This window comes from Pseudomonas sp. MWU13-2105 (genome assembly GCF_023242315.1).
Classification (GTDB): domain Bacteria; phylum Pseudomonadota; class Gammaproteobacteria; order Pseudomonadales; family Pseudomonadaceae; genus Aquipseudomonas.
Map to the genome: position 1 here is coordinate 1 of NZ_JALLIY010000029.1, position 51,867 is coordinate 51,867.

The 51,867-nt window shown below is 60.7% G+C and carries 45 protein-coding genes and 1 pseudogene; 21 read left to right on the forward strand and 25 right to left on the reverse strand.

Going from position 1 to position 51,867, the window contains the following annotated elements; all coding sequences use genetic code 11:
- The first annotated feature begins 410 nt into the window (after positions 1–410).
- Together M5B96_RS30415 and M5B96_RS30420 are read left to right on the forward strand one after the other, a co-directional pair.
- Positions 411–1,049, forward strand: coding sequence for a glutathione S-transferase family protein (locus M5B96_RS30415; RefSeq protein ID WP_248800670.1), 639 nt, complete (start codon positions 411–413; stop codon positions 1,047–1,049).
- Between the two features lie 19 nt (positions 1,050–1,068).
- The gene (locus M5B96_RS30420) at positions 1,069–1,314 is read left to right on the forward strand and encodes a hypothetical protein (RefSeq protein ID WP_248800672.1); all 246 of its coding nucleotides are present in this window, start codon (positions 1,069–1,071) and stop codon (positions 1,312–1,314) included.
- A 37-nt stretch (positions 1,315–1,351) separates the two neighbouring features.
- On the opposite strand, the gene M5B96_RS30425 is transcribed toward M5B96_RS30420, so the two are convergent.
- Positions 1,352–2,014: a dihydrofolate reductase family protein gene (locus M5B96_RS30425; RefSeq protein WP_248800674.1), complete on the reverse strand. Its 663-nt coding sequence runs from the start codon at positions 2,012–2,014 to the stop codon at positions 1,352–1,354.
- Between the two features lie 189 nt (positions 2,015–2,203).
- Here M5B96_RS30425 and M5B96_RS30430 point away from each other — a divergent pair, with 189 nt between their 5' ends.
- Both M5B96_RS30430 and M5B96_RS30435 read left to right on the forward strand, forming a co-directional pair.
- Positions 2,204–2,791: a TetR/AcrR family transcriptional regulator gene (locus tag M5B96_RS30430; RefSeq protein WP_248800676.1), complete on the forward strand. Its 588-nt coding sequence runs from the start codon at positions 2,204–2,206 to the stop codon at positions 2,789–2,791.
- A gap of 78 nt (positions 2,792–2,869) precedes the next feature.
- Entirely contained in the window at positions 2,870–3,373 is a 504-nt protein-coding gene (locus M5B96_RS30435) for a hypothetical protein (RefSeq protein WP_248800678.1), read from the forward strand.
- 27 nt (positions 3,374–3,400) lie between these two features.
- Here the strand turns inward: M5B96_RS30435 and M5B96_RS30440 are convergent, their stop codons facing one another.
- Entirely contained in the window at positions 3,401–4,534 is a 1,134-nt protein-coding gene (locus M5B96_RS30440; protein WP_248800680.1) for an MFS transporter, read from the reverse strand.
- 99 nt (positions 4,535–4,633) lie between these two features.
- Here M5B96_RS30440 and M5B96_RS30445 point away from each other — a divergent pair, with 99 nt between their 5' ends.
- The gene (locus tag M5B96_RS30445) at positions 4,634–5,398 is read left to right on the forward strand and encodes an AraC family transcriptional regulator (protein ID WP_248800682.1); all 765 of its coding nucleotides are present in this window, start codon (positions 4,634–4,636) and stop codon (positions 5,396–5,398) included.
- Between the two features lie 86 nt (positions 5,399–5,484).
- Here the strand turns inward: M5B96_RS30445 and M5B96_RS30450 are convergent, their stop codons facing one another.
- Positions 5,485–6,216: an SDR family oxidoreductase gene (locus tag M5B96_RS30450; RefSeq protein WP_248800684.1), complete on the reverse strand. Its 732-nt coding sequence runs from the start codon at positions 6,214–6,216 to the stop codon at positions 5,485–5,487.
- A gap of 101 nt (positions 6,217–6,317) precedes the next feature.
- Between M5B96_RS30450 and M5B96_RS30455 the strand changes: the two genes are divergently transcribed.
- On the forward strand, positions 6,318–7,232 hold the full coding sequence (locus tag M5B96_RS30455; RefSeq protein WP_248800685.1) for an AraC family transcriptional regulator: 915 nt from the start codon (positions 6,318–6,320) through the stop codon (positions 7,230–7,232).
- Positions 7,233–7,278: 46 nt separating this feature from the next.
- On the opposite strand, the gene M5B96_RS30460 is transcribed toward M5B96_RS30455, so the two are convergent.
- From M5B96_RS30460 to M5B96_RS30485, 6 genes are all read right to left on the reverse strand, one after another.
- Positions 7,279–8,598 carry a purine-cytosine permease family protein gene (locus tag M5B96_RS30460; protein ID WP_248800686.1) on the reverse strand — a complete coding sequence of 440 codons (1,320 nt, stop codon included), beginning with the start codon at positions 8,596–8,598 and terminating at the stop codon, positions 7,279–7,281.
- Positions 8,599–8,709: 111 nt separating this feature from the next.
- Complete coding sequence (locus M5B96_RS30465) at positions 8,710–9,684, reverse strand: biotin-dependent carboxyltransferase family protein (protein ID WP_248800687.1); 975 nt, start codon at positions 9,682–9,684, stop codon at positions 8,710–8,712.
- Positions 9,681–10,553, reverse strand: coding sequence for a 5-oxoprolinase subunit B family protein (locus tag M5B96_RS30470; RefSeq protein WP_248800688.1), 873 nt, complete (start codon positions 10,551–10,553; stop codon positions 9,681–9,683). Before M5B96_RS30470 ends, M5B96_RS30465 begins: the two co-directional genes overlap by 4 nt.
- Positions 10,550–11,923 carry an acetyl-CoA carboxylase biotin carboxylase subunit gene (locus tag M5B96_RS30475; protein WP_248800689.1) on the reverse strand — a complete coding sequence of 458 codons (1,374 nt, stop codon included), beginning with the start codon at positions 11,921–11,923 and terminating at the stop codon, positions 10,550–10,552. The genes M5B96_RS30470 and M5B96_RS30475 overlap by 4 nt, the downstream gene beginning before the upstream one ends.
- A gap of 10 nt (positions 11,924–11,933) precedes the next feature.
- A complete protein-coding gene (locus tag M5B96_RS30480; protein ID WP_248800690.1) occupies positions 11,934–12,179 on the reverse strand; it encodes an acetyl-CoA carboxylase in 246 nt (81 codons plus the stop codon).
- Between the two features lie 92 nt (positions 12,180–12,271).
- Positions 12,272–13,030 carry a 5-oxoprolinase subunit PxpA gene (locus M5B96_RS30485; RefSeq protein ID WP_248800691.1) on the reverse strand — a complete coding sequence of 253 codons (759 nt, stop codon included), beginning with the start codon at positions 13,028–13,030 and terminating at the stop codon, positions 12,272–12,274.
- A 127-nt stretch (positions 13,031–13,157) separates the two neighbouring features.
- On the opposite strand from M5B96_RS30485, the gene M5B96_RS30490 reads away from it, so the two are divergent.
- The 3 genes from M5B96_RS30490 to M5B96_RS30500 all read left to right on the forward strand — a co-directional run bounded on the left by M5B96_RS30490 (position 13,158) and on the right by M5B96_RS30500 (position 15,517).
- On the forward strand, positions 13,158–14,075 hold the full coding sequence (locus tag M5B96_RS30490; RefSeq protein WP_248800692.1) for a LysR family transcriptional regulator: 918 nt from the start codon (positions 13,158–13,160) through the stop codon (positions 14,073–14,075).
- 123 nt (positions 14,076–14,198) lie between these two features.
- Complete coding sequence (locus M5B96_RS30495) at positions 14,199–14,927, forward strand: hypothetical protein (RefSeq protein WP_248800693.1); 729 nt, start codon at positions 14,199–14,201, stop codon at positions 14,925–14,927.
- A gap of 98 nt (positions 14,928–15,025) precedes the next feature.
- Positions 15,026–15,517, forward strand: a complete 492-nt coding sequence (locus M5B96_RS30500) for a GNAT family N-acetyltransferase (protein ID WP_248800694.1) — start codon at positions 15,026–15,028, stop codon at positions 15,515–15,517.
- A gap of 38 nt (positions 15,518–15,555) precedes the next feature.
- Here the strand turns inward: M5B96_RS30500 and M5B96_RS30505 are convergent, their stop codons facing one another.
- The gene (locus tag M5B96_RS30505) at positions 15,556–16,830 is read right to left on the reverse strand and encodes a glucarate dehydratase family protein (protein ID WP_248800695.1); all 1,275 of its coding nucleotides are present in this window, start codon (positions 16,828–16,830) and stop codon (positions 15,556–15,558) included.
- Positions 16,827–18,224: an MFS transporter gene (locus M5B96_RS30510; RefSeq protein WP_248800696.1), complete on the reverse strand. Its 1,398-nt coding sequence runs from the start codon at positions 18,222–18,224 to the stop codon at positions 16,827–16,829. The genes M5B96_RS30505 and M5B96_RS30510 overlap by 4 nt, the downstream gene beginning before the upstream one ends.
- A 105-nt stretch (positions 18,225–18,329) precedes the next feature.
- On the opposite strand from M5B96_RS30510, the gene M5B96_RS30515 reads away from it, so the two are divergent.
- On the forward strand, positions 18,330–19,232 hold the full coding sequence (locus M5B96_RS30515; protein WP_248800697.1) for a LysR substrate-binding domain-containing protein: 903 nt from the start codon (positions 18,330–18,332) through the stop codon (positions 19,230–19,232).
- A gap of 32 nt (positions 19,233–19,264) precedes the next feature.
- On the opposite strand, the gene M5B96_RS30520 is transcribed toward M5B96_RS30515, so the two are convergent.
- Positions 19,265–20,452 (reverse strand): XylR family transcriptional regulator, encoded by a 1,188-nt coding sequence (locus tag M5B96_RS30520; protein ID WP_248800699.1) that lies wholly within the window; start codon positions 20,450–20,452, stop codon positions 19,265–19,267.
- 153 nt (positions 20,453–20,605) lie between these two features.
- Here M5B96_RS30520 and xylA point away from each other — a divergent pair, with 153 nt between their 5' ends.
- The 5 genes and pseudogenes from xylA to M5B96_RS30545 form a co-directional block, all read left to right on the forward strand.
- Positions 20,606–21,922, forward strand: coding sequence for a xylose isomerase (xylA, locus tag M5B96_RS30525; RefSeq protein ID WP_248800701.1), 1,317 nt, complete (start codon positions 20,606–20,608; stop codon positions 21,920–21,922).
- Between the two features lie 141 nt (positions 21,923–22,063).
- A complete protein-coding gene (gene xylF, locus M5B96_RS30530) occupies positions 22,064–23,065 on the forward strand; it encodes a D-xylose ABC transporter substrate-binding protein (protein ID WP_248800702.1) in 1,002 nt (333 codons plus the stop codon).
- Positions 23,066–23,192: 127 nt separating this feature from the next.
- A complete protein-coding gene (gene xylG / locus M5B96_RS30535) occupies positions 23,193–24,749 on the forward strand; it encodes a D-xylose ABC transporter ATP-binding protein (protein ID WP_248800703.1) in 1,557 nt (518 codons plus the stop codon).
- A complete protein-coding gene (locus tag M5B96_RS30540) occupies positions 24,750–25,886 on the forward strand; it encodes a sugar ABC transporter permease (RefSeq protein ID WP_248800704.1) in 1,137 nt (378 codons plus the stop codon). It abuts the gene before it with no gap.
- A 48-nt stretch (positions 25,887–25,934) separates the two neighbouring features.
- Positions 25,935–26,162: pseudogene (locus M5B96_RS30545) on the forward strand (LLM class flavin-dependent oxidoreductase); the annotation flags it as partial.
- Positions 26,163–26,246: 84 nt separating this feature from the next.
- Here M5B96_RS30545 and M5B96_RS30550 read toward each other — a convergent pair.
- The 12 genes from M5B96_RS30550 to nac all read right to left on the reverse strand — a co-directional run bounded on the left by M5B96_RS30550 (position 26,247) and on the right by nac (position 36,031).
- Positions 26,247–27,080 carry an ABC transporter substrate-binding protein gene (locus M5B96_RS30550; RefSeq protein ID WP_248800705.1) on the reverse strand — a complete coding sequence of 278 codons (834 nt, stop codon included), beginning with the start codon at positions 27,078–27,080 and terminating at the stop codon, positions 26,247–26,249.
- A 57-nt stretch (positions 27,081–27,137) separates the two neighbouring features.
- Entirely contained in the window at positions 27,138–27,866 is a 729-nt protein-coding gene (locus M5B96_RS30555) for an amino acid ABC transporter ATP-binding protein (protein WP_248800730.1), read from the reverse strand.
- A 23-nt stretch (positions 27,867–27,889) separates the two neighbouring features.
- Positions 27,890–28,633 carry an amino acid ABC transporter permease gene (locus M5B96_RS30560; RefSeq protein ID WP_248800706.1) on the reverse strand — a complete coding sequence of 248 codons (744 nt, stop codon included), beginning with the start codon at positions 28,631–28,633 and terminating at the stop codon, positions 27,890–27,892.
- Positions 28,634–28,639: 6 nt separating this feature from the next.
- A complete protein-coding gene (locus M5B96_RS30565; RefSeq protein WP_248800707.1) occupies positions 28,640–29,341 on the reverse strand; it encodes an amino acid ABC transporter permease in 702 nt (233 codons plus the stop codon).
- Between the two features lie 134 nt (positions 29,342–29,475).
- A complete protein-coding gene (locus tag M5B96_RS30570) occupies positions 29,476–30,228 on the reverse strand; it encodes an SDR family oxidoreductase (protein ID WP_248800708.1) in 753 nt (250 codons plus the stop codon).
- Between the two features lie 132 nt (positions 30,229–30,360).
- On the reverse strand, positions 30,361–31,128 hold the full coding sequence (locus M5B96_RS30575) for a LamB/YcsF family protein (RefSeq protein ID WP_248800709.1): 768 nt from the start codon (positions 31,126–31,128) through the stop codon (positions 30,361–30,363).
- 16 nt (positions 31,129–31,144) lie between these two features.
- Positions 31,145–31,549: a biotin/lipoyl-containing protein gene (locus M5B96_RS30580; RefSeq protein ID WP_248800711.1), complete on the reverse strand. Its 405-nt coding sequence runs from the start codon at positions 31,547–31,549 to the stop codon at positions 31,145–31,147.
- Positions 31,550–31,561: 12 nt separating this feature from the next.
- The gene (locus tag M5B96_RS30585; RefSeq protein WP_248800713.1) at positions 31,562–32,533 is read right to left on the reverse strand and encodes a biotin-dependent carboxyltransferase family protein; all 972 of its coding nucleotides are present in this window, start codon (positions 32,531–32,533) and stop codon (positions 31,562–31,564) included.
- Entirely contained in the window at positions 32,530–33,201 is a 672-nt protein-coding gene (pxpB, locus tag M5B96_RS30590) for a 5-oxoprolinase subunit PxpB (protein ID WP_248800715.1), read from the reverse strand. Before pxpB ends, M5B96_RS30585 begins: the two co-directional genes overlap by 4 nt.
- Positions 33,198–34,550, reverse strand: coding sequence for an acetyl-CoA carboxylase biotin carboxylase subunit (accC, locus tag M5B96_RS30595; protein WP_248800717.1), 1,353 nt, complete (start codon positions 34,548–34,550; stop codon positions 33,198–33,200). Before accC ends, pxpB begins: the two co-directional genes overlap by 4 nt.
- Before the next feature lie 32 nt (positions 34,551–34,582).
- The gene (locus tag M5B96_RS30600; RefSeq protein ID WP_248800719.1) at positions 34,583–35,011 is read right to left on the reverse strand and encodes an acetyl-CoA carboxylase biotin carboxyl carrier protein; all 429 of its coding nucleotides are present in this window, start codon (positions 35,009–35,011) and stop codon (positions 34,583–34,585) included.
- Between the two features lie 114 nt (positions 35,012–35,125).
- Complete coding sequence (gene nac / locus M5B96_RS30605; protein ID WP_248800720.1) at positions 35,126–36,031, reverse strand: nitrogen assimilation transcriptional regulator NAC; 906 nt, start codon at positions 36,029–36,031, stop codon at positions 35,126–35,128.
- Positions 36,032–36,340: 309 nt separating this feature from the next.
- Between nac and M5B96_RS30610 the strand changes: the two genes are divergently transcribed.
- The 6 genes from M5B96_RS30610 (at position 36,341) to M5B96_RS30635 (ending at position 50,898) form a co-directional block, all read left to right on the forward strand.
- Positions 36,341–37,549: an aspartate transaminase gene (locus M5B96_RS30610; protein WP_248800721.1), complete on the forward strand. Its 1,209-nt coding sequence runs from the start codon at positions 36,341–36,343 to the stop codon at positions 37,547–37,549.
- A gap of 10 nt (positions 37,550–37,559) precedes the next feature.
- Positions 37,560–39,104 carry an MFS transporter gene (locus tag M5B96_RS30615; protein WP_248800722.1) on the forward strand — a complete coding sequence of 515 codons (1,545 nt, stop codon included), beginning with the start codon at positions 37,560–37,562 and terminating at the stop codon, positions 39,102–39,104.
- A 62-nt stretch (positions 39,105–39,166) separates the two neighbouring features.
- Positions 39,167–40,495 carry an OprD family porin gene (locus M5B96_RS30620; protein WP_248800723.1) on the forward strand — a complete coding sequence of 443 codons (1,329 nt, stop codon included), beginning with the start codon at positions 39,167–39,169 and terminating at the stop codon, positions 40,493–40,495.
- 488 nt (positions 40,496–40,983) lie between these two features.
- Positions 40,984–42,228 (forward strand): glycosyltransferase, encoded by a 1,245-nt coding sequence (locus M5B96_RS30625; RefSeq protein WP_248800724.1) that lies wholly within the window; start codon positions 40,984–40,986, stop codon positions 42,226–42,228.
- A 95-nt stretch (positions 42,229–42,323) separates the two neighbouring features.
- Complete coding sequence (locus M5B96_RS30630; RefSeq protein ID WP_248800725.1) at positions 42,324–49,646, forward strand: amino acid adenylation domain-containing protein; 7,323 nt, start codon at positions 42,324–42,326, stop codon at positions 49,644–49,646.
- Positions 49,647–49,737: 91 nt separating this feature from the next.
- Positions 49,738–50,898: an FAD-dependent monooxygenase gene (locus M5B96_RS30635; protein WP_248800726.1), complete on the forward strand. Its 1,161-nt coding sequence runs from the start codon at positions 49,738–49,740 to the stop codon at positions 50,896–50,898.
- Between the two features lie 117 nt (positions 50,899–51,015).
- Here M5B96_RS30635 and M5B96_RS30640 read toward each other — a convergent pair whose 3' ends face one another.
- Positions 51,016–51,846, reverse strand: coding sequence for a quaternary amine ABC transporter ATP-binding protein (locus M5B96_RS30640; RefSeq protein ID WP_248800728.1), 831 nt, complete (start codon positions 51,844–51,846; stop codon positions 51,016–51,018).
- Positions 51,847–51,867: the final 21 nt, after the last annotated feature.

Here is a 51,867-nt window from a genome sequence, read left to right on the forward strand (position 1 = left end):
ACGCTCGGCCTGGCCGCTGGCGATCAGCTCGGCAGTGGCCCGGTGCATCACGGCATGTACGGGTGCCGGAGCATTGTAGGGAGGTTTGCCGGCAACGAAGTCGGCCTTGAAAGCATCCAGTTTGGCTTGAAGGGTCATGAGTATTTCCTCGGTAGGTTGATGTGTCGAGACTCATGATCGCGACATCGCCGCTCGCCCAGTAGAGAGCTGGCCTGCATAGGAAATATGCCCGTCAGGAATGCCCTTCACGACTCACCTTGCGCAAGCGATGCCTATTCCAGCCGGGAATGATTCATATCCCCACCAACTGCCTGCCCTATTCCAGCCCTCCTCAGCAGAATGATCTCCATCGTGGCCAATTGGCACGAAGCCCTATTCAGTTGGACTCATTCTCAATCCAGGAACACCCCATGTTAATTGTCCATGCGTTTGCCACCCCCAACAGCCTCAAAGTCCCCATCGCTCTGGAAGAGTTGGGGCTCGACTATCAGTTGCAGCCGGTCAACATTCGCCAAGGCGAGCAAAATCAGCAGACATTCGTTGCTCTGAATGCCAATGCAAAGGTACCGGTGCTGGTCGATCCCGATGGCAATAACGGCCAGCCCATGGTCCTCACCGAGTCGGCGGCCATTCTCGTCTACCTGGCCGAGCGATATGGCCGGCTGCTACCTACCGATGGTGTGAAGCGCGCCAAAGTCTTTGAACAGCTGTTCTTTCACGCCAGCGCGCTGAGCCCGGCTTTCAGCCAATCCGGCTATTTCCAGAAACTGGCCGGCGAGCCGAACCCGGCGGCCATTGCCCGCTTTCACGGTGAGGCCAAACGCACACTGTCCGTGCTGGACGGCGTGCTAGCGCGCAACGCCTATGTGGCGGGAGATGAGTTCTCAATCGCCGATATCGCGCACTACGGCTGGCTCTGGCGCAAAGAATTTGCGGCTGTCGATTTCGCTGAAAGCCCGAACGTGGAGCGTTGGTTCAACGCTGTCACCCGGCGACCCTCCGTCGTACGCGGCATCGAACGCATCAATGCCCTTCTTCCACAAGCCTGATACAGGAGGACCACAAATCATGAGCAATCAGCCGCTGTTCACCCCCACCGCGATGGGCCCTTCCAGCAGCTATGGCTCGATGCATGACCGCAACCCCAAGGCAACGTTTGGTTATGTCACCAAGCAACTTGATACCTTAGGGCTCGCTTACCTGCATGTCGTCGAGCCCAGAATCAAAGGCAATGAAACCATCGATGAGGACGCCGAACCTGTCGCAGTCCAACACCTGCGCCCATGCTCCCTTGGAAAGCCCCCCTTGGGATGAGCCGTTCGCCCAGGAAATCGCCAGCGGTGGTTAGCCGTCATCGCGCCCCTTGGCGCTGGAGTACAACATGGGTGGCTTTCTCCGACGCAACGAACTGAACGCACTCATATCCTAGCGCGCGCATATCAACCCCCTCGAACAGTCGCTCTCCCCCACCCAGCAGGACTGGCGAAATAGCGAAGTGCAGTTCATCGATAACGCCGGCACGAAGATATTGCCGGATAGTGTCAGGCCCGCCGCCAATGCGCACATCCATTCCGTTGGCGGCGGCGCGCGCCCGCTCAAGCGCCTCGTGAATACCGCCCGTGACGAAGTGGAATGTCGTTCCGCCTTCCATCTGGATCGGCGCGCGCGCGTGATGAGTCAGGATGAAAGTTGGAACGTGATAGGGTGGGTTGTCCCCCCACCAGCCTTTCCAGTTCATGTCGGGCCAGGCACCGCGAATCGGTCCGAACATGTTCCTTCCAAGAATCCAGGCACCTACATTCTTGAAGCTCCGCGCAGCGAAGTCGTCATCGATCCCCGTTGTGCCACCGTCGGCGCCAAACAGGGTCCGTTGGAACGTGCGTGTCGGGACCAACCACTGGTGCAAATCCGTCCCGCCCACGCCGAGCGGATGACTCATGTCCTGATTCGGACCCGCGCCATATCCGTCAAGCGAGATCGTAAAACCCTCAACTCGGATGCGTGTCATTTTCATGCCTTCCCTTCAATTGACGCCTACTCCCCTGATCAACCGCAGGTCTTCCCTTTCGCAGGCAGCGGTCGCTTGACAGAATGGCAACCTACTAGTAGGTTGGCAGCATCTGACAGCCTGTCGGCTAACTCAAACCCTATCTCATGGGGCCGAGTATCTCCAGCGTTGCGCGCTAACTTTATGGGTTTGTCTATGAACACAGAACTGTCCGCGAAGGCGACCGAGATTGCCGACTATGCCCAGTCATTGCTGACAATCGGCGGCTACAACAGCTTCAGTTACGCTGATATTGCTGATCGGGTGCGTATCACCAAGGCGACCATCCATCACCACTTTCCGAGCAAGGCAGAATTGGTCCGAGTGGTGGTCGCCCGGTATCGCGAGCAAGCACGGCAAGGCTTGGCGACGCTCGACCGACAGATTGCCGATCCATTGGCACAGCTCAATGCCTATGTCGATTACTGGGCCACCTGTATCCGCAATGGCAGCTCCCCGTTCTGCATCTGTGCCATGCTGGCCGTCGAACTGCCGACGATTCCTGACGAAATTGCGGCAGAAGTTCGCGGACACTTCCAGGACCTGACTGACTGGCTCACATCGGTCCTCGAAAAGGCCGCCGTCACGGGGCAGGTTCAATTGCAAGAGAACTCGACTATCGAGGCCAGGGCTTTCATGGCTGGCGTGCATGGAGCAATGCTGGCCGCACGAGGGTTCGGCGATCCCGAGACCTTCCGGACGCTTGTCCAATTGTCTATCGGCCGGCTGACTTCAGCCCGCTGATCCGTATCGAGAGGGCCGGTGGAAACCGGCCTTTTATTTTACCTTCACAACCAACCAACTAGTAGAGAGACAAACCCCATGACTCACCCTATATCGCCTTTGGGCGCTATCCATACCGTTTTCAGCCTGGTTCCCGTGGTTGCAGGCATCTACAGCTTCGTCCGCTACTACAAGATCGACCCGAAGACGCGTGCCGGCAGTGTCTACCTGATCAGTTTGACGCTCTCGGTTGCCACGTCCTTTGGGGTTTCCAGCACCGGCGGTTTAAATGCCGGGCATGCATTTGGCCTCGTTGTACTTCTCGCCGCCTACGCCGGTGCATACGTGCCGGCATTGAGTTTCCTCGGGCGAGCCCGCCCGTATTTGGGCGCATTCGGACTGTCGTTCAGTTTCCTGCTGTCATTCGTGCCTGGCACCAATGAAACCCTGACCCGATTACCCATCGCGCATCCGCTGGCCGATCATCCCATGGCTCCTGTGGTGCTAAATACATTGGCGCTATGGCTAGGCTTGTTCATCATCGGATTTGCTGCGCAATGTCGACAGATTCATTCGCGGAACAAGGTCTTGGTACGCACATAAAACGGGAACATCAGACGGTTATGCGGCTCAAGCACGGTATTCGCTCGGCATCATCGCCAACAGCAATCCCAGGGAGCCGCATACCAGCAAAGTCGGCCCCAAGGCCTGGGACCAGGCGGCCAGCAGCATCCCCGTACCTATCAGCAAGTAATACAACAAGCCGAACAACGCACCGGCGGTGCCCAGCCGATCACCATAGTTCGACAGCGCCGAACCAAGGACATTGGGAATCGCTATGCCAAACGCCAGCACCACCAGCAGCATCGCCAACACAAACAGCACACTGTCCCGCAACAACCATACGCCCGCACCGCCCAACAATCCCGACAGCGCAGCCACACGAACCAACCGGGAACTGGTAAATCCACCGCGCAACAACTGTTTGTTGACCCAAGCGCCAAGGCCCGCCCCCAGGGCCAGCACCACACCGCTGTAACCGAACAGCCGCCCACTCAAGCCCAACTGTTCAAACATGAACGGCGCGAGGCTGTAGTAGCTGAACAGGGCAATGTTGAACACTGCCACCAACAGCGCCGAACGCCAAAGATCCAAGTCCCGCACCATGCGCCACAGCGTCTCGAACAGCCCGACAGGCGCCAGGTGCTGCGGCCGGGTTTCTGGCAGCGCGTGCCAGGACCACAGCGCCAACCCCAGGGATAACAGCAACAGGCAGCCCAGCACGCCTCGATAACCAAAGGTCCGCACCAGGCTCGCCCCACCGAACAACCCGATCGCCGGACTGGCCGCCAACGCAATGCCCACCAGCGAAAAGACCTGCGCCAGTACCGCACCGCTGAAGCGGTCGCGCAGAAGAGTCTGTGTGACCACCGAGCCCACCGCCGCACCAAACGCCGCCAGCACCTGGGCGCCCAACAGGGCCTCGAAGGGACGCGCAATCAGCGCCAGTATCGAAGCCGCGGCATACAACAACAGCCCCGCCAACATCGCCGGCCGCCGCCCGATCCGGTCGCACAGACGTCCCCACACCACCACCCCGAAGGCGAACGACAGGAAATACACCGACAGGGTTTGCGCCGCCTGCTGCGGCCCCACGGCAAAGGCCCGGCTGATATCCGCCAGCGCCGGGCTGTAAAGGGTTTGCGCGATTTGCGGAAACATCAACAGGGCAATCGCCAGCCCCAACCACTTTGTAGACTTCATCACGGCTTCACTCGCCAGAAAAACAGGCGACCAGTTTGAAGCGCGCCAAGTGGCGTATTATCAAGACTTGGACAACTAATCATTGAAATCGGACAATCGATGGCTTGGCTCGACGCCCATGACGCTTTCAACCCCGACCACTATCCGGCGCCAGTCATTGGTCTCGCGTCCACGTTGGGCAGTCACGACTCCGGCCTCCATCAACATCAACGGGGTCAGTTGCTGTTTACCCATCAGGGCTGCACGCGCATCACGCTGGCGCAGCAACTGTGCCTGCTGCCGCCCTCCCGCGCCGCCTGGATCCCCGCGGGCGTGAAGCACCGCGCCGTGATGCAGCAGGCCGTGGACTATCGGTCGATCTACCTGTCAGCCGAGTTGTGCGTCGAACTGCCACAACAGGTCTGCGTGATCGAAGTCACGCCGTTGCTGCGTGCCGTCCTGGAGCCGATTGCCACTGCCGACTTCGACACCGATTGGCGACTAGGCAAATTCGTCCATTTGCTCGGGCTGTGCCTCAGTGAGATTCGTGACGCAGTGCGCCAGCCCATGTTGTTACCCCTGCCCCAGGACCGGCGTTTGAAACCGCTGCTGGCCAAGCCCGAACAACTGCCGCCGACCGTCCAGGCACTTGAGCAGCAAATAGGCGCCAGCAGCCGGACCATCGGCCGTATTTTTCAGCGCGAGACCGGCATGAGCTATCAGCAATGGCGCCAACAGTGGCGGTTGATGCGGGCCATCGAGTTACTGTCCACCTGCCGCAGCCTCAGCTACAGTGCCTTCGAACTGGGCTTTTCCAGCGACAGTGCGTTCATTGCATTCTTCCGAGGCATGACCGGTACGACCCCGGGCTCCTGGCTGAAATGATAGCCCTCTCCCACGACTCGATCCTCCGCGGCAGACCAGCCACAAGCACGCGCTGGTAAACCGGGAAGCCGCTCAAGCGTCCAGCCTTATCCGACCAAGGCCAAGGCGTCAGCTCCGGCAACAATGCGCACCGGCGCTGCCGGGTCATTGGCGGCACGCCACACCGCTTCGGCCACATCCCGCGCCAAAGTCACCTCGGACGACTCGGCCCACTGCGCGAAGACACTCTTCGCCAGATCAGCGTACGCCTCGGGAATGAGTATCCGCCCCTGTGCGTTTTCACCGAAGCGCGTCTCCGGCGCCCGTCCCGGGAGCACCAGGCTCACACGGATATTGAATGGCTGAAGCTCCAGCGCCAGCGACTCGGTAAAAGCATTGATTGCCGCCTTGCTCGCGGTGTACACGGAAAGCAGCGTCAGGGACTTCAAGGTCACGCTCGAGGTGACGTTCACAATCGTACCCGCCTGGCGCTGCCTGAACTGAGGCAACAGCGCCTGGGTCATTGCAATGGTGCCAAAGGTGTTGGTCTCGAAAATATCGCGAACGCTTTCCATCGGAGTACCTTCAAGGGCACCCAGCAGGCCGATCCCCGCATTGTTGACCAGCACATCAATCGGCCCCGCGGCCGCCACCGCCTGATGGATGCTCCGTGGGTCGGTCACGTCGAGCGCCAGCACACGCAGGCGCTCGGAACGCGGAAAGAGATCCTCGCGCGGCGTACGCATGGTCGCGATGACCTTCCAATCGCGGTCGAGAAAGTATCGGGCGGTTTCAAGGCCGAAACCGGACGAGCAGCCTGTGATCAGAACAGTTTTCATCAGTGACTTCCTGTAGCGAATATTCGGTACGGAAACCATACGGCCCGGTAGTCGGACTTGCTACACTCGAAAGTCCATATTCCATTTGCGGGAGTCCTGCGATGATTGATCCGTTGGCGGAAGTCGTCGGCCTGCTCCAGCCCTGCGCGCCGTTCTCTAAAGTCGTCAGCGGTGCCGGTCGCTGGCGTGTACGCCGCTCGGAAGCCGGGCAGCCGTTCTATTGCGTGATCCTTGAAGGTAGCTGCCGTCTCGCGGTTGAAGGACACGAGCCGATCGACCTCCAGGAGGGTGACTTTGTCTTGATTCCCTCCTCGCCAGGGTTTGCGATGTCGAGCCTTGAAGCGCCCCCCGATGCGGTCGAGACCACCCCTGTCGCGCTGCTCCACGGCGAATACCGGCTGGGTGTGCAAGGCGGACCGCATGAAGTGCTGTTGCTGGTTGGGCACTGCATCTTCGGCTCGCCGGACTCCGCCCTGCTGGTATCCCTGCTGCCGCAACTGGTCCATGTTCGCGGCGAAAGAAGGCTCGCCACCCTGGTGCAACTGGTGAGCGATGAATCTCGTGAGCGACGGCCAGCGCGGGAGGTGATCCTGGCCCGCCTGCTGGAGGTTCTGCTTATCGAAGCGCTCCGATCCACAGTCGGGCCCGCAACCTCGCCTGGCCTCTTGCGCGGACTTGCCGACGAGCGCCTCGCCATGGCGATCAGACGAATGCACGAAAGCCCGACCCGATCCTGGACGGTTGCGCAGTTGGCAAAAGAGGCCGCCCTCTCCCGCTCGGCCTTCTTCGAGCGATTCAACCGCGCCCTGGGAACGGCACCGATGGCCTATCTGCTGACTTGGCGCATGGCAATGGCCAAGAATCTGCTGCGCCGAAAAGCAGGTGGCCTGGCGGAGATTGCGCAGCGCGTCGGGTACAGTTCCGCGAGCGCGTTCAGCGTTGCCTTCACCCGCCATGTCGGGCTGCCGCCAACGCGTTACGCACAGAACGAGACGGATCCACTAGTGGCCGACTGAACTAGATCGCCCGAATGATCGCGTGCTCTATCCCGCTCAAGCGCAATCACGGCACGCAAGAGCGCAGCCGACGCTGATGGGACAAGCCCGCCTGCAAGGCAAACGCCAGGATCACCGTCGACGGCGCGGAAAAACTGCCCGGGCCGGCACCGGAAAACATCAAGGCCAGCCCCAAGGCGGTGGCGCCAAACCAGGCCGTCAAACCCACGGGATTGAACGCTACGACCCGCTCCAGCGCCGCAATATCACTGCGGCCGTAGAGAATCTGCGCCAACGCCACACCGACCCAGGCCACCACGAAAATACCCTGATAGGCCAATGCCTTGAGCAAGTAGGCAAACACATCGGCGAGCATCAAGCCATACACGATCACCCCCACCGCCAGGGCCCACATCAGGTACGAACCGCGGACGCCAAACCGCCCAAAGAATGCCTGCATGTTCAGGGTCGCCAGGTAATAATTGGCGGTGTTGATCCGGGTTTGCGTGGCCCAGACAAACAACAGGCCCCACAGGCCCATCAACTGCAAGATCGCCATCACCACCGAAACTTCGTTCAGCGCGCCGTCATGGGGAATGCTGCTGACCAGGTAGATCCCCGCCGCCCCGTTGAGCAGGAAGGTCACCGCGTAGAACGGCATGCCGAAGTTCCAGCGACCGTGATACTCGGCGTCCTCAGGCTTGCCGAAACGGGCGTAGTCAAAGGTGAACAGCATCAATACCCAGACCCCCATATAGGCGCCGAAGCAATCCCACCAGCCGAATGCGCTGGGCGTTGCCGGGCCGAAATCCAGCCATTGTGGCTGGTAGCCATAACGACCGATCGACAAGCCCACTGCCACCAGCAAGCCGCCCAGATACACCGGCAGCAACACGCCATTGAGTTTGTCCAGCCAGTGCTGCACGCTGCCCAGAATCATCGGCACGCTGTACAGCACCACCAGCAATGCCGCCAGCGGATAGACCAGTTCCGGGTACAGGTGATTGAGCGCCACGGCGATGACCGAGCCTTCAAACACCGCGTAATAGATGGCCGTTGAAAAGAAGATCAACGTTGCCAGGCACGCCCCCGTGCTGCCGAACAGCAACCGCGAAAACAACGCCACCGACAAACCGCTGCGGATCGCGAAGCGACTGAGCACACTGTTGACCAGCCCATAGCTGATCACCGACAGGAACATGCCGATCAGTGCGTTGCGGGCGCCATAGGACAACGCCAACGATGCCCCCACCACGATGTAGAACATCGCACTGCACACGGCCCACCAGGCCATGGTCAGGGACAGTTTGCCCATGCGTGCGGTGGGAGGAACAGGATGATTGGCCGGGTCTTGCCCGGTTTGACTCGAATGCGATAAAGCAGCCATCTGCGTGAACTCCAGAACCAGTCAAAGGTTGAAGCGCGGGCAGCCGCCACCACACCCGGGTGTGGCGTTGGCTTACCGTCTGGCATTACCCGCGCGATGCGGCGGGCAGAATCAGGAAGGGAACAGCTTGCTCAGGCAACTGAGCTTTTTCTTATAGGATCGTCGCGCTTCCAACGCCTCTTCCAAGGTGACCGCGATGAAGCGGGCCTTCTGGTTGGGTTGCATCTGACCGATCAAATCGAGGTCGGCGCTGATCACCGTGCCGATCATCGCGTAGCCACCACCGGACACCGCGTCGCGGTGCAGCACGATGGGTTCGAGTCCGGCAGGGACCTGGATCGAGCCTATCGGATAGCAACTGTCGACGATGTTCGACGGATCGGAACCGGCACCGAACGGTTGCTCACGGGGTTGAAACCCCAGGGCACTGCCGCCCTTGAAGCGATAGCCGATACGGTCGGCTTCCGAGCCCACCGTCCACGGCTCGGCGAAAAAGCTCTTCGCCGCGGATTCGCTCAGGCGCTCGTAGTACAGGCCCGGCACGACGCGCAGGAGGATTTCACCGCCCAACGACTGCCGTAACGCCATGGGCAAACTGGCTCCGGCGCGGCCCTTGCCACTGGCAATGCCTACGGGCAGCGCATCACCGGCCAGCAGCCGGCGCCCGTCAAAACCACCGAGCGCTCCCAGCCCATAGGTGGATCGACTGCCGAGCACCAGCGGGACGTCAATGCCGCCGGCCACCGCTACATAGGTACGGGCGCCCGCCTTGGGAAAGTCAAAGCGCAGCACTTGGCCGGCCTTTACCGTGAACGCCGTATCCTGCTGCATTTCCATGCCATCGACCCGCGGCGTCATGCGCGCGCCGCAGACCGCCACCAAGCTATCCTGCTGAAACTCCAGCTCCGGTCCCAGCAGCGTACATTCCAGCGCCGCGGCACCTGGCGGATTACCCACCAGCTGGTTGGCGGCACTCAGGGCGTATTGGTCCAGGGCACCGGAGGGCGGGATGCCCAGGTGGTAATACCCCTCGCGGCCCAGGTCCTGGACGGAGGTGGCGAGACCGGGTTTGAGTACCTTGATCATGCCAGCACCTCCTGCAACGACTTGGGATAGCCGACAGGATCGGCCAGAAAGGCATCCAGAGAAAATTCCAGCGGGCGAATCCGCAGGTCGAAACGCCCTGCTTCCACTTCCGCCACGGCATGGTCATACGCCTGGCGGTCCATCGGTTTGAACTGCACGATGTCGCCAGGGCGGAAAAACACCATGTGCTCTTTCAGATAGGCCAGGCTCTGCCGCGGGTCGTAGATCGGGGCCGGGGTGACCCCGAACATCTGATAACCACCGGCACCGCGCACCGAGTAAATGCAGCCAAAGCAACCGCCGTGCCCCAGGGTCAATTTCGGGGTGTCAGTGCGTGGGCGCAAGTATTTGGGCACCTGCAACTGACGCTCACGCTCAACCATCTGGAACATGAACGGCAAGCCCGCGACGAAACCGACCATAGAGACGAACCAAGGCGCACCACTGTGGGCGGCGATGAACGCATCGACATCCGCCAGGCCGTTGACCCGCGCGGCGTACTCCAGGTCGGTGACGCCCGGGTCCTGATGGCGGTCGCGAAAACGCATCAGCGTTTCGTGTGTCCAGGGATCGTTGTAGAGCACCGGAATCTCGATGATGCGCGTGTGCAGGGTGCGCTCGGCGACCGCTTCGGCCTCTGCCGCCTTTACCGTTTCGAGCAAGGTATGAGGGGCGATGCGATCCGGGTCGAAGCGGATCTGGAATGACGCATTGGCCAGGCACACATCCAGCACGCCATCGAGAGCCAAGCGCTCCACCGCGCGAGTGACCGCCATGCCCTTGAAGAACGCTTCAAGGGACATGCTGTCGCTGACTTCGGCAAACAGATGCTCGTCGGCGCCAAAGCTGTAGCGGATCGGATGACTCATGCTTCACCTCCGCCGTGGCGTTCGGCCAGCCAGGTTTCCAAGGTGCCGGTGTGGAAGTCGGCACGGTGCAGCCAGGGTTGCTCCAGCAGCTCTCCGTGCAGCGACAAGGTATTGGCCATACCGCTGAGTGTGGTCTGCCGCACGACCATCCGGGCCCGGGCCAGCGCCTCGGCGCGATCCGCGCCATGCACGATCAGCTTGGCCAACAGCGAGTCATAGTACGGTGGAACGCGATAGCCTTGGTACAGATGAGTGTCGACCCGAACGCCTTCGCCTTGTGGCCAGACGAGTGTCTCGACCAGGCCCGGGCTGGGAAAGAAATCCCGCGCCGGGTCTTCGGCGTTCAGGCGCATTTGCAGCGCGGCCCCCTTGAGTTGGATGTCGCTCTGCGTGAAGCCCAACGGCTCGCCGCCGGCAATGCGCAACATCGCCTGCACCAGATCGATACCGGTGATCAGCTCGCTGACCGGATGTTCGACCTGAATCCGTGTGTTCATCTCGATGAAGAAGAACTCGCCCGTCGCCTCGTCATACAGGTACTCCAGCGTCCCGGCCCCCTTGTAACCCAGGGACTCGGCCAGGCGCACGGCACTGGCGCAGAGCGTTTCGCGCTGCTGCTGGCTGAGTACCGGCGATGGCGCTTCTTCAAAGATCTTCTGCCGCCGACGTTGCAGCGAACATTCACGTTCGAACAAGTGCACCGCGTGCTGGCCATCGCCCAACACCTGCACTTCGATGTGCCGGGCCCTGCGGATGAAGCGTTCCAGATACACCGCGCCGTTACCAAACGCCGCCTGGGCCTCACGCTGGGAACGGGGGAACTCTTCACTCAATTGCCGGGCATCTTCCGCCAGGCGAATACCACGCCCGCCACCGCCGGCCGAGGCTTTGATCAGCAGCGGATAACCGACCGACTCAGCCGCTCGAAGCGCCGACTCGACATCGAACAACTCATTGGGCGAGCCTGGTACCACCGGCACCCCGGCGGCTTGAGCCGTGCGCCGGGCTTGCGCCTTGTCACCCATGCGCCGGATGGTTTCCGGACTTGGACCGACGAAAATAGCGCCCGCCGCCAGGACCGCTTCGGCGAAATCGGCGTTCTCCGAAAGAAAGCCATAGCCGGGGTGCACCGCGTTGGCGCCGGTGGCGTTCAACGCGCCGAGCAATGCCTCGACGTTGAGGTAGCTTTTGTCCGCCCGGGCCGGGCCGAGCAGGTACACCTCGTCGGCCATCCGCGCCGCCTGGGAATCGACGTCCGCGGCGCTGCAGGCGGCCACGGTGGGAATGCCCAACGCCTGGGCGGCGCGGATAATCCGCACGGCGATCTCGCCACGGTTGGCGACCAACAGTTTAGCAATAGCTTGAGTCATGATCGCGCCCTCACACGTCGTCGAGTGTTGCGACGACCTGGCCCGGTTCCACCGGGTCGCCATCCTCCACCAGAAAGGCGACCAGGCGCCCCGCCGTCCCGGCGGTCAGTTCGGAAAACTGCTTCATGACCTCGATCAAGCCAATCACCGTATCGGCGCTGACCTCGGCCCCCGCCTCGACATAGTTCGCCGATTCCGGGGTGGCCTTGCGATAGAAGGTCCCCGGCAACGGGGTTATTACAGTGTGTTCGGCCATGTCTGTTCCTCTTGGAATAGTTGTAGAAAGGCAGGCAAAAATAAAACCGTGTGCAAACCCTGGCGTCTCGGCGCCTGGTGTTTCTTAGTTGTTCAGCGCGGTACGCGGACGTTGATCCCGGCGCCATCGAGCGCACGGCGAGTGGCTTCAACCAATGCCAGTGCCCCCGGCGTATCGCTGTGCAAACAGATGGAATCGAACTCGATCGCCAGGTCCTCCCCCTCGACCGTGCGCACCACGCCGTGCTGGCAGGCACGCAGCACCCGCGCGGCGACCTGGGCCGGATCGTAAGCACGGACGTTGCGGGTGAAGACGATAGAGCCGCTGAGGTCGTACTCGCGGTCGGCGTAGAACTCACGAACCACCGGTTGCCCCAGCTCTTTGGCGACCCGCCAGATCACCGAGTCAGGCATGCAATACAGCAGCAACTCCGGCTCCAGCCGTTGAAGATTTTCCACCAGCAAACGTGCCGCCTCCTCGTCCCGGGCCAGATGCATATACAGCGCGCCGTGGGGTTTGATGTGTTGCAGCGCCACGCCCTGGACCCGAGCCAGTTCACGCAGGGCACCCAACTGGTAAAGCATGTCGTCGACCAGCTCCTGGGCCGGAGCATTGATGTGCCGACGGCCGAAACCCACCAGGTCACGGAACCCCGGATGCGCGCCGATGCCCACACCCAGGCACTTGGCCCGCTCGACGGTGCGGCGCATGGTGCTGGGGTCGCCGGCATGAAAACCGGTTGCGATGTTGGCCGAGCTGATAAAGCCCATCAGTTCATGATCGACGCCATCGCCAATGGTCCATGGACCGAAGCCTTCGCCCATGTCCGAGTTGAAATCTACTGCTTGCATACCGCTTGCTCCTGACACTCTTGTGACTTCATGCAGGCCACGTTAAATTCCCTGTACCCCCTTGGGAAGATCTATTAACAGATAGGCCATCTTCTGAAAAACAGATACCCCATCGTTCGGAGTACTCATGTCACTGACCCTGCGCCAGGTCCGCTATTTCGTCGCCACCGCCGAGATCGGGCAAATCTCCCAAGCGGCGATTCATTTGAATATTTCCCAATCGGCAGTGACCACCGCGATCAAGGAACTGGAAGCCCTGCTCGGTACGCTGTTGTTCCAGCGTTCGGCCCAGGGCATGAGCCTGACCGATGCCGGGCGGCACTTCCTCAACCGGGCCTACGTGATTTTGCGCAGCGTCGACGACGCCCTGAACAGTCCGCTGCCAGACATTCGCGCCAGCGGGCTGTTACGGCTGGCCGCCAGCTATACCGTGATCGGCTACTTCCTGCCGCACCATCTGCAACGGCTTGAACACTGGCACCCGGACGTGGCCATCGAGGTCCATGAACAGGAACGGCAAGCCATTGAGCAAGGCTTGCTGGAGGGGCGCTTCGACATGGCCGTGGTGCTCACCGCGAACCTCACCCACCCGGATATCGTCTCGGAAATTCTCTTCAACTCAGAACGCCGGCTGTGGCTGCCCAGCCATCACCCGCTGTGCGAACGCTCGGCCGTCAGCCTCGCCGACGTCGCCAAGGAACCCTACATCCTGTTGACCGTCGATGAAGCCGAACAAAGCGCGATGCGCTATTGGGAACATGCGCACCAGCAACCCAACGTACGGGTGCGTACCAGTTCCGTGGAAGCCGTGCGCAGCATGGTTGCCAATGGTAGCGGCGTGGCAATCCTCTCGGATCTGGTGCACCGGCCCTGGTCACTGGAAGGCAAACGCATTGAAACCCTGACGGTCACCGACAAGGTCACCCCGATGAGCGTCGGCTTGGCCTGGCATCGCGAACGCGATTTCAGCCCGGCGATGCAGGCGTTCCGGAATTACTTCCACGATGCATTTCTGGCGCCGCAACAGCTTTGCGCACGACGCTGAAATATCGCCTATCAGCAAAGCTGGAAAACCGATCCTGCCCTTTCGCGGCAAGCGATTGCTATTTCCTACATTTACCCCAGAAACAACCGGCTATCCCAGCCCATTGGGAAAGAGACACCATGAGTGGATCAATGGCTGTGTCTGACTCGACGCCAGACATCCGCTTACCACCGGAAAAACCAGATCCGTGTAGAGGCTCGGGAGGCCGAAGTGCAAAACCTGGCATCGAAATCCGCCCTGATACGAGCAGAGAAACAGCTGATCCAAAAGACCGCCGACCTGGGTCGGGAGCTGCGAGGCTCGATCAAAGACCTCGGCGAAACGGTCAAAGCCCAGGGGACGCAGATAAGCGCACTGACCCTGGCGTCTGCTAATCAGGGCAGCGAGCTTCGCGCCGCGATGGAAAAACAGGGCAACGAACTTCGCGCATCAATAGAAAAACAAAGCAGCGAATTCCGCCTTGCCATGGAAAAACAGAGCCATGAGTTCCGGATGGAGATGGGAAAGCAAGGCCACGAGCTTCGCAACGAGATCAAGGACCAAGGCAATGAGCTACGGTCCTTGATTAGCCAGCAGGACATCGCTATCAAAGACCAAGGTGTTGAACTACGGTCCTTGATTGCCAAACAAGGTATCGAGCTCCGCGCGGCAATCAAAGATCAAGAAACTGCAATGAACAAAATGGGCGAGAAACATGACAACGCTATCCAGCTGCTCGGCATCAAGCTAGAGGCGTCCAGCAAGGAGGTCGAGTCGAAATTCAAGCTCGTGTACTGGCAGCTAGGTATTATCATCGTCACTTTAGTGCTTCCACTGACCAAAACAGCCTTCGACTACATCGTTGGCAAATAGCTTTTTGTTGATCGTGATAACACCCCGCAAAGGTGGGTCATGTCACTACGGTCGACGCGTGATCAGTGATCGAACCCACCCTGCCACCAGGAACCGCAATGTCCACACTCCATTTTCGCCATGCCACTTTGTCAGACGCTTCGCGCTGCTATCAAATCGAGTCTTGCGCATACGAAGGCGACGAAGCCGCGACTCAGGAGAAAATTTCCACGCGCATCGCCCAGTACCCGCAAGGCTTTCTGATTCTGGAAGATGATGGTGAGATCATCGGCTTCATCAACAGTGGCTGCGCCCACGAGGTGGTGATGTCCGATGAAGCCTTCAAGGAACTGGTGGGGCATTCAGCCGAGGCGCCCAACGTCGTGATCATGTCCGTGGTGCTTGATCCGGCACAGCAAGGTAAAGGCTACTCCACGCAGATGATGCGCGAATTCGTCCAGCGCATGAAAGCGCTGGACAAAAAAACCATTCACCTGATGTGCAAGGAGCACCACGTGGCGCTGTATCAGCGAATGGGCTATCGCTACGTGCAGCCCTCGCCCTCCGAGCACGGTGGCATGGCTTGGCATGAGATGGTCATGGAACTCTAACGCCAGCTCGCCGCTGTCCGAAATTGCCTCGGACGAAATCAAAAACGCGGCTTGAGTGCTTTCCAGTCCGGCTTGTAACGCTGCATCTGCTTCACGTCATCGCGCTGGCGGATACCGCAGGTCAAGTACTGCTCATGCAGCTTGCCGAGTTGGTCGTGATCCAGCTCAAGGCCCAAGCCAGGGGCACGGGTAATTTTCACGCAGCCATCGACTATCGGCAGCTTGCCGCCCTTGATCACCTCTTCATCCGGCTCCTGCCAGGGGTAATGCGTGTCGCAGGCGTAATCGAGGTTGGGCACCGAGGCCGCGACATGGGCCATGGCCATCAGGCTGATCCCCAAGTGCGAGTTGGAATGCATCGACACCCCCAGGCCAAAGGTCTGGCACAGCTTGGCCAGCGTCTGTGTGTCACGCAGACCGCCCCAGTAATGGTGGTCGGCAAGCACGATCTGCACGCTGTCCAAGGCCACGCTGCGACGAAACTCGGCAAAGTCGGTGACCACCATGTTGGTCGCCAGCGGCAGCCCAGTGCGCTTGTGCAGTTCGGCCATACCCTCCAGGCCCGGGGTGGGATCCTCGTAATATTGCAGGTCATCGCCCAGCAGCTCGGCCATGCGAATCGAGGTTTCCAGGGACCAGTTGCCGTTCGGGTCGATCCGCAGCGGGTAACCCGGGAAGGCCTTTTTCAGCGCCTTGATACACGAGACCTCATGTTCCGGGTCCAGCGTGCCGGCCTTGAGCTTGATGCTCTTGAAACCATAGGCTTCGATCATGCGCCGCGCCTGGGCCACGATCTGTTCTTCATTCAGCGCCTCTCCCCAACTGTCCGGCTGGTAGGGGGAGTCGACGTGCCCGGCGTACTTGAAAAACAGATAAGCGCTGAACGGAATCTCGTCGCGGAGCGCACCGCCCAGCAGATCCACCAGCGGCACATTCAACGAGTGCGCCTGCAAATCCAGGAAGGCCACTTCAAAGGCCGAATAGGCGTTGCTCACCGCCTTGCTGGCATGCGAGCCCGGTGCCAGTTCCGCACCGGCGAGGCTGACGGTCTTGTTCGCCGCCACAGTCGCCTGCACGATGGTGCGCAACTGATTGAGATTGAACGGGTCGAGGCCGATCAACCGCTCTTGCAATTGCTGCTGGATAGCCAGCGCCGGGGCATCGCCGTAGCTTTCGCCCAGGCCGATGTAACCGTTGTCGCTCTCGATCTCAATGATCGAGCGCAGGGCAAAAGGCTCGTGAATACCACTGGCGTTAAGCAGTGGCGGGTCGCGAAAGGCGATGGGGGTGACGGTGACACGTTTGATTTTCAAGAAGCTGCTCCCTGTGGACCCAGGCTCAAGGCTTGGTGACGGATAGAGGTTTCGGACGCCAGGTGCTCGGCGGGTTTACCGGGCCGTGTGCGAGAGGCATCGCCACGCGGTGCGGTCCGCGCGAAGAAGATCACCACAGCCGCCACCAGCGAGGTGGCGGCCAGGCCATAGAGCCCACCTTCGATGGAACCGGTGGTCTGCTCGAGGAAACCGAATGCGGTTGGTGCAACGAAACCGCCGAGGTTGCCGATGGAGTTGATCAGGGCGATCACCGCAGCGGCGATGCGGGCATCCAGATAGCCCTGCGGAATCGGCCAGAACAAGGCCGAAGCGGCCTTGAAACCGATCGCGGCAAAACAGATGGCGACGAACGCGAAGATCGGCCCGCCGGTGGTGGACATGAACATACCGAACGCGGCTATCACCAAGGTCAAGGCGACCCAGGCCTGCTGATGTTTCCACTTGCTGGCCATGGCGGCAAAACCATACATGGCGATGATCGAAATGACCCACGGAATCGAGTTGAGGAGCCCGACGTGGAAGTCGCCGATATTGCCCATTTTCCGGATCATGCTCGGCAACCAGAACGTGGCTCCGTAAATGGTCAAGGCAATGGAAAAGTAGATGAAGCAGAACAACGCGATCTGCCTGTCCGCCAGCAGTTTGAACATTGACGGTTTGACCGTCAGCGCCGCTTCGCGAGCCTGCTGCTCCTGCGCGATAGCGCCAATCAGCGCGGCCTTTTCCTCGGTGTCCAGCCATTTCGCCTCACGCGGCAGGGACTGCAACCAGAACCAGACAAAACCACAGAGCACGATGGAGGCAAACCCTTCGATCAAAAACATCCACTGCCAGCCATGCAGGCTGAAACCGCTGACGTTCAGCAGCGCCCCGGACACCGGGCCGGAAATCACCGAAGCAATGGCCGAGCCGCTGAGGAAGATCGCCATGGCCTTGCCCCGCTCGTTCGACGGTAGCCATTGGGTGAAGTAGTAAATGATGCCCGGAAAAAAACCCGCTTCAGCGGCCCCGAGGATGAAACGCAGCACATAGAAGCTGGTTTCGCCACGCACAAAGGCCATGGCCATGGCCGCCGCGCCCCAGGTGAACATGATCCGCGTCAGCCAGGCCCGCGCGCCGAAGCGTTGCAGCAGCATATTCGAGGGGACTTCGAATATCGCGTAACCGATGAAAAACAGCCCGGCACCCAGGCCATAGGCAGCGGCGCCAATGCCCAGGTCGGTTTCCATATGGCTGCGCACAAAGCCGATGTTGACCCGGTCGATGTAGTTGACGATGAACATCACCACGAACAACGGCAGCACATGGCGCTTCACCTTGGTCGCGGCTCGGACCAGCAGATTCGGGTCCGGTGGACTCTGGAGGGTATTCAAGGGCGACTCCCGATCATTGTTTTTTTAGGGACCAACCGATCATGGACGTCGCTATTGATCCCGTCTAATCTAACTTGGCATTCGATTGATACCTGGATTAGATCAATGTTCGAACTCACCCAACTGCGCTGTTTCACCACCGTGGCGACCGAACTCAACTTCCGCCGTGCCGCCGAACGCTTGAACATGACCCAGCCCCCCCTCAGTCGACAGATTCAACTGCTGGAGCACCATCTGGGCGTTGAGTTGTTCACCCGCAGCACCCGCAGCGTCGCCCTGACCGCCGCCGGTCGCGCCTTCTTCATCGAAGCCCAGAACCTGCTGGAGCGTGCCCAGCAAGCCGCGGTGAGCGCCCGGCGCTTTGCCGCGGGGGATATCGGCTCGGTCAATATCAGCTTTGTCGGCAGTGCGGTGTACGAATTCCTGCCCAAGGTCATCGCGGAAGCACGGCTCAAACAGCCCCAGGTCAAAATCGAGTTGTCGGAGATGAACACCTACCAACAGCACGAGGCCCTGCGCGCTCGCCGGATTGATCTGGGCATCGTCCGCGCGCCTTTACTGGAGCCGGGCTACGCCAGCGAATGCCTGGTGCGAGAGCCGTTCGTGTTGGCCGTCCCGAGCAATCACCCACTGGCCAGCGCGCAAACCGTGTCCGTCCAGGACCTCGATGCGCAACCCTTTCTCATGTATTCCCACGCGGCCTACCCGCCCTTCAACGAACTGCTGACCGGCATGCTCCGCTCGGCCCGCGTCGCCCCGCAATACGTTCAGTGGCTTGGCTCCTCACTGACCATCCTGGCCCTGGTCAACGCCGGCATGGGCTTGGCCCTGGTGCCCCGCTGCGCCACCAGCGTGGTGTTCAAGAACGTGGTATTTCGCACCATCGATTTGGCCGAAGGCGTGCAGAGCGAGCTGCATTTGATCTGGCGCGAGAACAATGACAACCCGGCGTTTGCAATGTTGCTGGAGGGGATTCGAAAGGCCGTCCGGGAGGGATGGGGAGTATGAAGTCCGACTGAACCCCGTCTCGAACTATTCGCTCAATGAATCGCTGCGTTGGCGCCCTGCTGATACTCGCGTGGCGTACAGCCGAACTCACGGCGGAACACCGTGTGCAGGTATTGCGCCGATTTGAAGCCGCAATTCTGGGCGATGTCGGCAATCGCCGAATCAGTGTTTTCCAGGCCGTTGGCCGCCGCCGCGAGTTTGAAGCGCAGGATCTCGTCGTGCACGCTGCAGCCCCGCGCCTTGCGAAAGTGCGATTCCAGCGATGAACGCGATACCCCCACGTACCCCGCCACCTGCGCGGTCTTGATGCCCTGGCAGGCATACTGGCGGATGAACAGCAGCGCCTGCATGACGTAGGGATTGCCCAACGGCTGATGCAGACTTGAGGCCTGCACGTTGATTGCATCAGGGGCTATCAGTATCTGCGTGCCCGTGGACGGCATGCCGTGCAGCATCTGGTGGAGCAGGCGCGCGGCGGTCCAGCCCATGGTTTCGGTACCTTGAATCACTGAACTCAGCGGCACCCTGGTCAGGCTGCGGGTCAGCGGGTCGTTGTCAATGCCGATCAACGCCACCTGCTCCGGCACGGCGATCCCGGCAGTCAGGCAGGCTTGCAGCAACTGCCGGGCACGCGCGTCACTGACAGCGATGATGCCGATGGGTTTGGGCAGGCTTTGCAGCCAGGCGATCTGCTGCTCGACGGCGCTGTCCCAGAGCGGCGCGCTGGTGCCCATGCCGCGATAGACCTCGACAGGCAAACCATCGCGCTTCAGCAGCCGGCGAAAGGCTTTTTCCCGCTCCTGCGCCCAGCGATTGGCTTGCGCTTCAGGCAGGCTGAAGCAGGCAAAGCGCGTCAAACCGGCCTCGATCAGATGCTCGTAAGCCAATTTCATCAATGCGTCATTGTCGGTGGCGACATAGGGAATGCCTTTCGGATAGGCGCGCTCATCCTGATAAGAGCCGCCCACCGCCACGACCGGCAGCTTGATCCCGGCCAGCGCCTCGCCGATCAGCGGGTCATCGAAATCGGCAATGATCCCGTCGCCCTGCCAGCGCTCGATCCCTTTCAAGCGACAGAGGAAATCCTCCTCAAGGAACAGGTCCCAGGACGCGCGTGTACTACTCAGGTAATTGCCGATACCGCCGATGATGCCGCGATCGTAGATCTTGCTGCCGTTGAACAACAGCGCAATGCGGTGGACGGGGGGGACGGTTTTCATTGTTTTTACCCAGGGCCGATCAGCACAGACTAGGCGTGCAAACGACGAATCTCAATACTCAAAATCGAACTGCGCATTGGTGATTTTCATAATCAGCAGCCCCTGGGCCGTTGCTAGTATCGGGACACGCCAAGAACAACAAGGAAACTGCCGATGCCATTCTTCCCCGCTGTCGACAAGATTCGCTACGAAGGTCCGAGCAGCGACTCGCCCCTTGCCTTCCGCCACTACGACGCCAACAAGCTGGTCCTCGGCCAACCCATGCGCGAACACCTGCGCATGGCGGCCTGCTACTGGCACACCTTCGTCTGGCCGGGGGCCGATATGTTCGGTGTCGGCACGTTCAAGCGCCCCTGGCAGCATGCCGGGGATCCGATGGAACTGGCCATCGGCAAGGCCGAAGCGGCCTTCGAGTTCTTCTCCAAACTGGGCATCGACTACTACAGCTTCCACGACACCGATGTCGCCCCGGAAGGCAACTCGCTGAAGGAGTACCGCAACCACTTCGCGCAGATGATCGACCACCTGGAGCGCCATCAGGAACAAACCGGGATCAAGCTGCTGTGGGGCACCGCCAACTGCTTCAGCCACCCGCGCTTTGCCGCGGGTGCCGCCAGCAACCCGGACCCGGAGGTATTCGCTTGCGCCGCCGCCCAGGTATACAGCGCCATGAACGCCACCCAACGGCTCAAGGGAGCCAACTACGTACTGTGGGGCGGTCGTGAAGGTTACGAAACCCTGCTCAATACCGATCTGAAACGCGAGCGCGAACAATTGGGCCGCTTCATGCGCATGGTGGTCGAGCACAAGCACAAGATCGGCTTCAAAGGCGACCTGCTGATCGAGCCCAAGCCGCAGGAGCCGACCAAACACCAATATGATTACGACAGCGCCACGGTCTTCGGCTTCCTGCAGCAGTTCGGCCTGGAGAAGGAGATCAAGGTCAATATCGAGGCCAACCACGCGACCCTGGCCGGGCACAGCTTCCATCACGAGATTGCCACGGCCGTCTCGCTGGGCATCTTCGGCAGCATCGACGCCAATCGCGGCGATCCGCAGAACGGCTGGGATACCGACCAGTTCCCCAACAGCGTCGAGGAAATGACCCTGGTCATCTACGAAATCCTCAAGGCCGGTGGTTTCATCCATGGCGGCTTCAACTTCGACTCCAAGGTCCGGCGCCAGAGCCTGGACGAGGTCGATCTGTTCCACGGCCACGTCGCGGCAATGGATGTCCTCGCCCTGGCCCTGGAGCGCGCAGCGTCCATGCTGCAGAACGATCAACTCCAGCAATTCAAGGATCAACGCTACGCCGGCTGGCAGCAGCCGTTCGGCCAGGCGGTGCTGGCCGGTCAGTTCAGCCTCGGATCACTGGCCGAGCATGCCTTTGCCAACGAACTGAATCCGCAGGCCGTCAGCGGTCGACAAGAGATGCTCGAAGGTGTGGTGAACCGGTTTATCTACCCCTGACAACGCGTATGCCTTGGCGTCGCGGTGACATTCTCACGACAAATCCCTGCGCGCGGCGCCCGACAACGCTCTAGAGTTCCACCGGCAGCTTATTCATCACCAGGCAGTGTCTTTCAAACAACAATAAAAGGACGCACCACCATGAACGCACTAAAACGCACGCTGCTCGCCAGCGCCCTCGCCCTGCTCTCGCTACCGGTCATGGCCGACGCCGCCCACCCGAAGATCGGCTTCTCCATCGATGACCTGCGTTTGGAACGCTGGTCAAGAGACCGTGATTACTTCGTCGCGGCGGCGGAAAAAATGGACGCCAAAGTCTTCGTGCAGTCGGCCGATGCCAACGAGCAGAAGCAGATTTCGCAGATCGAAAACCTCATTTCCCGTGGCGTCGATGTGATCGTCATCGTGCCGTTCAACGCCACCGTACTGACCAACGCCGTCGCCGAAGCCAAGAAGGCCGGGATCAAGGTGGTGTCCTATGACCGACTGATCCTGAACGCCGATATAGATGCCTACATCTCCTTCGATAACGAAAAGGTCGGCGAGATGCAGGCCAACGGCGTGTTGCAAGCGGCGCCCAAGGGCAACTACTTTTTACTCGGTGGCGCGCCCACGGACAACAACGCCAAGGTCCTGCGCGAAGGTCAGATGAAAGTGCTGCAACCGGCCATCGACAAGGGTGACATCAAGATTGTCGGCCAGCAGTGGGTGAAGGAATGGAACCCCACCGAAGCGCTGAGCATTGTTGAAAATGCCCTGACCCGGAACAACAACAAGATCGATGGCATCGTCGCCTCCAACGACGCCACCGCCGGGGGCGCCATCCAGGCACTGGCCGCGCAGCAAATGGCCGGGAAGGTGCCGATCTCGGGTCAGGACGCAGACCTGGCGGCGGTCAAGCGGGTGATCGATGGTACCCAGACGATGACCGTCTACAAGCCACTGAAACTGATCGCCTCCGAAGCGGCCAAGCTCTCGGTGCAACTGGCGCGTAACGAGAAACCCGCCTACAGCTCGCAATACGACAATGGCAGCAAGAAAGTCGACACCATCCTGCTCACTCCGACCCCGTTGACCAAAGCCAACATCGACCTGCTGGAAAAGGACGGGTTCTATACCAAGGCGCAGATTGCCGGACAGTGACCCAGCGAGCTGTACAAGCTCGATTGGAAGCCTGAGCGCAACCCCGTGGGACCGAGTGAACCAGGTCCCATCGGGCTCTCCGCAGGCCAACCCTGTCGCCCCGCCTGTTGCGTGTGAGTACCTCGCCATGTCCGACTACCTGCTGCAAATGAACGGCATCGTCAAAACCTTTGGCGGCGTCAAAGCCCTGAATGGCATCGACATCAAGGTCAAGCCTGGTGAGTGCGTGGGTCTGTGCGGCGAGAATGGCGCCGGCAAATCCACGCTGATGAAAGTCCTCTCGGCGGTCTACCCCTACGGCACCTGGGAGGGAGAAATCCTCTGGGACGGACAGCCGCTCAGGGCGCAATCCATCAGCGACACCGAAGCCGCCGGGATCGTCATCATTCACCAGGAACTGACCCTGGTCCCCGATCTGTCGGTGGCCGAAAACATCTTCATGGGGCACGAGCTGACGTTGCCCGGCGGGCGCATGAACTACCCGGCGATGATCCATCGTGCCGAAGCCCTGATGCGTGAACTCAAAGTGCCGGACATGAACGTATCGCTGGCGGTTTCACAGTATGGCGGTGGCTACCAGCAACTGGTGGAAATCGCCAAGGCGCTGAACAAGCAAGCGCGCCTGCTGATCCTCGATGAGCCGTCATCGGCCCTGACCCGTTCGGAAATCGAGGTGCTGCTGAACATCATTCGCGACCTCAAGGCCAAGGGCGTGGCCTGCGTCTATATCTCCCACAAGCTGGATGAAGTGGCCGCCGTGTGCGACACCATCTCGGTCATCCGCGATGGCAAACACATCGCTACTACCGCCATGGCGGACATGGACATTGCGCATATCATCACCCAGATGGTCGGACGGGAAATGAGCAATCTCTACCCCACCGAGCCCCATGACATCGGTGAGGTGATTTTCGAGGCGCGCCACGTCACCTGCTACGACGTCGACAACCCCAAGCGCAAACGGGTCGACGATATTTCGTTCGTCCTCAAGCGTGGGGAAATCCTCGGCATCGCCGGGCTGGTCGGTGCCGGGCGTACGGAACTGGTGTCGGCGCTGTTCGGCGCCTATCCCGGTCGTTATCAAGCTGAGGTCTGGCTGGACGGCCAGCCGATTGACACCCGCACGCCACTCAAGTCAATCCGCGCCGGCCTGTGCATGGTCCCTGAAGACCGCAAGCGCCAGGGCATCATTCCAGACCTGGGGGTCGGCCAGAACATCACCCTGGCCGTGCTGGACAACTACTCGAAAATGACCCGCATCGACGCCGAAGCGGAACTCGGCTGCATCAACAGGGAAATCGCGCGCCTGCACCTCAAGACCGCGAGTCCGTTCCTGCCAATCACCAGCCTCTCCGGCGGCAACCAGCAAAAAGCCGTGCTGGCGAAGATGCTCCTGACCAAACCCCGCGTGCTGATCCTCGATGAGCCCACCCGCGGGGTGGATGTCGGCGCCAAATATGAGATCTACAAGCTGATGGGCGCGCTGGCGGCCGAAGGCGTGTCGATCATCATCGTTTCTTCGGAACTGGCTGAAGTGCTGGGCGTTTCCGACCGTGTGCTGGTGATCGGCGAAGGCCAGTTGCGCGGTGACTTCATCAACCACGAGCTGAGCCAGGAACAGCTGCTCAGCGCCGCACTCAGCCATCCCGATGACCATAACAATAATGATCGGAAAACCGCGTAGATGAATCAGGTCAAACAATTCTTCACCCGCTACAAAATGCTCGCACTGGTGATCGCCGTGGCGATTATCTGGCTGTTCTTCAGTTGGCAAACCGAGGGCGGGTTCCTTACCCCGCGCAACCTCTCCAACCTGCTACGGCAAATGTCCATCACCGGGATTCTCGCCTGTGGCATGGTGCTGGTGATCATCAGCGGCGAGATCGACTTGTCGGTGGGCTCATTGCTTGGCCTGCTGGGTGGCCTGGCGGCGATTCTCGACGTGATCTATCACGTACCGCTGTTGGCGAATCTGGGCATTGTCGCCGTCTGCGGATGGATGATCGGCCTGGCAAACGGGGTTATGACCGCCTACCTGCGCATTCCGTCTTTCATTGTCGGGCTGGGCGGCATGCTGGCGTTTCGCGGAATCCTGCTGGGGATCACCGGCGGCACCACCATTGCCCCTGTATCACCGTCACTGGTCTACATCGGCCAGGGTTATTTGCCACACACCGTCGGGGCCGGTCTTGGCGTACTGCTGTTCGCCTTGACACTTTTCCTGACCTGGAAACAACGCCGCAATCGTGCCCTCCATGGCCTGGCGGCACACTCACTGGTTCGTGACGGATTACGCGTGGTATTGATCGGCGCGGTGCTGGCCGGGTTCGTCCAGACCCTGAACAGCTACGACGGTATCCCGGTTCCGGTGCTGCTTCTGCTGATTCTGCTGGGCGTGTTCAGCTACATCACCAGCCAGACCGTGTTCGGGCGCCGTATCTACTCGGTGGGCAGCAACATGGAAGCCACGCGCCTGTCCGGGATCAACGTACAGGCAGTCAAGCTGTGGATCTTCGGCATCATGGGCCTGATGTGCGCGCTCGCCGGGGTGGTCAACACCGCGCGCCTGGCCGCGGGTTCACCTTCGGCCGGGAACATGGGCGAACTGGACGCCATCGCTGCCTGCTTCATCGGCGGCACCTCCATGCGCGGTGGCTCGGGCACCGTTTATGGCGCCCTCCTCGGCGCGCTGGTCATCACCAGCCTGGACAACGGCATGTCCATGCTCGACGTCGACAGCTACTGGCAGATGATTGTCAAAGGCAGCATCCTGGTGCTGGCCGTGTGGGTGGACGTGAGTACCAGGAGCGGGCGACGCTGATCCTATGCGGCCCCTGACTTCAAGGCCGCTCTCCTCACTACCGAAGAAGACAGCATCGGCTACCACGCATGCATCTCCGGCACCAGCGGCTACATGATCAATCCATTGATCAGTCCCGGCTCACTGGAAGATTTCGTGGAGTTGATCATTGCTGAGTTGCAACGCCGTGGCCTCTACAGGACCCAGCCACACAGCGGAACCTTCCGCTCCAGGCTTAGGGAAGATGGCGGCAGTCATTTGCCCGACTCGGCTTATGAAGCCTCATTTCGTTTTTGAAGCGTCGTAAGCTCTTTGAAATCACCCGTAAAAATGCCCGTCGCGGGAGCGCTGAACGGGCATCCGGACACAGCCGGTGAAGGTTTAAGGCAAGGGCTCGAATTTCAGCTGACTGAGGTTCTGCACCTTGTCCTCACGGACCATTTTGTAGTCGGTGTTCGGACCGATCCAGCGGTTCCAGATAGCATCGATCTCCCCCGCTGTCTCCATGGCCATCAGTGACGCATTGACCTTGGCCAGAAATGCCGGTTCATCCCGGCGCATGCCGGCTCCAATCGGTTCGAGCGCCATCGGCTCCTTGGCCAGGGCCAGTTCGACACCACTTGCCTTGGCCTGGCTGACCAGTTTCAAGGCCGTCATGGTGTTGGTCACCAGGCCCACAACCTTGTTCTGCTGCAAAGCCATGTAGGCCGAGCCGGTGTCCTGGAACGTCACTGGTGTGGCGCCAGCCATGCGGATCGACTGCTCGGATGTCGAGCCTTTGGTGGAACTGATGCGCTTGTCCTTGAAGAAACTTTTCGGTTGATCCGCGTTGACCGCGCGCACCACCAGGGTTTCCTTGGCGATGTAGTACGGATCGCTGAACTGGATCTGTTCGGCGCGGGTCTTGGTGTACGCCAGGTTGGCGAAGATCACATCGACGCGGCCCATTTTCACCTCAGAAATCCGTGCCTCGACGGACAGCGGCTTGAGCTCCAGCTCAACGCCCAGGGTCTTGGCCAGGGCCTTGCACAAATCGACGTCCATCCCTACCAACTCGCGGGTTTTCGGATCCGGAGCAGAGAACGGTGGTACGTCGGCGTACACCCCACAGCTCAGTGATTTTTTGCCCATGATGTCGCTCAATTGATCGGCTTGCGCTACCGCAACAGCCAAAGGACCTAACGCCAGCGTGACAAACAGATGCTTCATACGCATGGAAAAACTCCTGGGATTGGGAAAGTCGGATGGCAGAACACGCAAAAACGCGGCGACTCAATGGGCGCGCAGATCGGCGATAAATCGTTGTGCTCGCGGGTGCCCGGGCTGACTGAAGAAACTCTCGGGCGTGCTCTTTTCCAGAATCTGACCCGCGTCCATAAACCAGATGGTGTCAGCGACTTCACGGGCGAAATTCATCTCGTGAGTCACGCACATCATGGTCATCCCATCCTTGGCCAATCCTTTCATGACATTCAGCACTTCACCGACCATCTCCGGATCAAGCGCGCTGGTCGGTTCATCGAACAGCATCACCGGCGGCTCCATCGCCAGCGCCCGGGCGATCGCCACCCGCTGCTGCTGCCCCCCGGACAACTGCGCCGGATAGGCAGCGGCCTTGTGGGCCAGTCCTACCCGATCAAGCAATTGAATAGCCTGTTGCTTCGCCGCCGAGCCTTTCAGGTTGCGGATCTTACTGGGTGCCAGGGTGATGTTTTCCAGCACCGACAGGTGCGGAAAAAGGTTGAAACTCTGGAACACAAAACCCACACGGCTGCGCAGCCGATTGATGTGCGCGTCAGTGCCGTGCACGTCCTGGCCGTCGAACAGGATCTGACCTTCCTGGATGTCTTCCAGACGATTGACCGTGCGAATCAACGTCGACTTCCCTGAGCCGGACGGACCGCACAGCACCACCACTTCGCCAGGTTTCACCTCGGCGGTGATGTCGGTCAGCGCGTGATACTCGCCGTACCATTTATTGATGTTCGAAAACATGATCATTGGACGCATGGGCGCAACCCTCTTCAATTATCGATAGCTCGCAAGGGGGCCGCGGCCACGGCCGGACCGCCGTTACCCAGACGCTTGCGCGCAATACGGCGCTCCACCCGACCGGCCATGCGGGTCAGGCCAAAACAGAGCAGGTAGTAGATGATCGCCAGGATGCAAAACACCTGGAACGGCTTGGTCAGCAATTGGTTGTTGACCTGGTTGGCGGCGAAGGTCACTTCCTGGACATTGATCACATAGCCCAGCGAGGTTTCCTTGATGATCGAGATGAACTGGCTGATCAGGCTGGGCAGCGCGTTGTATAACGCTTGCGGCAAGATCACCCAAATCGTCGTGCGCAGGTAACCGAGGCCCAGCGCTCGAGAGGCTTCGTACTGACCCGCGGGCAAAGCCTGGATGCCGCCGCGGATGATTTCGCCCAGGTAGGCGCTCTGGTAAATCACCAGGGTGCAAAGCATCGTGACAAACCCGGTGATGTTATGACCGATCAGCAACGGCACCAGAAAATAAGTCCAGAAAATCACCATCAGCAGCGGAATACCCCGCAACACATACACCCAGACTGTCGCCGCCCAACGGAGCCCCGTCCAGGGAGAAACCCTGGCCAAAGCCAGCAGCAGTCCGAAAGGGAATGCCAGCAACAATGCCAGCGCCGCCAGGATCAAAGTATTCGCCAGACCGCCCAAAGGGCCGTGCGGATACTGACCGATGAGAAACAAGGTCCAGTTGTGCTGCACAATCGAAAAAAGATCGAACATAGTCATCTACCTCGCCAGCGCTTTGTTGAAGCGTCGCGCCAACAGCGCGCCGAGCCCCATCAGCAGCAGTGAAAAGACCAGGTAAAACACCGTGGCAACCAGGTATGACTCGAACGTGCGAAAGGTATAGTTCTCGACTTCACGGGTGGCGTAGGTCAGCTCCAGCACACCGATGGCCATGGCCAGGCTGGTGTTCTTGAACAACAGCACCGTGTGGTTGATCAGCGATGGCAAGCAGTTACGCACACCTTGCGGCAGGATTACGTAACGCATGGAACGCACATACCCCAACCCCAGCGCCCGGGACGCTTCGGTCTGCCCGGTTGGAATGGCACGCAGGCCGCTGCGGATGTCCTCACAGAAATACGCGGCCTGGCAAAGTCCCAAGGCAATCACCGAGAACAGGTATTCGGTGTTGTAGTTCGCCAGCCACAGCTGCGTGGACTCGCCAAGCAAGGTCGGCACGCCGAAGTACCAGAGCATCAACTGCACCAGCGTCGGCACGTTGCGATGGTAGGACACGTAACCCGCCACCAGACGATCAGCGAGCTTGCTGCCGGTCAGGCGTACGGTCACCAGCAACAGCGCCAGGGCCATTGCCAGCAGCCAGGCGAACAGCGCCAGCTGTAGAGTTATTTCGATGCCCTTGACGATCAGCTCGGCATATTCGCCTTGCAGAACCGCGGCCAAATCGAAGTCATGCTTCATGGTCAATCCCCATCGGCATTGGGCTAGCGGCAGAAACGAAGAATGCGGAAAAAGACGCCAGGCGAGCCGTGACGTGAATAATCGCGATGACGGATCAATCCGTTCTTATGCGGCGCCTATAGCAAAAATAAAACCTAGCCCGGGTAATCCTGTGGACGGGCGGTGGAAAGGCCGCCAGGCACTTGCAGGGTCGGGGTGATTTCCATGTGCCCGACGTTGACCGCAATCGGAGCGGCAATGGCAAACGCAATGGCATCGGCGATGTCTTTGGCCTGAGGCAACTCGAAACCTTCGACAAAGCGCTTGTAGGTCTCTTCGGAGTCACCGTGGACGTGGGCGAAGATATCGGTGGCCACTCGGCCCGGACAAATTTCGGTGACCCGAACCCGTTTGCCGAAGGCATCGATGCGCAATTGCCGCGATAGCATGCTCACTGCGGCTTTGGTCGCGTGGTACGTAGAGTTGCCGCCGAAGTTATACGCCGCGGCAATCGAACTGATGTTGATGATGTGGCCGCAATCGCGCTCTACCATCCCCGGCAACGCCAGGCGTGCCAGGTGCAACACCGCGCGCAGATTGACGTCGATCAGCAAGTCGATGCCTTCAGCATCAGCCTTGAGAATGGAACCAGGTTTGTCGACGCCGGCGTTGTTCACCAGAATGTCGAACTGCTGCATTTCGAACAAACGCGTCAGCCCGGCCAGGTCGGTGACATCGATGGCATGAGCGATACAGCCGGTTTTAGCGGCCAGGTCCTGCAGCTTGTCGGCACTACGGGCCAAGGCATGCACCTGCACGCCTTCCTGACACAGACGCTCGACGACAGCGGCACCAATCCCGGAAGAAGCACCGGTCACCAGCGCGGTTTTGTAATCTGAAAATGGCATGTATCTGTCCTCGTATTACCTGTACGGATCACCCGGGTGATCGCGATGACTTCGACTCTATCCAGCCCTGAAGCCGTGGACCAAGACGGAATGACTGTGTGGCAATAAGCCCTGCTTATGACCGTGCAACCGTTACGCCAAGAGCTGCGAAATCGGTGTGATACAACCGCCCGCCAGCTCGATTTCTCGACGGATGGTGCGGGCCAGTTCCACGGCGCCAGGCGTGTCGCCATGTAACAGGATCGAGTGCGCCGACACGGCGAGGTGTTTGCCGTTGAGACTGGTCACGGTGCCCTTCTCCAGCAACTGCCGGACCCGCTGCAGGACGGCTGCCGGCTCCTTGATCACCGAGCCCGGCACCTTGCGTGGCACCAACAGGCAGTCATCGTCGTAGGCGCGGTCGGCAAGAAACGTCGTGGCGACCCGCAACCCACACTTTTCAGCGGCGTGTTCAATGGCCCGACTGCTCGATGAGCTGATAATCAGTGTCGGATCGAACGCAGCCACCGCACACACCAAGGGCTCAGCCAGCGCTGAATCGGCCGCGACCATGTTGCCCAGCGCGCCGTGAAAGCTCATGTGGGTCATACGGTGGCCATTGACCGCCGCCATCCCTGCCAGGGCTCCGAGTTGATAAACCACGTAGGTCGCCAGTTCCTTGAGTTCGATGTTCATCTGCCGCCGACCGAAGCCCATCAAGTCGGGAAAGCCCACGTGGGCGCCCAGATCGATGCCTCCGGCCTTGGCCAGGCGCACGGTGTTGTCCATGATCAGCGGATCACCGGCATGGAAACCGCACGCCACGTTTGCCGATGAGATAAGGCTCATCAACGCTTCATCCTCGCCCATGCGCCACGGGCCGAAGCCCTCGCCCAGATCAGCATTCAAATCGATTTTCATCACTTGCCCTCACTCGTCATGCCGCGTCCAGGCGCATGAACGCCTGGCCATAACCCACTGTTGTGCCACAAGGCACCAGCACCGCCGCAACCCGTCCAGATGTCTGGCTGCGGACCGGTAACAGCAGATCGCCGACTTGCAGCAACGCTACCAGTTGCCCTTGCGCCACTTGGCTGCCGACCGATGCCAGCACCACATTCTGTTGCGGGTGCGTCAGCAGCAACCGACCCAGGCCCGGGGTTTTCAATAGCAGCTCATCCGGCGCCTTCACAGCCTCCGGTGCCGTGATCTGAACCGGTGCGACGACTTCGTCGACACTGCGTTTGAGCAGCAGATGCAGCCCCGGACGACGGATTTCCGCGCCAGCCAGTTGGTTCTCCCTGAGCCACACCGCCAACTGGCGGATTTCCTGATTTGTCATGGTTGAATGTCCTTAACGCGAGGCCAGCCCGTGAAGGTCGACCAAGCGACTGACCTCCGCGAGATAGCGCTGATTGTCTTCCAGGGCCGCGACGGCTTCGGTGTAGCTGCACTTGATAAACCGCACCTTGCTGCCGATCGGTGCCTGACCCAGGCGCCACAGGTCGGCCTCGATCACTGTGCCGAATTTCGGATAACCGCCACTCGGTTGTGCGTCGCGCATCTGGATGATCGGCTGGCCGCCGTGGGGCACCTGGATCACACCGGGGACGATGCCGTGGGAGCGGACTTCCATGGGTGCCTTGGGCAAGATCGGCGCGCCTTCGAGCCGGTAGCCGTAACGATTGCTCTGGGTCGTGACCTTCCACTCGCCAGCCCAAAACGCCGCACGGGATTCCTCCAGAAAGCAAGCGTATTCCGCCGCCGGCAGTACGCGCATCGCCGGCAACCCGTCGCGTTGCAATGGCATCGCCTGGCTCGGCGACAAGACGCCGAAATCCGTTGGCAGCGCACTCACGCCTGGACGCAGCGCTGCAATCCGGTCGCCCTGTTGCAAGGCCCGTCCTTGCAAGCCACCGAACTCACCGCGTAACTGCGTACTGCGCGAACCGAGCACCGACGGCACGTCGACACCACCGGCCAGGCACAAGTAGGCGCGACTGCCGGAGGTCGGGTAGCCGAGGCTCAGCACCTGGCCTTCCCGGGCCTGCGCCACCCAGAATGGCGGCAATGGCTGACCGTCGAGGGCTGCGTCACCGGCCGCCCCGGTCACCGCGAATGCACAGTCCTGAACAAACCGCACGTCGAAGGGAAACAGGGGAATCTCGACTGCCGCCGCATCCTCAGGATTGCCCAACAACAGGTTACCCAGTGCCAGCGCCAAATGGTCCATCGCGCCGGAGGTTCCTACCCCGAAACCGAGGCTGCCGAAGCGGCCGAAATCCTGCACGGTGGCCAGGGCGGTAGCCGATAAAATCTCGATCATCGAATGATCCTCTCGATGCGCAAGCGCAACATATCGCCCGGCCGCAGCATGGCCGGAGGGTTTTGGGTCGGGTCAAAAAATGACATTTCGGTGCGACCGATGGTGTTCCAGCCACTGGGACCGGCCGATGCGGAGACACCGGTCTGCACACCGCCAATCGACACCGAGCCTGCGGCAATACTGATCACCGGCACCTGCCGTCGTGGCGTGGCCAGGCGCGGATCCATGCCGCCGAGGTAGCAGTAACCGGGATGGCTGCCCAAGGCATACACCGGATACAGCGGCTCGCAATGCAGGTTGGCGATGGTGTCGATGTCCAGCCCGGTGTGCGCCACCACATCATTGATGTGCGGACCGAATTCGCCGCCGTAGACCACCGGCAATTCAACGATGCGTCCTTCGAGCGGCAACGGCTGACTGGCCTCCCAGGCCTCAAGCAATCGCTCGCACAACCCATTGAGGTCGCGCGGCGGTTTGCTGAAGGTCAACATCAAGTTGTTCATGCCCGGGACCGCTTCGTGTATTTCGGCCCACTGCCCGGCCTGCAAGGCCAAGCTCCAAATGCGTTGTTGCGGCTCCAGATCCAGCGCGCCCGGGGCTTCGAACAACAAGGCCGTGGAGCCCAGCAGACTGATGTGTGGACGCTGCGATACAGATGCAGTACTCATGTCGGACTCCGTTGTTGCAGCCAGCGCTCCAGGTGATGAATGTCCACGCCACCGGCGCAGAATGCCGGGTCGTCGAGAATGTCGCGGTGCAAGGGGATATTGGTCGAGATGCCTTCCACGTACAGCTCACTCAGGGCCAGGCGCATACGGGCCATCGCCTCATTGCGGGTGGCACCGTGGGTGATGACCTTGGCCACCAACGAGTCGTAATAAGGCGGTACGCGATAGCCGGTGGTGACGTGGGAGTCGACCCGCACGCCAAAGCCACCGGGGACTTCCCAGCGCTGAATCAGCCCCGGCGTCGGCATAAACGTGATCGGGTCCTCGGCGTTGATCCGGCATTCCAGTGAGTGCCCGTTGAGCTGCACGTCCTGCTGGCGTAGCTCCAGCACTTCGCCTCGGGCCATGCGCAATTGCTGCTGGACAATATCGATGCCGGTGGTCATCTCCGTCACCGGATGTTCGACTTGCAGCCGGGTGTTCATCTCGATGAAGAAGAACTCGCCGTCCTCATACAGAAACTCGAAGGTCCCGACACCGCGATAACCGATCTGCCGGCAAGCCGCCGCGCAGCGTGCGCCGACCTTGGCAATCAGTTCCGGGGCGATTCCCGGCGCTGGCGCTTCTTCCAGGACTTTCTGATGCCGACGTTGCAAGGAGCAATCCCGGCAACCCAGCCAGATCGCGTGGCCATGGGCATCGCATAACACCTGGATTTCGACATGCCGTGGATGACCGAGAAACTTCTCGATGTAGAGCTCCGGATTGCCGAAAGCCAACCGCGCCTCTTCACGGGTCAGCGCGATAGCATCCAGCAGTTCACCCTCCTCGTTCACCACCCGCATGCCGCGGCCACCGCCACCGCCAGCGGCCTTGACGATGACCGGATAGCCAATTTCACTCGCGATGGCCCGGATGCCTTCATCGTCTGCGGGCATCACCGAATCCGGCCCGGGCACACAGGGCACGCCGGCTTCACGCATCGCACGTTTGGCGGCAACCTTGTCACCCATGGTGCGAATGCACGCCGCGCTCGGGCCGATAAAGGTCAAGCCGGCCGCTTCGATGCGTTCGGCAAATCCGGCGTTCTCCGAGAGAAAACCATAACCCGGGTGGATCGCCTGCGCGCCGCTGAGCTTGGCGGCGAACAGCAGCGCGGTCTGGTTCAGATAACTCAGGCCGGGTGACGCGGGTCCGATGCACAAGGCCTGATCAGCGTTTTGCACATAGTGTGCGTGGCGATCAGCCTCGGAGTGCACGACAACGGTCTGCAACCCCAGGCCATGGCAGGCACGCTGAATACGCAGGGCGATTTCGCCACGATTGGCGATCAGCACTTTGTCGAACATTGATTTCACCTGAAAGAGGATAAGGCTTGGGATCAGCCGAGACGGAACAGCGACTGGCCGGCTTCGACTTCGGCGCCACTCTGGGCAAGGATCGCGGTGATCTGACCGACGGCTTTGGCCTTGACCGGATGGAACATTTTCATGGCCTCAAGGACCGCCAGGGTCTGCCCTACTTCGATCTGGTCGCCGACCGCGACAAACGGCGCTTCTCCCGCGGCAGGTGTCAAATGCAGGACTCCATGCAGGCTGGCTTTAATCTCGACGCTCGCCACCAGCGGGGTAGCCGCCTTGGCTGAGCTCGCCGCGGGTGTCGACGAATGATCGGCCAGCGACTCGGTAGCGAGCACCTTGCCAGCCTGCTTGAAAAGACGAATCGTAATGTCGCCTTCGGTCAGACTCAGTTCGAGCAGATCGGATTCGGCGAGCAAATCGATCAACCCCTTGATACGTTCTGAATCCATGCGTGGGCCCCTGCCTGTCGAGCATGTCTGAGTGGATGGGGTCAATGTAGCGATCCCGCCGAAAGACGACCAAGACGCTTTGGCTTTGGGGTGATAAGCCGGCCTTATGACCGCTCAGCTCAGGCTGCCGCGCATTTCGGCGACCAGCTCCAGCAGGATCGCCTTGACCGCCTGGGCCGGTACCGACAGCGGCAGATGACCGGATAAACACAGTGCCAGTGGCGCCTCGACCTCGGGCTCGACAATGCGACACATGTGCACCGAGGTGGCGGCGACCATCACTCGCGCAGAGGATTCGGGCAGGATCGTCGAACCGAAGTGCTCGGCGACGGCGGCGGTCAGGGTGGTCGAAGATTCGATTTCGGCCACCACCCGTACGCTCGCGCCAATGCGCTGGAAGGCTTCATCGACCAAGCGTCGCATTACGTTGTAGGGCCGCGGCAGGAGCATGTCCATGTCCGCCAGTTTGGCCAACGGGATCTCTTCGAGCGCGCTGACAGCAGGATCGGCACTCACCAGATAGAGGTTTTCGCGTAGCAGCGAGACAAAGCTCAAGCCATGGACCTCACGACCGCCATAGAGCACCGCCATGTCCATTCGACCGTTCATGATCAACTCACTCAAGGTAGTGCCGAAGTTTTCATTGAGGTACAGCAGAATGCCCGGATGGCGTTCGCGCACGGTTCGCAACAACGGCAAGGACAACGCCGAAGCCGCGGTACCTGGCGCCAGTCCGACGGACACTTGCCCGGACAAGGCCTGCCCGGTGGCGTTGATGTCGTTCTGAGCCTGCTCGCACTGGCGCAGGATGATTTGCGCATGACCGTAGAGCACCTTCCCCGCCTCGGTCGGGGTGACACCGCGCTTGGTCCGAATCAGCAATTGCTGCTGCAGTTCCGCTTCCAGCGTGGCCAGCTGTTGGCTCAGTGCCGGCTGCGCGATATGCAGCACATCGGCGGCCTGGGTCATGCTGCCGATATCGACGAGTTTCACGAAATACTTCAAACGGCGCAGATTCACGGCGGCGGGGCCCTTGCTCGAAAAAGGAAGACAGCCCACAGGCTTTTGCAAGAGCCAGGCCAGTCCGAAACCTCGCGCGCGTGCTGGATTGCAGCGCTCAACCATAAGTCTTTGCTATGGCTGGATCATTGCCGGTGGGGTTGACACCCAGCATGGGCACGCCGGCCATTGCGCACCGATTTAGTGCAAGCCGTGTTCGGTTCCAGCCATAAGCTATGCCTATCCGACCAGAACGATCTCGTCTTATGGCGGCCCGGGGAGCGACTCGTACTGTAGGGCCTCGTCAACGTCATCAACGAGGAACGCCACGTGACCGCCTCCCGCATCGCCGCCCGTGTGCAACGTATCAAACCGTCTCCCAGCAGCGCCGCCTCCGACCGTGCGAACGAACTGCGCAGGCAAGGCAAGTCCATCATCAATCTGGTCGTCGGCGAGCCGGACTTCGATACCCCGGTGCACATTCGACAAGCGGCCAGCGCAGCCATCGAACGCGGTGAAACGCGTTACACGCAAAATGCCGGCACTGCAGAGTTGCGCCAAGCGATTGTCGACAAGCTGTCACGGGAAAACGGCCTGACCTACGGTACCCATCAGATCCTGGTCACCAGCGGGGCGAAGAGTGCAATTTTCAATGCCTTCGCCGCCACCCTGGGCGCTGGCGATGAAGTCTTGATTCCTGCGCCGTACTGGGTGTCATACCCCGATATGGTGCTGGCCTGCGAAGGTGAACCGGTCATCCTCGCCTGCCCGGAAGAAAACGCCTTCAAACTGACCCCGGCGCAACTGCGCGGCGCAATCACCGAGCGCACCCGCTGGCTGCTGCTCAATTCGCCCAGCAACCCGACCGGCGCCAGCTACAGCGCCGTCGAGCTCAGGGCCCTGGCCGATGTGCTGCTCGAGCATCCGCAGGTGTTGCTGATGACCGACGACATCTACGAACACATCCGCTACGAAGGCCTGGAAAACCCACACATCCTCGCCATCGAACCGGCGCTCACCGAGCGCACTGTGGTGGTCAACGGCGTGTCCAAGACCTACGCCATGACCGGCTGGCGTATCGGCTACGCGGCAGGCCCGGCGGACTTGATCGGCGCCATGGCGACCCTGCAATCGCAATCGACCAGCAATGCCTGTTCGGTCAGCCAGGCAGCAGCTGTCGAAGCGCTCAACGGCGACCAGGCCTTCGTCAAGGAAAGCGTGGCCGTCTACCAGCAACGCCGTGATCGCTGTCTGGATCTGCTCAACGCCATTGACGGCCTGAGTTGCCGCAAACCCGACGGTGCGTTCTATCTCTATGTGAACTGTGCTGGCCTGCTGGGCCAATCGACGACTCAAGGCAAGCGCCTGGACACCGACTACGACGTCGTCATGTACCTGCTGGAAAGCCAAGGTGTGGCCGTGGTGGCAGGAACAGCCTACGGCCTGGCACCGTTTTTTCGGATGTCGATAGCCACCGACATCATGACCCTCGACGAAGGTTGCTCGCGGATCGCCGCTGCCGTTGCGGCCTTGAGCTGAGGAACCGACGATGAGCGTGGCGACCCACCCGCCCCTGACCTTCAGGCAGGCCTTGCTGGCGATGCTTGGCATCTCGCTGGTGCTGATGCTCTCGGCGCTCGACCAGACCGTCATCGGCAACGCGTTGCCGAGTATCGTCGCCGAACTCAACGGGTTTGAGCTCTACGCCTGGATTGCCACGGGTTACCTGCTGGCGTCGATTGTCACCATTCCGATCTTCGGCCGGCTGGGTGACTATTACGGACGCAAGCCATTCGTGATGGCCGCCACGCTGATCTTCACCCTCGCCTCACTGGCCTGTGCCTTGGCCAGTGATATGTTGTGGCTGGTGATCGGTCGGATATTGCAGGGCGTCGGTGGCGGTATGTTGATCGGCACGGCGTTCGCCTGCATCCCGGAACTGTTTCCCGACACCCGACAACGCCTGCGCTGGCAGATGCTGCTCAGTGCCCTGTTCAGCGTGGTCAACGCCATCGGGCCTGGGTTGGGCGGCTATCTGACCGGGGCCTACGGTTGGCGCGCGGTGTTCTACATCAATCTGCCGTTGGGATGCCTGGCGCTGTTTTTTGCCTGGCGCTACCTGCCTTATCATCGACCGCATCAACGAGCGCACATCAACCTCGACTGGCCCGGTGCAATGCTGATTGCCTTGGCGCTGGGCAGTCTGCAATTGTTTGTCGAATGGTTGGGGCATTCCAGTCTGATACTGAGTGCCACGCTGGGATTGAGCTGCGCCGTGGCCACCTCCGCCCTCTGGCGCTGGGAGCGTCGCTGCCAACACGCCCTGCTACCGGCGGCATTGCTCGAATTACCAAGCATGCGCTTGCTGTTTCTGCTGTCGATGGCCGCCGGGGCGATCATGTTCTCGCTGTTGTTCTATCTACCGTTATTGCTGCAAGGCAGCTATGGCTACTCGCCACAGGATGCCGGTCTGTTGATTACGCCCCTGGCGCTGAGTATCACCCTGGGGGCTATCGTCAACAGTCGCATCGTGACCCGGTTGCGTAATCCAAACCTGTTACCGCTGTGCGGTTTTGTGGCGCTGCTGCTGGCGTGCCTGGGCCTGGCCATCGCCGGACGCAGTGCTTCTTTCAAGGTGTTACTCGGCTTGATCCTGCTGGCCGGTCTTGGCTTGGGCTTCATCCTGCTGAATCTGACGGTCTTCACTCAGACGCTCGCCGAGCGTCAGTTTCTCGGGATCGCCACCGCACTGACCCAATCGCTGCGCCTGGTGGGCGGATTGCTCGGAACGGCTTCAATGGGCGTACTGGTCAACCTGCTGTACAGCGCCAACCTGCAACGACTGTTTATCGCCCACGGGCACGCTGACGGTTTGGCGCTGTACGCCGACCCACAGATCCTTTTGCGCCCCGATGCCGCGCTGCACGAACACGCGCAATGGCTGAACCTGGCCCGTGATGCCCTGGCCCGCTCAGTGGGCATTGGCCTGCTGCTCTGCGCCGGCATCGGCGTCTTGGCCCTGTTCATCCTGCACCGCCTGCCGCCGGTGAAACTGAACGTAGCACCAGCCACTGCTGCTCCTGAAAAACAATAAATATTGACTGCCGCCTTTGACTGCCCTCTCACAACACTCGACAACTCATGGGGATGACTCCGATGGAGCTTTTCAATCGCGCACCTAAAGTAGTGGCCGGTATTTGCGGCCTGATCATCGCTCAACAGGGTTATGCCGCAGGCCTGGTGGAAGACAGCAAGCTCGACGTGCTGGCCCGCAACTTTTTCAGTAATGCCGACAACCGCAGTGGCGCCGCCGCCCCCAATTACACCCAGGAATGGGGCCAGGGTTTCATCGCCAATTTTCAGTCCGGTTTTACCCAAGGCACCGTTGGGTTCGGGGTGGATGCCATCGGTATGTGGGGTATCCGACTGGACTCTGGCAAAGGCCGGCACTACAACCCGCAGGGTAATACCTTCACCGGCAACGTTTTCCCCACCGATAATGGCCGAGCGGTCGACGAGTTCGGTAGCCTGGGCCTGACCGCCAAAGCAAAGATCTCCAATACCGAACTGAAATACGGCACCTTGGTGCCGATGCTGCCGGTGGTGATGTCCACTGACCGCATGCTGCAGCAAACCTTCAACGGCGGGCAGATCCAATCCAGGGACCTGGAGAACTTCACCTTCACGCTCGGTCAGTTGGACCATGTCAAAGGTCGCGGTGTCACTCACGAGATGGGCATGTCCATTCCGGGTGCAAACAACGCACTGACCGGCGAGTTCGTCAACAAGTTCTATTACGGTGGTGTGGATTACAAGCCGACCAAAGACCTGACCTTGCAGTACTACTACGGCAACCTCCAGGACTTCTACAAACAGAACTTTCTCGGCCTCAAATACGACTGGCAGGTCGGTCCCGGCATCCTGAGTACCGATCTGCGCCACTTCGATAACCGTTCCGATGGCGCCAACGGTCATGACCCCGATTTCTACACCTTTGGCTACTATGGCGACGGCGTGACCAAAGGCAAGGTCGACAGCCGACTGAGCAGCGCGCTATTCACCTACCGGGTGAATGGCCACACGCTCGCCGCCGGCTTGCAACAGGTCAGTGGCCGCAGTGACGCGGTCTGGTTGAACCAAGGTGACGGCTCCACCGCCTATTTCATGACAGAGTCGATGATCGCTAAATTCCAGCGCGCCGGGGAAACCACCTGGCAGGTTCGCTACGGCTACGATTTCGCCCGGGTCGGGGTACCCGGGTTGAGCTTCCTGGGCATGTACGAAAGCGGCTCGAATATCCGCACGCCTGCAGGCGACAAAAACGAGTGGGAACGCAACCTGACCCTGAGCTATGTGGTCCAGCAAGGGCCGCTCAAGGACTTGAGCATTGCTCTGCGCCACGCCTCGCTGCGCACCGGAGTGTCCACGCAACGGGACAGCGACGAGCATCGAGTCATCATCAGCTACCCGATCAACATTCTGTAAAAGCCAGTACGCGGGGTGATGCGCATCATCACCCCGTGGACTTGGATGCCCACCCCATACACTGATGGACTGACCCAGCCTGAAGTCCCGCTATTTATCGATACCCGCAGATCGCGCCAGACTTCGCTCAAATAGCCATCCCGGCACACCACGCGAGGTTCAGACGGCGAAATAGCCGCTGTCCCCAATTCCCCCTACAGACACCCATAAATGTGCAGGTTTAAATAATCCGCTCAAATGAAATCGTTTGAGTAATGCGCTGAGCAATGAGATGTGATGATGAAATATTGATAGAGCAAAAATCAATAACACATTATTTATATTCAAGCCGCTGGCACTTCGGCTGTTCAGAACAAAACGACTTCCCCGCCTTCCCTGCTCTATCACCCTTCAGCAGGGAGAGGAACAGTCACTGATGAAAAACTGGCCGCCACAGTAACGGACCTATCGGCGCCCTCCAACGGCACGATCACTCAGGAAGGAATCTTATGCACGTGATCATCACCGCCATCGGCTCAGCCGGTGACGTCCATCCCTTTGTCGGGATCGGCCGCACACTCGCCGCCCGCGGGCATCGGATAACCTTTTGCGCCAGCGCGGCGTTCGCCCCGCTGATCGAACGCTGCGGCTTCAGCTTTTTGCCATTGGGTACCCGTGAGGAATATGACGCAGTCATGACTGACCCTGCGTTGTGGCATCCCCGCACATCGCTTCCCACCCTATGGAAAACGGTCGCCAATACGTTACGCGAACAGTATCGGCTGCTGGAACACGCATGTGACGAGCAGACCGTCATGCTGGGCTCCTTGTGGGCATTTTCCGCGCGTCTGCTCCAGGAAAAACGCGGTATCCCGCTGATCACCGCGCAAGTCTCGCCGTTCGGCTTCTGGTCGGCCGCCGCGCCCTCCACTCATCCGCCGGGAACAAACTTGCCGGCTTGGTTTCCCTATCCGCTAAAACGCACGCTGATGAGTTTCATCGAGAAAATGTTTCTTGATCGGGCCATGGCCCCGGAACTCAATAGTTTTCGCAGCGAATTGGGCTTGCCACCGGCCAAACGCATTATCAGCCAGTGGATCTCCTCGCCCGATCGGGTATTGGGATTGTTTCCGGAGTGGCTCGCCCCCGTCCAACACGACTGGCCGGCCCAGACAGTACTGACCGGGTTCCCGTTATTCGATGAGTCCAGCTTCCAGCAGACGGATGCCGAACTCGAGGACTTCTTGAACAAGGACTCACCGGTGGTGTTCACCCCGGGTTCGACCATGGTCGACAGTGGCCAGTATTTTGCCGCCGCGGTTCAGGCACTCAAGTTGATCAACCGTCGCGGAGTGTTTCTGACCAGCCAGCCGGTAGACCCGACAGTGGCCACCGAAGGCCGGATCCTGGTACGCCGCTACGTGCCGATGAGCCGCATCCTGCCGCAGAGTTCGGCACTGGTGCACCACGGTGGTGTCGGGACAACCGCGCTGGCGATAGCCGCCGGGGTGCCACAAATCGCCACGCCTTTTGCCCATGATCAGTTCGACAACGCCGCCCGAATGGAACGCCTGGGCTGTGGCTTGAGGGTCTTCCCTCCGGCCTCCGCCGAGGCCCTGGCAACGGCACTGGACACGGTGTTGAACAGCCAGCAAGTGCGTGCCAACTGCGAGCGCTATCGCACGTTGATGCCCAGCGGCGAATCGGCCTGTGAAGCCGCGGCGCTGCAAGTCGAGGCACTCGCCTCGCGCTGAGCGCTGCCGCAAGACCTCATCAGGGATGATCAGTGACAGGGAGTGAACGGCCAGCCGTTTACCTTTCCTGTCGACTTTCGACAAGGACGACGAACATGCGCAACCACACTATGACCCGGGTCACGCCCTCTTCGAGTGGAGAGCCGCTGCTTTACCCACTGACCGCCCCCCAGCTGGATATCTGGCTGGACCAGAGCCTGCATGGCGAGACCCCTTTGTATAACATCGGCGGCTACGCCCGAATCAAGGGTGCGATCGATGCGGCAAGGCTGCAACGGGCCATCGACCAGGTCGTCAGCGAGCACGACGCCCTGCGTATCCAGTTGCAGCCCGGTTCGCCTGAGCATCCCTTGCCGCGCCAACGTTTCCTGGAGTCGGTCAGCGTGCCACTGGCCTGCTTCGATGTGTCGGGGCATGACGACCCTGAGGCTGCCGCGCTGGCCTCGATGGAGGAAAACCTGCAGACGCCGTTTTCCTTTGAGGGCGGCTTGCTGTTTCGCATGACCCTGTTCAAGGTTGGTGAAGAGCTCTGCTACTTCTTCGTCAATTGTCATCATCTGATTGCCGACGGCTGGGCCTTCGCCATGATCGGCCGAGCGGTCAGCCAGGCCTATAGCGCACTCCAGAATCAACAGGACGCCGCCACATCCGCGCCGACTTACCAGGCGTATGTCGAGCAACAACGCACCGACAAACACTCGCTGGCCTTTCAGCGCCAACGCCAGCACTGGCTGGATAAATACCGCAGCCTGCCCGAGCCGCTGCTCGCGCCCCGCTATGAAAGCCGCTTCGGGCAGCGCCCGGCCCCCAGCCAGAACCATGCCTGGCGCTTGCCGCGCGCGCTTTACAATCGCCTCGGCGAGCTGGCGAAGGACTCCAGCCAGGCGACGGTTTTCCACGTGATGCTGGGAGCGCTGTACAGCTACTTCACGCGCATCAGCCAACGCGATGAGCTGGTGATCGGTCTGCCCGTCCTCAACCGCGCCAATGCCACGCACAAGGCCACATTGGGTTTGTTCGTCGGCATGAGCCCGGCACGCCTCAGCCTGGGCACCGACCTGGGCTTTGGCGAGCTGGTCAGAAAAATCGCCCTGACGCTCAAGCAGGACTACCGTTATCAACGGTTTCCGTTAAGCGAACTCAATCGTGAACTCGGACTGCAGAACCTCGGCCGGCGGCAACTGTTCGACCTGGTGCTGTCCTACGAACGCGACCATGACACCTGGTATGGTCCGGCACTGGCGCAACCGGTCAAGCTCAGCAATGGATATGAACAGCAACCACTGGCGCTGCATGTTCGTGAGGCCGCGCCGGACGATGATGTGTGGATGCATTTCATCTACAACGAGGCCTATTTCGACGCGGCGCAGATCGAGGCGCTGCAACAGCGTTTCATGAGCATCTTGCAGTGCGTGGTCGCTGACTTCGATGTCCCGGTCAAGACCCTCGAACTGATGCCGGGCACTGAACGCCGACAGATACTCGATGAGTGGAATCGCAGCGCCGTCGACTACCCGAAAGAACCGCTGCTGCATCAGTTGATAGAGACCCAGGCCGCCACTCGCCCTGAAGCGATCGCCGTCCGCTTCGAAGAGCACACGCTGACCTATGGCGAACTGAACCGCCAGGCCAATCAGTTGGCCCACAGCCTGCTCGAAGCGGGTGTTCGCCCGGACGCCCGAGTCGCCATCTGCGTGGAGCGCAGCCTGGAGATGGTGGTGGGTCTGTTGGGCATTCTCAAAGCCGGCGCCGCCTACGTGCCGATGGACCCTGGTTACCCAGCCGAGCGTTTGCAGCATATGCTCAGTGACAGTGCGCCAAGTGCCCTGATCAGCACCCGCGCGCTACTGGCGAGCCTGCCCGGCGTGACCGCGCCGGTGTTGTGCCTGGACACCGACCATGCGCGCCTGTCCCGGCAACCGGAGCACAACCCGGATGCCACGGCACTCGGCCTGACGCCACAGAACCTCGCCTATGTGATTTACACCTCCGGCTCCACGGGTTTGCCCAAAGGGGTCATGAACCAGCATGACGGGGTCGTCAACCGACTGCTCTGGGCCCGCGATGCGTATGGCGTCGATGAGCACAGCCGGATCCTGCAGAAGACCCCGTTCAGTTTCGACGTGTCGGTCTGGGAGTTTTTCCTGCCGCTGCTCAGCGGCGCGCAACTGGTGGTCGCCGCCCCTGGCGGGCATCAGGATCCGCGCTATCTGATGGACATCATGGCGAGCACCGGCATCACCCTGCTGCATTTCGTCCCGTCGATGCTGCAGCTGTTTCTCGACCAGGTAGAGCCGCAACGCTTGCCCGCGTTGCGGCAGGTGCTGTGCAGTGGCGAAGCCTTGCCTTATGCCTTGCAGGAACGGTTTTTCGAACAGCTGCCAACAGTGCAACTGCACAACCTCTACGGTCCCACCGAAGCGGCCATCGACGTCACGTCCTGGCATTGCCGCCCGAGCCTGCACGAAGGCATCGTTCCTATCGGCAAGCCGATCGCGAATATCCAACTGCATATCCTCGACGCAAACCTGCAACTGCTGCCGCCGGGAATCGCCGGGGAACTGCACATCGGCGGGATCGGTGTCGCGCGCGGTTACTTGAATCGCCCGGAGCTGAGCGCCGAACGCTTTATCCGCGACCCCTTCCAGGTCGCCCCCCAGGCGCGCCTGTACAAGACCGGAGACCTGGGCCGCTGGCTGGCCGATGGCAGCATCGAGTACCTGGGACGCAACGATTTCCAGGTGAAGATTCGTGGTCTGCGTATCGAACTGGGCGAGATCGAAGCACGGTTGGTCGCGTGCCCGGGCGTCAAGGACGCGGTGGTGATCGCTCGCCAGGCGTCGGCGGACGATACCTATCTCTGCGCCTATCTGGTCGGTGAGCCGGGATATCTGCTTGCTCCGCAGGTGCTGCAGGAAGCCCTGCGCCAACAGGTACCCGACTACATGCTGCCCAGGCATCTGATTCAGCTTGAGCAGTTGCCCTTGAATGCCAACGGCAAGCTCGACCGCAAGGCCTTGCCCGAGCCCGAAGCCGACTTGGGCAGCAGCGATGGAACAGCGCCGCGCACAGCCCTGGAACAGTCGTTGCTCAAGCTCTGGCGCGACAACCTCAAGCGCACGACGCTGGGCATCCACGACAACTATTTCATGCTCGGCGGCGACTCCCTGAAGGTCATCCACTTGCAGGTCAGGGCCCGTGAACAAGGGTTCATGCTGACGCTGGCACAGATTTATCAGCATCCGAGCATCGCTCAACTAGCCCAGAGCATAGAGGCGCAAGGCGGCCCGTCGACGAGCCTGGCGCCCTTGACGCACACGGCGCCTTTTGCCCTGGTAGCGGAAGCGATCCGCCAGGCCAGCGCGGGGCTGTTCGATGACGTGTTCGCGGCTTCGCAGCTGCAGGTCGGGATGATCTACCACGCGATGATGCACCCGCAATCGGCGATCTATCACGATATTTTCCGCTATCGCCTGCGCCTGCGTTGGGATGCCGTGGCCTGGGAGCGGGCTTGTCGCGCCTTGATCCGGCGTCACCCGGCCTTGCGCATGTCGTTCGATGTCGGCCATGCCGACGTCCCCTTGGCCCGGGTGCACGGCACGGTCGAGGCGCCCGTGCGGGTCATCGACGCCGTCTCGCTGAGTGCGCAAGAGCGTTCCAGCGCGGTGGCCGCCTATGTCGAAGAACGCAAGCGTTACCAGGCAGATTGGCAGCAGGCGCCGCTGTACCAGTTCGGCGTGTTTGTCGCCGCGGATGAAATCGACCTGGTGTTCAGTTTCCAGCATGCGCTGCTCGACGGTTGGAGCGTGGCCACGTTGATGCGTGACCTGATCACGCTGTACACCAAGAAAGAAGGGACTGATGCGCTGCCGGCCTTGACCACGACACCAGCCGACTTCGTCAGCCTGGAGCTGGAGGCATTGGCAAACGAGGCACATGGCCGATTCTGGCGCGAATACTTGCGGGACGCCCCCGTCGCCGCCATGACCAGTTGGGTCCATGGGCAGGCCCCGGATTCGACGCCACACCGCTCGGTCTATCGGGAGCTGCCCGCGGCGGATGCGGCGCGGCTTGAAGCCTTCTGCCGCGCCCAGGACCTGCCATTGCGCGCCGTGTTGCTAGCCGCGCACGGTTTCGCCCAGGCCATCTTGTCCAATCAGCAGGAAGTGCTGTGTGGCGTCATCAGCCATGGACGGCCGGAATTCGAAGACGCTGCCTCGGTGCTGGGTTTGTTTCTCAATACCCTCCCCGTGCGCTTCAGCACCCAGGGCCAGGATTGGCTGGAGGTGATCCGCGGGGTGATGAGCCAGGAACAACTGGTGTTTGCCCATCGACGCTATCCGTTCGCACTGATTCACAGCGAAACCTCCATGGACTTGAACGTGGTGTTCAACTACGTCGATTTTTATGTGCTCAACGACCTGCTCGCGCAGGGCCAGCAAATCCTCATCGACTGGGAAACCACGGAAGCCAGCAACTATGACTTGCTGACCACCATGGGCCGTCACCCGTCCAACGGTGCACTGATGTTGAAAATGGATTACCGCACCGCGCGCGTCGCGACCGGCCAGGTCGAGGTCTATGCCGATTACCTGCTGCGCACGCTTGAATTGATGATCACCGCCCCCCACGCCACGCCCGGCATCCCGGCCTGGCTGCCGAGCCGTGGGCGAAGCGCGCCGACAGTGGCTACGGGACTGCCCCGAGACAATCTCTCGACCTTGCTGCTGGACAGCTTCGCCCGTCACGGCGAGCGGACCGCCGTGAGTTTCGCGCAGGCCCACCTGTCCTACCGCCAGTTGGCAAACGCCAGCGCACAACTGGTCGGCTGGCTGCGCCAGCATGGTATCGGCCAGGGCGATCGGGTCGCCATCATGCTGCCGCGCTCGCCCGACCTGATTATCGCCCTGCTGGGCGTGCTCCAGGCCGGCGCCGCTTATGTACCGATTGACCTGAGCTACCCGGAGGATCGCATCCGGCTGATTCTCGAGGATTCGCAGCCGCGCCTGGTGCTGTTCGCCGATGCCTCGGCGAACCTGATGGCGGCACTGGCCAGCACGGCGGACAAGCGTCATTGGGACAGCGTGGTGGCTGAGTTCAGCGACGACCTGCCGCGCAGCCAGGAGCTGGTTGTCTCGATTGCCGCGAGCATTGTCGGCGCGGATAACGCCTATCTGCTCTACACCTCGGGTTCGACCGGACGCCCCAAAGGCGTGGCCATGCCGCACCGCGCATTGACCAATATGATCCTTTGGCAGAACCGCCAGCAGGCGCAAGGCACCAGTACCTTGGCCGCGCCGAAGACCCTGCAATACTCGCCCATTTCGTTCGACGTATCGTTCCAGGAGATTCTCTCGACCCTGACCTGCGGTGCCGAACTGGTGATGATCGACGAGGGGCTGCGCTACGACTTCATCCGGTTATTGAAGTTTATCTGTGCCCAGGACATCCAGCGGCTGTTTCTGCCCTACGTCGCCTTCCAGGGGCTGGCCGAAGTCGCCCGGCAGCTAGGTATCCGGCCCGTCTCGCTGCGCCAGATCAATGTGGCCGGCGAGCAGCTGAAAATCACCGCTGAAATCCGCAGCCTGGTCGAGGGGCTCGACGACTGCCGGGTCGAGAATCACTATGGTCCGACCGAAGCCCACGTAGTCACCTGCCTGAGACTTGAGGGCGCCGCGACAACCTGGCCGAGCATGCCGTCGATCGGCACGCCGATCGACGGGGTCCGCCTGCATGTCCTGGACGCGACGGGCAGCCCATGCCCGGTGGGGGTCGTGGGCGACCTGTTCATCGAAGGCGAGTGCCTGGCAAACGGTTACTGGAATCAACCCGCGCTGACTGCGGAACGCTTTGTCCAGCGTCAGTTGGAGGGCCACAGCCGACGCTTGTACAGGACCGGAGACATGGGATTTTCCTTGCCCTCGGGTGAGCTCATCTATCAAGGCCGCAGCGACGCCCAGGTAAAGATTCGCGGTTATCGCATCGAGCTGGGGGAGATCGAAGTGGCCATGCTCGGCTCCGCACAATTCGGCGCCGATATTCAGCAGGTGGCGGTGATCGACAAGCTTGCCGCGGATGGCAGTCGCTATCTGCTGGGCTTCGTCCAGGCCATGGAGGGTCGCCAGTTGGACCTGGACCGACTCAAGGCCGAGATGCGCCTGACGCTGCCCGACTACATGCTGCCCAACACGCTGGTCGGTATCGCACAAATACCACTGGGCCCCACCGGCAAGATCGATCGTCAACGCCTGCGAGAGGTCGAGGTGCAAAACACCTTGCAACGACCTTTTACCGGCCCCAGAAATGCCCTGGAAGACTTGTTGCAGGCCTATTGGCAAGAAACCCTGGAGCTGGAGGACATCAGCGTACATGACAACTTCTTCGAGCTCGGAGGTAATTCGCTCAAGGCGGTCCGACTGATTGCCATGCTGGCCAGGCATCAGGAGTTCGAGCCATCATTGTCCGACTTTATCCAGGCCCCGACGATTGCCGAGTTCGCCAAAATCTTGCAACCGGGTGCGGCGAACCTTGCGGAAACCGGCGCGCTGGTGGACTTCAAGAATGCCATGCGGACACCGACGCTGTTCCTGGTACACCCCATCGGCGGACACGTGTTGTGTTATGCCGCGCTGGCGCGCGTGCTCAAGAACCAGGTTCACCTGTATGCACTGCAAGCGCCGGGCACCTGGGATAGCCGCGAGCCGCTGCAATCGGTGCAGGCCCAGGCGCTGCATTACGCCGATGCCATTGAACAGGTCGCGCCGCAAGGTCCGCTGAATATTGGCGGCTGGTCGTATGGCGGCGTCGTCGCCTATGAACTGGCCAGTGAGTTGAAGCGCCGCGGACGGCGTCTGCATAACGTGTTCTTGCTGGATACCATCGTCCGCGTCAACCAGGACCAGGTGCAGATCGAGCGCAGCGAGTTCATGAACTGGTTCATGTGGGAATTGCTCAGCGGCGATGGCCAGGAAGAATACGACTACCACGCCCTGGACTTCTCTTCGATGAGCGACGCACAAGCCTTCGAGGCGATCAAGCAGCATGGCGTCAACCAGGGCATTTTCAACGCGAGCATCACCGTGGTGACCCTGGATCAACTGTACCGGGTCTTTCTTGCCAATTGGCAAGGGCTGCTGGACTACCGATTCCCGCCGGAGGACCTGCCACTCACCCTCTTCGCGGCGGATGTCGAGTTACCCGACGTGCTGCAAGCGCCCCATGAACTAGTGGGGACCGCCTTTCGCGATCCGTACCGTGGCTGGCGCTCGATTGCTCCAGGGGTGGAACGAATCGCCGTGGAGGGCGACCACTTGAGCATGATGCGCGAGCCGCATATCGAACGGGTCGGAGCCTTCATCCGGTCGCGCATTGATGCGGCGCTGGCCCGGAGCGCTGAAGCCACGGCGGAATCCGCATAGCCATCTCCGATGCTCGCAGCGACGCGGCGGGAATAACGGCCCCGCTTGACTCCACGCCCGGTCGTTCCGGGCCCGATAGAGGTAAAACGGCATGACAGAACCCAGGAAGGCCATCGTGGCAGGTGCCGGTATCGGCGGACTGACCGCAGCCATCGCGTTGCAGCGGGCCGGCTGGCAGGTCAAGGTTTTCGAGGCGGCCCAGACGTTACGGGCCGGCGGCAGCGGCTTGTCGGTCATGGCCAATGCCATGGCGGCACTGCATTCGATCGATGCCCATGCCCCAGTGGAACAGGCGGGCCAGGTGATCCGGCAGTTCTTTTTCAAGAAGCAAAATGGCGATCCCATCACCAGCATGCCCATCCACGAGATCGGCGAACAATTGGGCCACCCCAATATCAATATCCAACGCCCATTGCTGCTGCGGGCCCTGGCCCAGCAGCTCGCACCGGGCACCCTGACCACGGGCTTGCGCTGCGTGGGTTATGCCCATCGCCCGGATGGGGTGCAGGTGTCGTTCGAAGATGGCAGCACGCACCAGGCTGACTTGCTGATTGGCGCCGACGGCTTGAACTCGACAATCCGCCAGCAGATGCTCGGCGAAACCCCGACCCGTCCCTCCGGCTATATCGCCTGGCTGGCGGTAACACCACTCAACCATCCGCTAATGACCGAAGGTTATGTCGCGCATTATTGGGGACGCGGCAAGCGCTTTGGCCTCTGCGATGTCGGGAATGGTCAGGCGTACTGGTGGGGAACCTGCAACCACGACAACGCTGCGGATGCCGCCTTGAGCGTCAGTAAACAGGAAGTGCTCAGCGCCTACACGGGCTGGGCGCCGGAAGTTATCGCGGCCATCGAGGCCACGTCCGAGAGTGCGATCTTGAAAATGCATGCCCGGGATCGCGAACCGGTGAAGCAATTCTGCGACGGCCATGTGGTGCTGTTGGGTGACGCGGCGCATCCCATGCTGCCGAGCCTGGGCCAGGGCGCCGCGCAGGCGATCGAAGATGCCGTGGTGCTGGCCGGGTACCTGGCGCGAACGCCAGACCTGCGCGGCGCGCTGGCACAGTACCAGGCGCATCGACACCCGCGGGTCAATGGGATCGTCAATGCCGCGCGCTTCATGAGCGGCATCGAACAGGCCGAGTCGAAACTGCTCTGCTGGCTGCGCGAATGGTATTTCCGCCTGACCCCGCAGAGCAGTTTGCGCAAGAAGAACGTCGACATCCTGTCGTTCAAACCTTGCGCATAAGCAGGTGATGACTCAGAGCTGTCACGGAAAAATTCGGCTTTGCTGGTTGCGGTTTCAATACCGTCCGCACGGCCCGGGACAAACTCCGACGGCCCCGCGCCGTGCCTGGGCGGCCCTTTACACAGTGACCGCGCGGCGCTGAACGAAACGATCGACATACTCGTCGGCGGGTGAGTAGAGAATTTCTCTCGGGGTACCGACCTGGATCAGCCGGCCGTCCTTGAGGATGGCGATGTGATTGCCGATGCGCACCGCCTCGTCGAGGTCATGGGTGATGAAAACAATGGTTTTTTGCAGGCTTTCTTGCAGTTCCAGCAACTGGTCCTGCATCTCGGCGCGGATCAGCGGATCGAGGGCGCTGAAGGCTTCATCCATCAGGATGATGTCGGTGTCGGCGGCCAGGGCACGAGCCAGACCGACCCGCTGACGCATGCCGCCAGAGAGTTGATGCGGGTATTTGTTTTCGTAACCCTTGAGCCCCACGGCAGCGATCCAGTGCTGCGCACGCTCGGCGCACAGGGCCTTGCTCTCGCCACGGACTTTCAGGCCGTAGGCGACGTTATCCAGCACGGTGTGGTGCGGCAGCAGGCCGAAGCTCTGGAACACCATGCTGATCTTGTGTCGGCGGAATTGGCGCAAGGCGTCCATGTTGTATTGCATGATGTCTTCGCCATTGATCAGGATCGCGCCGCTGGTCGGGTCGATCAGGCGGTTGAAGTGACGCACCAGGGTCGACTTGCCCGAACCGGACAGGCCCATGATCACAAAAATCTCGCCACTGCCAATGGACAGCGACAGGTCATTGACCCCGACCACGCAACCGGTCTCGGCCAGGACCTGATCCTTGGTCTTCTTCTGGCGGATCATGTTCAAGGCATCTTCAGCGCGAGCCCCATAGATCTTGAAGACGTTTTTCACTTCAATCTTATTCATCGGTACCACGCTCATTTGCTCACCTCATGCCGTGGC

Bases quoted from the DNA above. Each gene is read 5' to 3' on its own strand.
- M5B96_RS30625 (WP_248800724.1), top strand. From the start codon at position 40,984: ATGCACGTGATCATCACCGCCATCGGCTCAGCCGGTGACGTCCATCCC.
- M5B96_RS30615 (WP_248800722.1), top strand. From the start codon at position 37,560: ATGAGCGTGGCGACCCACCCGCCCCTGACCTTCAGGCAGGCCTTGCTG.
- M5B96_RS30560 (WP_248800706.1), bottom strand. From the start codon at position 28,633: ATGTTCGATCTTTTTTCGATTGTGCAGCACAACTGGACCTTGTTTCTC.
- M5B96_RS30435 (WP_248800678.1), top strand. From the start codon at position 2,870: ATGACTCACCCTATATCGCCTTTGGGCGCTATCCATACCGTTTTCAGC.
- M5B96_RS30515 (WP_248800697.1), top strand. From the start codon at position 18,330: ATGTTCGAACTCACCCAACTGCGCTGTTTCACCACCGTGGCGACCGAA.
- M5B96_RS30570 (WP_248800708.1), bottom strand. From the start codon at position 30,228: ATGCCATTTTCAGATTACAAAACCGCGCTGGTGACCGGTGCTTCTTCC.
- accC (WP_248800717.1), bottom strand. From the start codon at position 34,550: ATGTTCGACAAAGTGCTGATCGCCAATCGTGGCGAAATCGCCCTGCGT.
- M5B96_RS30640 (WP_248800728.1), bottom strand. From the start codon at position 51,846: ATGAGCGTGGTACCGATGAATAAGATTGAAGTGAAAAACGTCTTCAAG.
- M5B96_RS30470 (WP_248800688.1), bottom strand. From the start codon at position 10,553: ATGAGTCATCCGATCCGCTACAGCTTTGGCGCCGACGAGCATCTGTTT.
- M5B96_RS30450 (WP_248800684.1), bottom strand. From the start codon at position 6,216: ATGAAAACTGTTCTGATCACAGGCTGCTCGTCCGGTTTCGGCCTTGAA.
- M5B96_RS30455 (WP_248800685.1), top strand. From the start codon at position 6,318: ATGATTGATCCGTTGGCGGAAGTCGTCGGCCTGCTCCAGCCCTGCGCG.
- M5B96_RS30460 (WP_248800686.1), bottom strand. From the start codon at position 8,598: ATGGCTGCTTTATCGCATTCGAGTCAAACCGGGCAAGACCCGGCCAAT.
- M5B96_RS30445 (WP_248800682.1), top strand. From the start codon at position 4,634: ATGGCTTGGCTCGACGCCCATGACGCTTTCAACCCCGACCACTATCCG.
- M5B96_RS30575 (WP_248800709.1), bottom strand. From the start codon at position 31,128: ATGAAAATCGATTTGAATGCTGATCTGGGCGAGGGCTTCGGCCCGTGG.
- M5B96_RS30490 (WP_248800692.1), top strand. From the start codon at position 13,158: ATGTCACTGACCCTGCGCCAGGTCCGCTATTTCGTCGCCACCGCCGAG.
- M5B96_RS30565 (WP_248800707.1), bottom strand. From the start codon at position 29,341: ATGAAGCATGACTTCGATTTGGCCGCGGTTCTGCAAGGCGAATATGCC.
- M5B96_RS30465 (WP_248800687.1), bottom strand. From the start codon at position 9,684: ATGATCAAGGTACTCAAACCCGGTCTCGCCACCTCCGTCCAGGACCTG.
- M5B96_RS30600 (WP_248800719.1), bottom strand. From the start codon at position 35,011: ATGGATTCAGAACGTATCAAGGGGTTGATCGATTTGCTCGCCGAATCC.
- pxpB (WP_248800715.1), bottom strand. From the start codon at position 33,201: ATGAGTACTGCATCTGTATCGCAGCGTCCACACATCAGTCTGCTGGGC.
- M5B96_RS30475 (WP_248800689.1), bottom strand. From the start codon at position 11,923: ATGACTCAAGCTATTGCTAAACTGTTGGTCGCCAACCGTGGCGAGATC.
- M5B96_RS30580 (WP_248800711.1), bottom strand. From the start codon at position 31,549: ATGACAAATCAGGAAATCCGCCAGTTGGCGGTGTGGCTCAGGGAGAAC.
- M5B96_RS30480 (WP_248800690.1), bottom strand. From the start codon at position 12,179: ATGGCCGAACACACTGTAATAACCCCGTTGCCGGGGACCTTCTATCGC.
- M5B96_RS30550 (WP_248800705.1), bottom strand. From the start codon at position 27,080: ATGCGTATGAAGCATCTGTTTGTCACGCTGGCGTTAGGTCCTTTGGCT.
- M5B96_RS30540 (WP_248800704.1), top strand. From the start codon at position 24,750: ATGAATCAGGTCAAACAATTCTTCACCCGCTACAAAATGCTCGCACTG.
- M5B96_RS30430 (WP_248800676.1), top strand. From the start codon at position 2,204: ATGAACACAGAACTGTCCGCGAAGGCGACCGAGATTGCCGACTATGCC.
- M5B96_RS30520 (WP_248800699.1), bottom strand. From the start codon at position 20,452: ATGAAAACCGTCCCCCCCGTCCACCGCATTGCGCTGTTGTTCAACGGC.
- xylF (WP_248800702.1), top strand. From the start codon at position 22,064: ATGAACGCACTAAAACGCACGCTGCTCGCCAGCGCCCTCGCCCTGCTC.
- M5B96_RS30585 (WP_248800713.1), bottom strand. From the start codon at position 32,533: ATGATCGAGATTTTATCGGCTACCGCCCTGGCCACCGTGCAGGATTTC.
- M5B96_RS30635 (WP_248800726.1), top strand. From the start codon at position 49,738: ATGACAGAACCCAGGAAGGCCATCGTGGCAGGTGCCGGTATCGGCGGA.
- M5B96_RS30425 (WP_248800674.1), bottom strand. From the start codon at position 2,014: ATGAAAATGACACGCATCCGAGTTGAGGGTTTTACGATCTCGCTTGAC.
- M5B96_RS30555 (WP_248800730.1), bottom strand. From the start codon at position 27,866: ATGATCATGTTTTCGAACATCAATAAATGGTACGGCGAGTATCACGCG.
- M5B96_RS30500 (WP_248800694.1), top strand. From the start codon at position 15,026: ATGTCCACACTCCATTTTCGCCATGCCACTTTGTCAGACGCTTCGCGC.
- M5B96_RS30440 (WP_248800680.1), bottom strand. From the start codon at position 4,534: ATGAAGTCTACAAAGTGGTTGGGGCTGGCGATTGCCCTGTTGATGTTT.
- xylA (WP_248800701.1), top strand. From the start codon at position 20,606: ATGCCATTCTTCCCCGCTGTCGACAAGATTCGCTACGAAGGTCCGAGC.
- M5B96_RS30415 (WP_248800670.1), top strand. From the start codon at position 411: ATGTTAATTGTCCATGCGTTTGCCACCCCCAACAGCCTCAAAGTCCCC.
- M5B96_RS30620 (WP_248800723.1), top strand. From the start codon at position 39,167: ATGGAGCTTTTCAATCGCGCACCTAAAGTAGTGGCCGGTATTTGCGGC.
- xylG (WP_248800703.1), top strand. From the start codon at position 23,193: ATGTCCGACTACCTGCTGCAAATGAACGGCATCGTCAAAACCTTTGGC.
- M5B96_RS30420 (WP_248800672.1), top strand. From the start codon at position 1,069: ATGAGCAATCAGCCGCTGTTCACCCCCACCGCGATGGGCCCTTCCAGC.
- M5B96_RS30630 (WP_248800725.1), top strand. From the start codon at position 42,324: ATGCGCAACCACACTATGACCCGGGTCACGCCCTCTTCGAGTGGAGAG.
- M5B96_RS30485 (WP_248800691.1), bottom strand. From the start codon at position 13,030: ATGCAAGCAGTAGATTTCAACTCGGACATGGGCGAAGGCTTCGGTCCA.